At 64.3% G+C, this 56,674-nt stretch carries 49 protein-coding genes (2 of these 49 only partly in view); 16 read left to right on the plus strand and 33 right to left on the minus strand.

Features of this window, described 5'->3' with window-relative positions; all coding sequences use genetic code 11:
* A protein-coding gene (locus OVA12_RS15825; protein ID WP_268138993.1) for a L,D-transpeptidase family protein crosses the window boundary here: on the minus strand, positions 1–911 show its 5' portion. It extends 841 nt beyond the left edge of the window; 911 of the gene's 1,752 nt are visible here — the first part of the coding sequence; its start codon is at positions 909–911; the stop codon falls past the left edge of the window.
* Positions 912–1,484: 573 nt separating this feature from the next.
* Positions 1,485–2,063: a single-stranded DNA-binding protein gene (locus tag OVA12_RS15830; RefSeq protein WP_268138995.1), complete on the minus strand. Its 579-nt coding sequence runs from the start codon at positions 2,061–2,063 to the stop codon at positions 1,485–1,487.
* Positions 2,064–2,551: 488 nt separating this feature from the next.
* Between OVA12_RS15830 and uvrA the strand changes: the two genes are divergently transcribed.
* From uvrA to OVA12_RS15845, 3 genes are all read left to right on the plus strand, one after another.
* Positions 2,552–5,536, plus strand: coding sequence for an excinuclease ABC subunit UvrA (gene uvrA, locus OVA12_RS15835; RefSeq protein ID WP_268138997.1), 2,985 nt, complete (start codon positions 2,552–2,554; stop codon positions 5,534–5,536).
* Positions 5,537–5,772: 236 nt separating this feature from the next.
* Positions 5,773–5,922, plus strand: a complete 150-nt coding sequence (locus tag OVA12_RS15840) for a DUF1127 domain-containing protein (protein WP_268138999.1) — start codon at positions 5,773–5,775, stop codon at positions 5,920–5,922.
* 455 nt (positions 5,923–6,377) lie between these two features.
* A complete protein-coding gene (locus tag OVA12_RS15845; RefSeq protein WP_268139001.1) occupies positions 6,378–6,527 on the plus strand; it encodes a DUF1127 domain-containing protein in 150 nt (49 codons plus the stop codon).
* 347 nt (positions 6,528–6,874) lie between these two features.
* Here the strand turns inward: OVA12_RS15845 and OVA12_RS15850 are convergent, their stop codons facing one another.
* Complete coding sequence (locus OVA12_RS15850; protein ID WP_268139003.1) at positions 6,875–7,546, minus strand: hypothetical protein; 672 nt, start codon at positions 7,544–7,546, stop codon at positions 6,875–6,877.
* Positions 7,547–7,711: 165 nt separating this feature from the next.
* Here OVA12_RS15850 and trmFO point away from each other — a divergent pair, with 165 nt between their 5' ends.
* A complete protein-coding gene (trmFO, locus tag OVA12_RS15855) occupies positions 7,712–9,121 on the plus strand; it encodes a methylenetetrahydrofolate--tRNA-(uracil(54)-C(5))-methyltransferase (FADH(2)-oxidizing) TrmFO (protein WP_268139005.1) in 1,410 nt (469 codons plus the stop codon).
* Between the two features lie 15 nt (positions 9,122–9,136).
* Here trmFO and OVA12_RS15860 read toward each other — a convergent pair whose 3' ends face one another.
* The 5 genes from OVA12_RS15860 to yajC all read right to left on the minus strand — a co-directional run bounded on the left by OVA12_RS15860 (position 9,137) and on the right by yajC (position 13,457).
* Complete coding sequence (locus tag OVA12_RS15860; protein ID WP_268139007.1) at positions 9,137–10,000, minus strand: phytoene/squalene synthase family protein; 864 nt, start codon at positions 9,998–10,000, stop codon at positions 9,137–9,139.
* Between the two features lie 4 nt (positions 10,001–10,004).
* The gene (locus OVA12_RS15865) at positions 10,005–10,382 is read right to left on the minus strand and encodes an Mth938-like domain-containing protein (protein ID WP_268139009.1); all 378 of its coding nucleotides are present in this window, start codon (positions 10,380–10,382) and stop codon (positions 10,005–10,007) included.
* Between the two features lie 48 nt (positions 10,383–10,430).
* Positions 10,431–11,378 (minus strand): protein translocase subunit SecF, encoded by a 948-nt coding sequence (gene secF / locus OVA12_RS15870; RefSeq protein ID WP_268139011.1) that lies wholly within the window; start codon positions 11,376–11,378, stop codon positions 10,431–10,433.
* 15 nt (positions 11,379–11,393) lie between these two features.
* Positions 11,394–13,004 (minus strand): protein translocase subunit SecD, encoded by a 1,611-nt coding sequence (gene secD, locus OVA12_RS15875; protein WP_268139013.1) that lies wholly within the window; start codon positions 13,002–13,004, stop codon positions 11,394–11,396.
* A gap of 120 nt (positions 13,005–13,124) precedes the next feature.
* Positions 13,125–13,457 carry a preprotein translocase subunit YajC gene (gene yajC, locus OVA12_RS15880; protein ID WP_268139015.1) on the minus strand — a complete coding sequence of 111 codons (333 nt, stop codon included), beginning with the start codon at positions 13,455–13,457 and terminating at the stop codon, positions 13,125–13,127.
* A gap of 244 nt (positions 13,458–13,701) precedes the next feature.
* On the opposite strand from yajC, the gene OVA12_RS15885 reads away from it, so the two are divergent.
* A complete protein-coding gene (locus tag OVA12_RS15885) occupies positions 13,702–14,595 on the plus strand; it encodes an ATP-binding protein (RefSeq protein ID WP_268139017.1) in 894 nt (297 codons plus the stop codon).
* A gap of 50 nt (positions 14,596–14,645) precedes the next feature.
* On the opposite strand, the gene OVA12_RS15890 is transcribed toward OVA12_RS15885, so the two are convergent.
* From OVA12_RS15890 to nagZ, 11 genes are all read right to left on the minus strand, one after another.
* Entirely contained in the window at positions 14,646–16,016 is a 1,371-nt protein-coding gene (locus OVA12_RS15890) for a M23 family metallopeptidase (protein WP_268139019.1), read from the minus strand.
* Between the two features lie 109 nt (positions 16,017–16,125).
* On the minus strand, positions 16,126–16,806 hold the full coding sequence (locus OVA12_RS15895; protein WP_268139021.1) for a protein-L-isoaspartate(D-aspartate) O-methyltransferase: 681 nt from the start codon (positions 16,804–16,806) through the stop codon (positions 16,126–16,128).
* 55 nt (positions 16,807–16,861) lie between these two features.
* On the minus strand, positions 16,862–17,620 hold the full coding sequence (surE, locus tag OVA12_RS15900; RefSeq protein WP_268139023.1) for a 5'/3'-nucleotidase SurE: 759 nt from the start codon (positions 17,618–17,620) through the stop codon (positions 16,862–16,864).
* A gap of 2 nt (positions 17,621–17,622) precedes the next feature.
* Positions 17,623–19,095, minus strand: coding sequence for a serine--tRNA ligase (gene serS, locus OVA12_RS15905; RefSeq protein WP_268139025.1), 1,473 nt, complete (start codon positions 19,093–19,095; stop codon positions 17,623–17,625).
* Between the two features lie 72 nt (positions 19,096–19,167).
* On the minus strand, positions 19,168–19,953 hold the full coding sequence (gene tatC, locus OVA12_RS15910; RefSeq protein ID WP_268139027.1) for a twin-arginine translocase subunit TatC: 786 nt from the start codon (positions 19,951–19,953) through the stop codon (positions 19,168–19,170).
* Entirely contained in the window at positions 19,950–20,459 is a 510-nt protein-coding gene (gene tatB / locus OVA12_RS15915) for a Sec-independent protein translocase protein TatB (RefSeq protein ID WP_268139029.1), read from the minus strand. Before tatB ends, tatC begins: the two co-directional genes overlap by 4 nt.
* 141 nt (positions 20,460–20,600) lie before the next feature.
* Positions 20,601–20,861 carry a twin-arginine translocase TatA/TatE family subunit gene (locus tag OVA12_RS15920; RefSeq protein WP_268139031.1) on the minus strand — a complete coding sequence of 87 codons (261 nt, stop codon included), beginning with the start codon at positions 20,859–20,861 and terminating at the stop codon, positions 20,601–20,603.
* A 102-nt stretch (positions 20,862–20,963) separates the two neighbouring features.
* Positions 20,964–22,127: an ABC transporter ATP-binding protein gene (locus OVA12_RS15925; protein WP_268139033.1), complete on the minus strand. Its 1,164-nt coding sequence runs from the start codon at positions 22,125–22,127 to the stop codon at positions 20,964–20,966.
* A complete protein-coding gene (scpB, locus tag OVA12_RS15930; RefSeq protein WP_268139035.1) occupies positions 22,124–22,792 on the minus strand; it encodes an SMC-Scp complex subunit ScpB in 669 nt (222 codons plus the stop codon). The genes OVA12_RS15925 and scpB overlap by 4 nt, the downstream gene beginning before the upstream one ends.
* A complete protein-coding gene (locus tag OVA12_RS15935; protein ID WP_268139037.1) occupies positions 22,782–23,585 on the minus strand; it encodes a segregation and condensation protein A in 804 nt (267 codons plus the stop codon). Before OVA12_RS15935 ends, scpB begins: the two co-directional genes overlap by 11 nt.
* Before the next feature lie 2 nt (positions 23,586–23,587).
* The gene (nagZ, locus tag OVA12_RS15940) at positions 23,588–24,613 is read right to left on the minus strand and encodes a beta-N-acetylhexosaminidase (protein WP_268139039.1); all 1,026 of its coding nucleotides are present in this window, start codon (positions 24,611–24,613) and stop codon (positions 23,588–23,590) included.
* 126 nt (positions 24,614–24,739) lie between these two features.
* Between nagZ and OVA12_RS15945 the strand changes: the two genes are divergently transcribed.
* Positions 24,740–25,750, plus strand: coding sequence for an alpha/beta hydrolase (locus OVA12_RS15945; RefSeq protein ID WP_268139041.1), 1,011 nt, complete (start codon positions 24,740–24,742; stop codon positions 25,748–25,750).
* Between the two features lie 68 nt (positions 25,751–25,818).
* Here OVA12_RS15945 and OVA12_RS15950 read toward each other — a convergent pair whose 3' ends face one another.
* The 3 genes from OVA12_RS15950 to OVA12_RS15960 all read right to left on the minus strand — a co-directional run bounded on the left by OVA12_RS15950 (position 25,819) and on the right by OVA12_RS15960 (position 31,472).
* A complete protein-coding gene (locus OVA12_RS15950) occupies positions 25,819–28,347 on the minus strand; it encodes an SPOR domain-containing protein (protein ID WP_268139043.1) in 2,529 nt (842 codons plus the stop codon).
* 69 nt (positions 28,348–28,416) lie between these two features.
* A complete protein-coding gene (gene argS, locus OVA12_RS15955; RefSeq protein WP_268139045.1) occupies positions 28,417–30,183 on the minus strand; it encodes an arginine--tRNA ligase in 1,767 nt (588 codons plus the stop codon).
* A 68-nt stretch (positions 30,184–30,251) separates the two neighbouring features.
* Entirely contained in the window at positions 30,252–31,472 is a 1,221-nt protein-coding gene (locus tag OVA12_RS15960) for a deoxyguanosinetriphosphate triphosphohydrolase (protein WP_268139047.1), read from the minus strand.
* Between the two features lie 214 nt (positions 31,473–31,686).
* Here OVA12_RS15960 and erpA point away from each other — a divergent pair, with 214 nt between their 5' ends.
* From erpA to OVA12_RS15975, 3 genes are all read left to right on the plus strand, one after another.
* Positions 31,687–32,043 (plus strand): iron-sulfur cluster insertion protein ErpA, encoded by a 357-nt coding sequence (gene erpA / locus OVA12_RS15965; protein ID WP_268139049.1) that lies wholly within the window; start codon positions 31,687–31,689, stop codon positions 32,041–32,043.
* Between the two features lie 108 nt (positions 32,044–32,151).
* Entirely contained in the window at positions 32,152–32,934 is a 783-nt protein-coding gene (gene xth / locus OVA12_RS15970; protein ID WP_268139050.1) for an exodeoxyribonuclease III, read from the plus strand.
* 76 nt (positions 32,935–33,010) lie between these two features.
* Entirely contained in the window at positions 33,011–33,424 is a 414-nt protein-coding gene (locus OVA12_RS15975) for a hypothetical protein (RefSeq protein WP_268139051.1), read from the plus strand.
* 93 nt (positions 33,425–33,517) lie between these two features.
* Here the strand turns inward: OVA12_RS15975 and OVA12_RS15980 are convergent, their stop codons facing one another.
* Entirely contained in the window at positions 33,518–34,354 is an 837-nt protein-coding gene (locus OVA12_RS15980; RefSeq protein ID WP_268139053.1) for a tetratricopeptide repeat protein, read from the minus strand.
* Positions 34,355–35,217: 863 nt separating this feature from the next.
* On the opposite strand from OVA12_RS15980, the gene parE reads away from it, so the two are divergent.
* The 4 genes from parE (at position 35,218) to OVA12_RS16000 (ending at position 41,033) form a co-directional block, all read left to right on the plus strand.
* On the plus strand, positions 35,218–37,326 hold the full coding sequence (gene parE / locus OVA12_RS15985; RefSeq protein ID WP_268139055.1) for a DNA topoisomerase IV subunit B: 2,109 nt from the start codon (positions 35,218–35,220) through the stop codon (positions 37,324–37,326).
* Positions 37,327–37,466: 140 nt separating this feature from the next.
* Entirely contained in the window at positions 37,467–38,150 is a 684-nt protein-coding gene (locus OVA12_RS15990) for a hypothetical protein (protein ID WP_268139057.1), read from the plus strand.
* A gap of 179 nt (positions 38,151–38,329) precedes the next feature.
* A complete protein-coding gene (locus tag OVA12_RS15995; RefSeq protein ID WP_268139059.1) occupies positions 38,330–39,820 on the plus strand; it encodes a DEAD/DEAH box helicase in 1,491 nt (496 codons plus the stop codon).
* A gap of 154 nt (positions 39,821–39,974) precedes the next feature.
* Positions 39,975–41,033: a GGDEF domain-containing protein gene (locus OVA12_RS16000; protein WP_268139061.1), complete on the plus strand. Its 1,059-nt coding sequence runs from the start codon at positions 39,975–39,977 to the stop codon at positions 41,031–41,033.
* Here the strand turns inward: OVA12_RS16000 and tenA are convergent, their stop codons facing one another.
* From tenA to OVA12_RS16040, 8 genes are all read right to left on the minus strand, one after another.
* Positions 41,034–41,696 carry a thiaminase II gene (gene tenA, locus OVA12_RS16005; RefSeq protein WP_268139063.1) on the minus strand — a complete coding sequence of 221 codons (663 nt, stop codon included), beginning with the start codon at positions 41,694–41,696 and terminating at the stop codon, positions 41,034–41,036. It abuts the gene before it with no gap.
* A gap of 38 nt (positions 41,697–41,734) precedes the next feature.
* Positions 41,735–42,115, minus strand: coding sequence for a HesB/IscA family protein (locus tag OVA12_RS16010; protein WP_106753200.1), 381 nt, complete (start codon positions 42,113–42,115; stop codon positions 41,735–41,737).
* An 87-nt stretch (positions 42,116–42,202) separates the two neighbouring features.
* A complete protein-coding gene (locus OVA12_RS16015; protein ID WP_268139065.1) occupies positions 42,203–42,598 on the minus strand; it encodes an SUF system Fe-S cluster assembly protein in 396 nt (131 codons plus the stop codon).
* 10 nt (positions 42,599–42,608) lie between these two features.
* On the minus strand, positions 42,609–43,856 hold the full coding sequence (locus tag OVA12_RS16020) for a cysteine desulfurase (RefSeq protein WP_268139067.1): 1,248 nt from the start codon (positions 43,854–43,856) through the stop codon (positions 42,609–42,611).
* Between the two features lie 129 nt (positions 43,857–43,985).
* Positions 43,986–45,305 (minus strand): Fe-S cluster assembly protein SufD, encoded by a 1,320-nt coding sequence (gene sufD, locus OVA12_RS16025; protein ID WP_268139069.1) that lies wholly within the window; start codon positions 45,303–45,305, stop codon positions 43,986–43,988.
* A gap of 14 nt (positions 45,306–45,319) precedes the next feature.
* Positions 45,320–46,075 (minus strand): Fe-S cluster assembly ATPase SufC, encoded by a 756-nt coding sequence (gene sufC / locus OVA12_RS16030; RefSeq protein ID WP_106753204.1) that lies wholly within the window; start codon positions 46,073–46,075, stop codon positions 45,320–45,322.
* Positions 46,076–46,147: 72 nt separating this feature from the next.
* Positions 46,148–47,620: a Fe-S cluster assembly protein SufB gene (sufB, locus tag OVA12_RS16035; RefSeq protein WP_268139071.1), complete on the minus strand. Its 1,473-nt coding sequence runs from the start codon at positions 47,618–47,620 to the stop codon at positions 46,148–46,150.
* Between the two features lie 125 nt (positions 47,621–47,745).
* Complete coding sequence (locus tag OVA12_RS16040) at positions 47,746–48,915, minus strand: cysteine desulfurase family protein (protein WP_268139073.1); 1,170 nt, start codon at positions 48,913–48,915, stop codon at positions 47,746–47,748.
* Positions 48,916–49,212: 297 nt separating this feature from the next.
* Here OVA12_RS16040 and OVA12_RS16045 point away from each other — a divergent pair, with 297 nt between their 5' ends.
* Positions 49,213–49,899: an alpha/beta hydrolase gene (locus OVA12_RS16045; protein ID WP_268139075.1), complete on the plus strand. Its 687-nt coding sequence runs from the start codon at positions 49,213–49,215 to the stop codon at positions 49,897–49,899.
* 378 nt (positions 49,900–50,277) lie between these two features.
* Entirely contained in the window at positions 50,278–51,078 is an 801-nt protein-coding gene (locus OVA12_RS16050) for a hypothetical protein (RefSeq protein ID WP_268139077.1), read from the plus strand.
* Between the two features lie 84 nt (positions 51,079–51,162).
* Here the strand turns inward: OVA12_RS16050 and OVA12_RS16055 are convergent, their stop codons facing one another.
* Together OVA12_RS16055 and OVA12_RS16060 are read right to left on the minus strand one after the other, a co-directional pair.
* Positions 51,163–51,549: an NADH:ubiquinone oxidoreductase subunit NDUFA12 gene (locus OVA12_RS16055; protein WP_268139079.1), complete on the minus strand. Its 387-nt coding sequence runs from the start codon at positions 51,547–51,549 to the stop codon at positions 51,163–51,165.
* A gap of 192 nt (positions 51,550–51,741) precedes the next feature.
* Complete coding sequence (locus OVA12_RS16060) at positions 51,742–52,578, minus strand: response regulator (protein WP_268139081.1); 837 nt, start codon at positions 52,576–52,578, stop codon at positions 51,742–51,744.
* Positions 52,579–53,257: 679 nt separating this feature from the next.
* Between OVA12_RS16060 and OVA12_RS16065 the strand changes: the two genes are divergently transcribed.
* A protein-coding gene (locus tag OVA12_RS16065) for a vitamin B12-dependent ribonucleotide reductase (protein WP_268139442.1) crosses the window boundary here: on the plus strand, positions 53,258–56,674 show its 5' portion. It continues 282 nt past the right edge of the window; the window shows 3,417 of its 3,699 coding nt (coding positions 1–3,417); the start codon lies at positions 53,258–53,260; its stop codon lies off the right edge, out of view.

Below are 56,674 nucleotides of genomic sequence, written 5' to 3' on the forward strand. Positions count from 1 at the left end.
AGCCCGGCCTCGGCCTGATAGGCCTTGACCAGCGCGACCAGCTCGGGCGTGTAGGCCGGCGCGTCGGCATAGGTGCCAAGTGTCTCGATATGCGCGGCTTCCAGCGCCGGTGACGCCCTGTGGCGGATCGCCGAGACGACGTTCTTCAGCTCATCGCTCGACTGGCCCGGCTTGATCAGGGTGCCGGCGGCAATGGCAATCCGCGGCCCCTGGTCCTTGGCACTGCGCAAGCGCTGCAGCTCGGCGACCAGCGCCTGGAACTCTGCCGAACCGGGCTGATAGGCGGCAAGGGCTGCACCGGCATCGTTGCTGACGCCAAGTGCTGCCAGCACGCCGTCGAGCGCCACCTTCTGGCGCGGCAGGTCGTGATAGCCGGAAATCCGGTTCGGATCGATGCGGCCACGTCCGGCGTCCAGCACATAGGTGAGGACGGCGGCGGAGAGGCGCATTTCATAGGCAATCAGTTCTGCCCGTGCGGCGGCCTCGTCGAGACCGGCCACCACCGGCAGCGCGACCTCGTAATCGGCAGGATCAAGACCGTAGCGGCCTGCGTCCGCAAGCGCTGCAGACACGCTTTGTGCCTGTGCATTCGGCGCGCCATCGCGCACCCAGACGAAGCTAGCGGCATCGCGGTAATGCGCCTTGAGCGCAGCGCCGACTTCCGGCAGAGCCTTCAGTTTGAGCGCCCTCAGGTCAGGCCGGGCAAGATCAAACTCGGACAGGCTGGCCCCCGTGGACGCGCCCTGCCCCGAGGGTGCTGCGGCCGTCTGGACATCGGCGAGCCCAGCGAAGGACACCGGCTCCAGAGCATCGGCCTTGTAGGTGTAATATTTCGGACCGGTGACCTTGTTGGCGGAAATGGTTGCACGGTCGAGGGTCTGAGCCCGGCTGCGCCGGCGCCACAGGCTCAAGCCGCTGCTGCGGCTGATAATCCGGGTTGAACAGACGATCGAGGAAAGACTGCGCAGAGGCCGGTCCGGCCATCGCGGCCGAAAGGATCATAGCCCCGCTGAGGGCAAGGATTGCGGTCCGGCACCGGCTGGTGATGGCCCTGGACTGACGATGGGAACCCGGACAACGAACCGAACGCATGTTCTCAAAAACCTCTGATCAAATACCGCTCAACCGCCCCACCGTACGCCGGCGAAACGTATGCCAGGGCCGCGCCTGTCACGACCAGCGCCCCCGGCAACGCCGTTGCAGGCAGGCGGCCAACCGAAGACTAGCATTTTATCCCTGCAACTGCGACCGAAGGGTTAACGCAAAGAAACCTTTGCACGCAACCACGTCAGCGAAGGAACACCTGAGCGCGTCCGACCCTGACGATACGCCAACGCATCACCCGCTGGCCGTGACCACAGTCACGCACAAGATCAGCAGCCGACTGCGGCCAAACCATGTCGGCCGCAGCGCATGTGTTGCCCGAACCCCGCGGCCAGACGGACGGCAACTGGGCCGGCCGGCAACGGGTTGGCGCAATGGGGTCAGAACGGGATTTCGTCGTCCATCCCGCCGCCGAAGCCGCCGCCTGCACCGCCACCGGCACCTCCGCCAGAGCCACCGGAGCCGCCGCCATAGCCGCCCGAGGACCCACCGCCGTAACCGCCAGAGCCGCCGCCGTAGCCACCACCAGAGCCGCCAGAGGGGCCACTGTCATAACCGCCGGAAGAGCCGTAATCCGGCAGCGCACCGCCGCCCGCGCCACCTTCGCCACGGCCGTCCAGCATGGTCAGCGCGGCGTTGAAGCCCTGCAGGACGACTTCGGTCGAGAACCGCTCCTGGCCGCCCTGATCCTGCCACTTGCGCGTCTGCAGCTGGCCTTCGATATAGACCTTGGCGCCCTTGCGCAGATACTGCTCGGCGATCTTGCACAGGCCCTCGTTGAAGATGACGACGCGGTGCCATTCCGTCCGCTCGCGCCGCTCGCCAGAGGTACGGTCGCGCCAGGTTTCCGACGTCGCGATCCGCAGGTTGGCGATCGGCCGGCCATCCTGGGTCCGGCGAATTTCCGGATCAGCTCCCAGATTGCCCACCAGAATGACCTTGTTGACGCTTCCCGCCATGTTCCGGGCTCCTTTTCTTTCTCATGCTTTTTCGGGCAGCCTGCCGGCCCGACCTAATGCTCAAAACCTGCCGGCAGACCATGCCTGCCAACCCCAGATCCGCGCAGATGCCGGATGGGTGTGTCGGCGGACCCTACCGCCAATTCACTGACGCTGCATCCGCGCTTTGCCTTTTCCACAAAGCGCGGTGTTCGCTGCCACGCATTTTTTGGCGCGAAACACGCCGGTCAGGACTTGTTCTTTATTTGTTCCTGTTGTAGCAAAGGCGCAGGGTTGCTGCAACGGCAATTGAGTGCGGGTCTGGTCCAACCCGCAGCTGGCCGCGTAAGTGCCTGATGCGCCACAGTCGGGGGCTGCAGGCGGCGCTTTGGCAAACGTCTGAGCCAGCCCCGGGCTTAACGTCACCGCCGTTTGGCGGTTGAGGCAGCAGGTGCCTTGCGTATAACTGCAGAGACTTTTGCCCATCCGGGCCAGCCAGGATTGATCTGATGTCCGAGGACGCCAAGCCGAACTCCCTGTCCACCGTTGCGAAGGCCCTGCCGGCCGAGCGCGGCAAGTATCTGTCAATCCGTGGTGCACGTGAGCACAATCTCAAGAATGTCGATCTTGACCTGCCGCGCGACCGGCTGATCGTGATGACGGGTCTGTCCGGCTCGGGCAAATCCTCGCTCGCCTTCGACACGATCTATGCCGAAGGGCAGCGCCGCTATGTCGAAAGCCTGTCGGCTTACGCAAGGCAGTTCCTGGAAATGATGCAGAAGCCCGACGTCGACCAGATCGACGGGCTGTCGCCGGCCATTTCCATTGAACAGAAGACCACTTCGCGCAATCCGCGTTCGACGGTCGGCACGGTCACCGAGATCTATGACTACATGCGCCTGCTGTTCGCGCGCGTCGGTGTGCCGCATTCCCCGGCAACCGGCCTGCCGATCGAAAGCCAGACGATCAGCCAGATGGTCGACCGTGTGCTGGCGCTCGAGGAAGGCACCCGCCTGTACCTGCTGGCGCCGATCGTGCGCGGGCGCAAGGGCGAGTACAAGAAAGAACTCGCCGAGCTGATGAAGAAGGGCTTCCAGCGGGTCAAGATCAACGGCACGTTCCACGAGATCGCCGAGGCCCCGGCGCTCGACAAGAAATACAAGCATGATATCGACGTCGTCGTCGACCGGCTGGTCGTGCGCGCGGATATCGCCGGACGCCTCGCGGATTCCTTCGAGACCGCGCTGAAGCTGGCTGACGGCATTGCGATTGCCGAATTCGCGGACCGGCCTCTGCCGGAGACGCCGTCCGACAAGGATGCCGTGCTGCAGAACCGCAACGAAACGCATGAGCGGATCATCTTCTCGGAGAAATTCGCCTGCCCGGTGTCCGGGTTCACCATTCCCGAGATCGAGCCGCGGCTGTTCTCCTTCAACAACCCCTTCGGCGCCTGCCCCTCCTGCGATGGCCTCGGCACCACGCTCGCCTTCGAGGCGGAGCTGGTCGTGCCCGACGAAAGCCTGTCGCTGCGCGACGGGGCCGTGCTGCCCTGGGCGAAGACCGGGGCAACCTCGCCCTATTATGCGCAGACGCTGGAAGCCATCTGCCGCCAGTTCAAGGTGTCGATGGCAACGCCCTGGCGCGAGCTGCCGGAAAGCGTCCGCCATCTGATCCTGCATGGATCGGGCAAGGAAGAGATCGAGTTCGTCTATGACGACGGCGTGCGCAGCTACAAGGCGCGCAAGACCTTCGAAGGCGTGATCGGCAACATCGAACGGCGCTGGCGGGAAACGGATTCGGCCTGGGTGCGCGAGGAACTGACCCGTTTCCAGTCGAACCACCCCTGCCCGGCCTGCGGCGGCTACCGCCTCAAGCCGGAGGCCCTGGCCGTGAAGATCTCCGGACGCCACATCGGCCAGACCTCCGAACTCTCGATCCGCAATGCGGCCGACTGGTTCGAGACGCTGCCGGCCACCCTCAGCGACAAGCAGCAGGAGATCGCCGGCCGCATCCTCAAGGAGATCCGCGAGCGGCTGCGCTTCCTCAATGACGTGGGCCTTGAGTACCTGTCGCTGTCGCGCAATTCCGGCACATTGTCGGGCGGCGAAAGCCAGCGCATCCGCCTCGCCTCGCAGATCGGTTCGGGCCTGACCGGCGTGCTTTATGTTCTGGACGAGCCCTCGATCGGCCTGCACCAGCGTGACAACGCAAGGCTCCTCGACACGCTGCGCCACCTGCGCGACCTCGGCAACACCGTCATCGTCGTCGAGCATGACGAGGACGCGGTGCTGACGGCTGACTATGTCGTCGACGTCGGTCCCGGCGCCGGCGTGCATGGCGGCGAGATCGTCGCCATCGGCACGCCCGCTGAGATCATGGCCAATCCGGCCTCGCTGACCGGACAGTATCTGTCGGGCACACGCGGCATCCCGGTGCCGGCCGAGCGGCGCAAGATCAACAAGAAGCGCCAGATCAAGGTGATTGGCGCGCGCGGCAACAACCTGAAGAATGTCAGCGCCGACATTCCGCTTGGCACCTTCACCTGCATCACCGGCGTTTCGGGGGGCGGCAAGTCGACGTTCCTCATCGATACGCTGTTCCGCTCAGCTGCGCGCCGGCTGAATGGCGCACGCGAGAACCCTGCGCCGCATGACCGCATCGAGGGGCTGGAGCATCTCGACAAGGTGATCGACATCGATCAGTCGCCAATCGGACGCACGCCGCGCTCCAACCCGGCGACCTACACCGGTGCCTTCACGCCGATCCGCGAATGGTTTGCCTCCATGCCGGAGGCGAAGGCGCGCGGATATCAGCCGGGCCGCTTCTCCTTCAACGTCAAGGGTGGTCGCTGCGAGGCCTGCCAGGGCGACGGCGTCATCAAGATCGAGATGCACTTCCTGCCGGACGTGTATGTCACCTGCGACGTCTGCAAGGGCAAGCGCTACAATCGCGAGACGCTCGAGGTTCTGTTCAAGGGAAAGTCGATTGCCGATGTGCTGGACATGACCGTCGAGGAGGCTGCAGAGTTCTTTGCCGCCGTGCCGGCCGTGCGCGACAAGATGGAAACGCTGGCCCAGGTCGGCCTCGGCTATATCAAGGTCGGCCAGCAGGCCACCACCCTGTCCGGCGGCGAGGCGCAGCGCGTGAAGCTGGCCAAGGAGCTGGCACGCCGCTCCACCGGACGCACGCTCTATATCCTCGACGAGCCGACCACGGGTCTGCATTTCCATGATGTGGCCAAGCTCCTGGAGGTGCTGCACGAGCTGGTCGAGCAGGGCAACACGGTGCTGGTGATCGAGCACAATCTCGAGGTGATCAAGACCGCGGACTGGCTGATCGACTTCGGGCCGGAAGGCGGAGATGGCGGCGGCATGGTCGTGGCCACCGGACGGCCGGAAGACGTGGCCGCCACGCCGGCAAGCCACACCGGCCAGTTCCTGCGCGAACTGCTCGGCCGCCGGCCGCAGCTGCGCGCGCCGTCGGCGGCGGAATAGGCCAGACGGACGCTGCATTGCAGCATTCGTCGATTCGATCGATTGAATTGGGTCAGGAGCGGGGCAGAAGCATCTGTCCCGCTTTAATTTTTCGACTTGCGTGATTTGCATGCCAGTCATGCAGAGGCAGGACTTCTCGCACATGCGAACAAGGCGTAGATAAGGGTCATCGGAACGGCGCTGCACCGCACAACGGAAAGCTGGCAGCCACTCCAAAAGGTTCAAGGATCGGACAAATGATCAACACCGTCGTTCGCAAGTACAATTCGTGGGTCAACTACCGCCGCACCGTCGAGGAGCTGTCCCGCCTGTCCAACCGCGAGCTGAGCGATCTGGGCATCGGCCGCGGTGACATCGAGTTCATCGCCCGTCGCGCAAGCCGCTAAGCTTCAGACGGACTTCAGGAATCGCGATCCCGGGCTCTCCTCCTCCCAAGCCCCGGATCGTGTGAGACGGCGGGTTCTTCTCCTCCCAGCCCGCCCGACTAAACGACGCCTGCCGGTACCTCCTCCCACCGGCAGGCGTTCGTCATTTCAGCACCCGTTCTTCAGGCCGCCCCATCGATTCCGTGGGAGCGGCTTTTTGATTCCTGGCACCGACCTGTGTCCTCGATGCATGTCATCCGCCGCGGCGCGGTTCCGCCCTGATGCTGCCCTGCCTTCACCGCAAGCCCTAACCGGGTTTAACCACGCCCTGCGGAGATCGCAGGGCTGGCATGAGGAACTGTCTATGGAAGACGGGATCAAGATCGCCTATCTATCTCTCAACGAATTCAGGACGCCATCGCATCAACGACAGGCGACCTTCTTAAATCAACATAAGCAAGAAGAAAGGTAACATCATGCTTCACGACCTCGTTTCCAAGTATCGCTCCTGGAAGAAGTACCGCGAGACCTATGATGAGCTCGCCCGTATGTCCTCCCGCGAGCTGAACGACATCGGCATCTCCCGTGCCGACATCGGGTCAGTTGCGCGTCAGGCGATGCGCTGAGGACTGACTGCGGGTCGGTGGCGCTGCTCAAGCGATGCGCCCCACCCGTCTGACCGGGCACAACGCCCGTTGCTGCTCTGCAGCATTGACAGGGCAGGCATGCAGAATTGTGCATGGCGCACCGGTCTCAGACGAATTATCTAGAACTCAACACGGGCGGCGAACACGCCGCCCCGTTTTTCGGACCAAAGGACTCCTCCTCCCACCTGCGGTCCGGCTTCGACCGATCCACCTCCTCCCGGATCGGCCATCGAAAGAGCGCTCGCCGAATCCTCCTCCCATCGGCGAGCGCTTTTCGATTCTTGAAGCCCCTTCCGATCATTCCATCCGCAAACCATCGTGCTGCATCACAGTGCCGGACGGGCCGCGAACCAGGCGTCCAGTGGCTGGATGACGGGCTGCGCGCCATTGGCCTTTGGCCAGCTGTCGACCGCATAGTCTGCTCCGCCGCGCTGTCTCAGGACAGCGGTTGCATGCGGATATCGGCCATCGATGAGAAAGCCGCGCGCCACGGGCGATCCGACCCTGTGGTGCTTCAGGTAGCCGCGCTTTTCCGCCAGCAGCAGCAGGCTGGTTGTGTTGGTCGCCTCGTCAATGCAGTCCATCTGGCCGGGGACGCCGGCCCCACTGGTGTCAAAGCCGGCGCGGTCATTGGCAGAACCGACCTCGGCGGCGACCCGCGTTTCCATCCAGGCGACCGCCCGGGCGACTGCTGCGCGCTCAGAAGCAGGGCTAGCCCTGCCTTCGCGCAGGATTGCAGCCAGCCGCCGCAGATCACGCGACCCGAGCTGAACCGGCGTCTTGCGGGCGCAACCGAAGGCATGACAGATGTAGAGCCGGTCGTCTCTGGGCTGGAGACCGTTCTGGCTGTCGTACCAGCCATTCGATGACGTGGTGGACTGGGCAGCGCAGCCGGACAGCACGGCCGCGAGGGCCACGACACAGGACAGTGGCCGCAGTGACGCCGAACGCGTGCGCCAGGACCGGCCATCTGACTGTTCTGAAGGGTCCCCGATCATCCCGCCGCTCCGTCTTGCCGTAAGGAGAGAATATGGCGTCCATTGCATCGCGGCTATTGAAACGATATCAGGCGGACACATGTTTTTGCGTGCCTGAGGGATCCCGTCCGCGACCAAGCGCTGGCCATCCACAGCGCGCCACGCTGATCAAGAAGGCAGACACCCATGACGAAACCCGTTCACGTGATCGGCGGCGGTCTCGCCGGTTCGGAGGCCACCTGGCAGCTGGCAAAGGCCGGCATTCCGGTTGTGCTGCATGAGATGCGCCCGGTGCGCGGCACTGACGCGCACAAGGGCGACGGGCTGGCCGAACTGGTCTGCTCGAACTCGTTCCGCTCGGATGATGCCGATTACAACGCCGTCGGATTGCTGCATGCGGAGCTGCGCAGAGCCGGTTCGCTGATCATGCAGGCCGCCGATGCGCATCAGGTGCCGGCCGGCAGCGCGCTGGCCGTGGACCGCGACGGGTTCTCCGACGCGGTAACCCGCACGCTAGCCGCCCATCCGCTGGTGACGCTGGCCCGTGAGGAGCTTACCGACCTGCCGCCGGAGGACTGGGACAGCGTCATCATCGCCACCGGCCCCCTCACCTCGCCGGCCCTGTCGGAGGCAATCCTGAAGCGCACGGGCGAGGATTCGCTGGCCTTCTTCGACGCCATCGCACCGATCGTGCATTTCGATTCGATCAATCTCGACGTCGCCTGGTTCCAGTCGCGCTATGACAAGGTTGGACCGGGCGGCACCGGCAAGGACTACATCAACTGCCCGATGGACAAGGCGCAGTATGATGCGTTCATCGATGCGCTGATTGCCGGCGACAAGACCGACTTCAAGGAATGGGAGGCCAACACGCCCTATTTCGACGGCTGCCTGCCGATCGAGGTGATGGCGGAGCGCGGCCGCGAGACGCTGCGGCACGGCCCGATGAAGCCGATGGGGCTGACGAATGCGCATAACCCGACCGTGAAGGCCTACGCGGTGGTGCAGCTGCGCCAGGACAACGCGCTCGGCACGCTTTACAACATGGTCGGCTTCCAGACGAAGCTGAAGTACGGCGCGCAGGCGGAGGTCTTCAAGATGATCCCCGGGCTCGAGGACGCCGTCTTTGCGCGGCTCGGCGGGCTGCATCGCAACACGTTCCTGAACTCGCCGAAGCTGCTCGACGGCAGCCTACGGCTGAAGGCCGAACCGCGGCTGCGTTTCGCCGGCCAGATCACCGGCTGCGAAGGCTATGTGGAATCGGCCTCGGTCGGCTGCATGGCAGGCCTTTTTGCCGCGCGCGAGCGTCTGGGGCTCGATGTCACGGCGCCGCCCGCCACCACCGCGATGGGCGCACTGCTTGGCCATATCACCGGCGGCCATATTGCCCGCGACGATGAAGAAGGTCCGCGCTCGTTCCAGCCGATGAACGTGAATTTCGGGCTGTTTCCGCCGACCGACGCGCCGGTCAAGGGCGAGGACGGCAAGCGCCTGCGCGGGGCCGACAAGGCCAAGGCGCGCAAGCTGGCGATGACCCAGCGCGCCCGCGAGCATTTTGACGCGTGGATTGCCGCCAATCGCCTCACTCAGGACTGAGCCACGCCTGAGGCGTCAGCGCGCCGGGCGGGAGGGCTTCATCGCCTTGCGCGCGGCGCGCCAGATGATCCACTGACGGCGCAGCTGCGACAGCTCCGCCCGGTCGCGGAAGGGATTGAAGCCTTTGCGCGCCATGACCTTCAGGAACGGCTCGACGAGACAGACGGGCAGGAAGGCGCTGGCAACCTCGGGCCGCACGCAGGACACGAGATCCCGCGTCCGCTCCAGATGATGCCGCGCATGGGCGCGCATCTCGGCAAGGGCCGCGCCGAGTTCCACGGTCATTTCGCCGCGAAACATCGTCTCGCGGTCAACGCCATGGCGATCCAGCACATCCGCCGGCATGTAGCACTGCCGCCGGGCGGCGTGCCAGGGCAAGGCCCGCATCAGGCCGGTGAGGCCATAGGCAACGCCCGCATGACCGGCTGTGTCGCAGGTGCCCGGTTCCGTGCCGCCGGCCAGAACGATGGAGCCGAGCTGCATCAGCGCCGAGGAGGTCTCGCCGGCATAGCCCTCAAGGTCGAGCAGCGTCGGCATCGGATCGTCATAGAGATCGAAAACCCGCGCATCGATCAGCGCAATCAGCGCCGCCACCGGCAGATTGTAGCGCTTGATCGTTTCGGCCAGCGCAGCCGCGACCGGATTGGCCGAGGCCGCGCCATGTTCGGTACCGGTGAGGAAATCGCGCCACCACTGCAGCCGCACTTCCCCGGGCAGCGGATCATTGACCACGTCGCGAACCCTGGCGATCTCAATGTTGAAGGCATAGAGCGCGAGCAGACCGCCGCGGTGTTCGGCTGGAGCGAACAGTGCGGTGAGGTAGCGGTCGATGTCGTGGTCACGGACCAGCGTCTGGACGTGAGCGAAGGGATCGGACATGCCGCTACTCGACTGCAAGGAAGGCCGCGGCAACGGCGCGGTCTTCGGACAGCATGACATTGAAGGTCCGCACGGCCGCCCCGGTCGACATGGGATCAGCGAGGATTCCGGCCTCGCGGAAGGCAGCCTTCCAGTCCGGCTTCAAGGGGCGCAGGTCCACACCGGTGCCAACCAGCAGCACCTCGATCTCACCGGCCTGTTCCAGAACGCGGGCGAAGCTGTCCAGCGAGAGCTCGCCGAAGTCTGCCACCGGCCAGCCGTGAATGCCCGAGGGCAGACACAGGATCGAGCCGAAATGAGACATGCCCGCAAAACGGAACCCGCCGCCGCCATAAGCGTCGACGGGTGCCCGTCCGGGGAAATGCGCCTTGCGAATTTCCATCGGTCGTCCTGTGTTATCGATGCCGCGCCAGATCGCCGTCCGAGCCGGTCAGGCCGCGGGAGCGGCGTCCGTGCGGGCAGCCTTTTCGCCGTCCTTGTCACTGCCCCCCTGCCGCAGGCCGAACAGGATGAGAAATGGCGCGGCCAGGAAGATTGACGAGTAGGTGCCGATCAAAATGCCGAAGATCATGGCGAGCGTGAACGACTGAATGACCTCGCCACCGAAGGCATACAGCGCAACGAGGGCGAGAAGGGTCGTCACGGACGTCATGGTGGTGCGCGTCAGGGTCTCGTTGATCGACAGATCAAGCAGATCCGGAAGAGCCATCTTTTTGTATTTTCTGAGGTTCTCTCGAATTCTGTCGTAGACGACGACCGTATCGTTCAGCGAGTAGCCGATGATCGTCAGCACGGCCGCGATGCTCGACAGGGAAAAGTCGAGCTGCAGGATCACGAAAAGGCCGACCGTGACGAGCACGTCGTTGACGGTCGTCAGGATCGCGCCAACGGCGAACTGCCATTCGAAGCGGATCCAGACATAGATCATGATGCCGACGAGCGCGACCAGGATGGCGATGGACGCGGCTGCCGCAAGCTCACCGGAGACGCTGGGGCCGACGATTTCAACACGGCGGATTTCAGCGGTCTGCTCGAACATCTGACGGATCTGGTTGACGGCCGCCTGCTGGCTCTGCTCGCCGCCGTCCTGCTGTTCGATGCGAACCAGCACTTCGTCAGGCTGTCCGAATTGCTGGACCTGAACAGCACCGACATCCAGCGCCCCCAGCTGGGCGCGGATTGCGCCAACATCGGCCGGGCCCTGGGTCTTCATCTCGATGATCGTGCCGCCCTTGAAGTCGATGCCATAGTTGAGGCCAACGTAGGAGAACAGGAACAGCGAGATTGCAGCGATGATGAGCGCAGCAGGAAAGCTGAACGTCCGGAACCGCATGAACCGGATCTTGGTGTTGTCTGGGACAAGCCGCAGGAGCTTCATAATGTGGGATCCGGTTCAGATGTTGATGGTGGTTGGTCGCGCGCGGCGGATCCAGATCGACACGATGAAACGTGTAACGGTGTAGGCCGTAAACATCGTGGTGAAGATCCCGAGCGCCAGCGTGACGGCGAAGCCACGCACCGGACCCGACCCGAGCTGGAACAACACAACGGCCGCGATCAGCGTGGTAATGTTGGAGTCCAGAATGGTTGCAAAGGCCCGGCTGAAGCCAGCCTCGATGGCCGAAATCACTGACCGGCCATTGCGCAGTTCCTCGCGGATGCGCTCATAGATCAGCACGTTCGCATCGACAGCCATGCCGATGGTCAGCACGATGCCGGCAATGCCTGGCAAGGTCAGGGTCGCCTGAAGCAGCGTGAGGGCCGCAAAGATCAGGATGATGTTCACCATCAGGGCGATGTCGGCATAAACGCCCAGCCGGCCATAGGCCAGAATCATGAAGACCACGACCAGGGCACCGCCGATCAGAGAGGCCGTCTGTCCGGCGTCGATGGAGTCCTGACCAAGGCCGGGGCCGATGGCGCGTTCCTCGATCACGGTCAGCTTGGCCGGAAGCGCGCCGGCGCGCAGCAGCACGGCAAGGTCATTGGCGCTCTGGACCGAGAAATTGCCGGAGATCTGACCCGAGCCGCCGGTGATCGGTTCATTGATGCGCGGGGCTGAAATGACCTCGTTGTCGAGCACGATGGCGAAAGGCCGGCCGACGTTCTGTGTCGTCACCGTCGCGAACTTGCGGGCGCCGGCGGTGTTGAGGCGGAAGCTGACGACCGGCTCGTTCGTCTGCGGATTGAACGAAACCTGGGCGTCGACGAGATCCTCGCCGCTCATCAGCGGCACTTCCTCGACGAGATAAGGGATCGTCGGCTCATCAACAGAGTTGAGCACGATGGTACCAACCGGCGGACGGCTCTGCAGCGCCTGGTCGGCAGACATGGTGACGTCGACAAGGTGGAAGGTCAGCTGAGCGGTCTGTCCGACAAGCGCCTTGAGACGCTCCGGATCCTGTTCGCCGGGCGCTTCGACAAGGATCCGGCTGGAGCCCTGGCGCTGGATGTTCGGTTCGGTCGTGCCGATTTCGTCGACGCGGCGGCGGATCACCTCGATCGACTGTTGCACGATCGAGGCCATGCGCTGCTGCAGGCCCTGTTCAGTAAAGGCATAGCGGATCAGACCATCGCTGCCGACGGTCATCTCGAATTCGTTGACGGCCTGTCCGGAAAACAGGGAGCCGGCCAGCGGATTGACCAGCGGCGCAAGACGGGTGCGGGCTTCCTCGAGCTTTTCGGCATCGCGGATGCGGACCTGTACCGTTTCGCCCTGCACGGCAAGACCGGTGTAGCCGATGCGCGGCTCCTTGCGCAGCTCGTTGCGGATCTCGCCGGTCAGCGTCGCCAGGCTCTTGTCGATGTAGTCGCGCTCGTCGACTTCATAAAGAAGATAGGCACCACCCTGCAGGTCCAGCCCCAGCACGATCTGCTTCTGTGGCAGCCAGGACGGCCAGCTCTTGAGCGTTTCGGCGGACATGAAATTCGGCAGGATCGACACGATCCCTCCGAGGATCACTGCGAAGATCAGCGCGATCTTCCAGCGGGCAAAATACAGCATGAGTGGATGGCCTGTGTTGGCTGTGCCCCACGTTGCCGGGGGCATGTGACCGTTCGGTTCGCGTTCTTGCCGAAGGCGGGCGCTCCGGACGCGGCAGCCGCGTCCGGACACCGGTCCGGATTATTCGCCGTCCTTGACCGGCTCGGACTTGGAACGCACTTCCGCAACCATGGCGCGGACGAGACGGGCCTTGACGCCCTCGGCCAGTTCCACCTGGATCTCGGTGTCGTCAACGACCTTGGAGACCTTGGCGATCAGACCGCCGGAGGTGACCACCACGTCGCCGCGGCGCAGGTTCGCAACCATTTCCTTGTGGGCTTTCATCCGCTTCTGCTGCGGGCGAATGATGAGGAAATACATGATCACGAAGATCAGGATGAACGGGGCGAACTGCAGCAGGGCGCTCGGATCGGACATCGAGCCGGTCTGGGCGTAGGCGGGAGTGATGAACATCAAGGTCTCCTCAGGAGATGGGCGTGGTGGCTGTCCGGCATCTGCCGAACCAGGATGTGCCGCCACAAACAGGTGGCGCGGACTATAACCACGGGCCCTTGCATTTCAAGTCACACGGCGGATTTCGGCGTACCGATCCGGGCAAAACCGGCATTTCGGCCCGATCTTCCGCATGTTAAGCCTGAGGCAAGCCCATTTGGTTCGCCTGCATATAGGCATTTGCAAGACAGGTAACAGAGTTCCCATGACGAAAGCATCTCAGGAACCGGCGCCGATGACGATCCATGACGTTGCGGCAAAGCTGGATCAGCTCATCGCCCTGATTGCCCGTGCCGTTCCCCCTGCCCCGTTGGCCCCGGATTTTGCTTCCGCGGACGCCTTCATCTGGCAGCCGGTGCCGGGCAACCTTGTGCCCGTGCCGAAGGTCAACCGGGTCGAGATCGAACTGCTTTGCGCGGTCAACCGGGTGCGCGATCTGCTGGTCGACAACACGCGGCGCTTTGCCAAGGGCCTGCCGGCCAACAACGTGCTTCTGTGGGGCGCGCGCGGCATGGGCAAGTCGTCGCTGGTGAAGGCTGCGCATGGGGCGATCAATGCCAGCGGCGAGGCAGCGCCGCTAAAGCTGATCGAGATCCACCGCGAGGACATCGAGACACTGCCGGGCCTCATGAGCCTGATCAAGCCGGCGCCGCACCGCTTCATTGTCTTCTGTGACGATCTGAGCTTCGACCATGATGACACGTCCTACAAATCGCTGAAGGCCGTGCTGGAAGGCGGTATCGAGGGGCGGCCAGAGAATGTGCTGTTCTACGCCACGTCCAACCGGCGCCACCTGCTGCCGCGTGACATGATCGAGAATGAACGCTCGACGGCGATCAATCCGGCGGAGGCCGTGGAGGAAAAGGTGTCGCTGTCCGACCGCTTCGGCCTGTGGCTCGGCTTCCACAACTGCTCGCAGGATGACTATCTGGAGATGGTGGGCGGCTATGTCCGCCATTTCGGCCTGACGGTGCCCGCTGACGTGCTCAGGGCCGAGGCGCTGGAATGGGCAACGACGCGCGGCGGACGTTCTGGCCGCGTGGCGTTCCAGTTCATCCAGGACCTGGCAGGACGCCTCGGCGTATCGCTGTCGCGCTGACAACAAAAAAGGCGGCCGGTGGCCGCCTTTTGAATGTCTGAGTGCCTGGCTCAGCCGCGCGGCAGATGGCGCATCGGATCGACCGGCTTGTTGTCCTTGCGCAGCTCGAAGTGGACCTGCGGCTGGCTGACCGAGCCGCTGGCACCGGCCTTCGAGATGACCTGGCCGCGCTGAACGGCTTCGCCGCGCTTGACCAGGATCTCGCTGTTGTGGGCATAGGCCGAGACCCAGCCGTCGTCGTGACGGATCAGGACCAGATTGCCGAAGCCTTTCAGCTCGTTGCCGGCGTAGATGACCGAACCGTCACCGGCCGCCTTGACAGGCGTGCCTTCGGGAACGGCGAGGTTGATGCCGTCGTTGCGCGAACCGCCCGGCTTGGCGCCGAACTCGGAAATGACACGGCCACGCACCGGCCAGCGGAACATCGGGCCGCCGGTCGCTTCCTGCGGATCGACGGACGCCGTCTGCAAGGGCTTGGAATCCTGCGTTGCACCGGCCAGAGCCTCCAGCGCGGGCTTGTCAGCCGCGGGAAGCGACGTGCCCGGCGTTTCGCGCAAGGCAGTTACCGGAGCGGTCTTTGCCGGAGCTGGCTGGCCTGCGACCAGAGGCGCGGACGGGCGGGCATCGGTAGCCGTCGTCTTGGCCGGGGCCAGTGCAGCAACAGTCTTGCCGGACGCGGGCTTCTTGCCCGGTGCCTGCACGGAGGCCAGAACATTGGCTGTCGGAGAGATCGACCCTGTCGTCTCGGGTGCACCACTGGCCGGTGGCAGCTTGACCGGCTTGGTCGAAGCCGCCGTCGTTGCCGCGTTGTTGGCAGCGTAGACATAGGTCGGGATGATCACGGACTGGCCGGGGCCAACCTTGGACGAAGAATCAAGCCCGTTGACCGCCATGATCGCTTCGGCCGGAACGCCGTAGCGCTTGCCGAGGCCAGCGACCGAATCGCCCTCGCGCAACTGGATCCGCGTGCCACCGGTCGAGGTCCAACCCTTCCAGGAATTTTCGCCAGCTTCAGCTGCGGCAGCCACCGGAGCGGTGACGGCGGCGACGTTCGGACGCGCGATCACGGGCTCGCCGGTCGGCGACAGCTTCACCGGCGGCGGGGCGGACGACACAGCCGTGCCGGGGACCGGCGGCAGCTTGGTCGAGGCGATCGAACCGGTGGTTTTCGGCGTGTTGCCTGAGGCTGGCAGGTTGCCTGCGGTCTTGCCCGGACCACGGACGATGTCCTGGTAGCTGGGCTGGGAGGCATTGCCCTTGCCCAGAATGGAACGCTGGTTCGCTGTGCCGCCGGTGTAGACCGGACCGTCAGCAAACCGCTCGAAGCTGCCGCTGCAACCGGCGCCAAGACCTGCGATGAGGCCAATGGCGGCGACCCGCGTCCAAAGGGACTTGCGATGGATACGCATCCGACTGGTCATTGCCCTGCTCGACCCAAACTGAGTTAACATGGGACCAGTAGACGGCAGTAAGGTTGACAAAGCCTAAACAGGATCATGAAACGGCGGATTTCCGCCAACAGATCAAGGACTAAAGGAAGTCCGCGCGGCCCGGGCGCAAGGCAACGAGGCGCAGCTGGCCAAGATGTTCCTCAACGTCCGATTCTCCGCCCCTGCGGAATCGGACCAGGGTCTGCACCTTGCCCGGCCAGCCGATGGTGCCGATGAGGATGCCATCACTGACCAGCTGGCTTTTCAGGACATCCGGAATGCTTGGCACCGAGCCGGTGAGCACGATCCGGTCGAAGGGCGCCCGTTCGCGCAGGCCCTGCAGGCCGTCGGCGTGATGCAGCTCGCAATTGGTGATCTTCAGCGCCGCCAGCCGCTGGCGCGCCAGGCCGATGAGGGTCTGGTAGCGCTCGACCGTGAAGACATGCTGGCACAGATGCGACAGGACAGCCGTCTGATAGCCCGAACCGGTGCCGATCTCGAGCACCCGGTGGCTGGGCTGGATCTCCAGCGCCTCGGCCATTCGCGCGACCAGTGAGGGGGCACTGACCACCTGGCCGCACTCGATCGGCAACAGGCAGTCTTCGTAGGCATAGCGGTGCAGCCGGGCCGACAGGAACAGGCGCCGTGGCACCCGTTCGATGGCCGAAAGCACCCGGCGGTCGTTGATGCCGCGCCGGCGCAGGGACAGGACGAGCGAGGCCCGGGCCTCGAATTCGTCATGCGTGACAGCCGGAGCATCTGCTACGCCGGTTTCGGCCATCTTCCCTCCTCCCGACCGGGCCCAAAAGACCCGGCCGCTGCACAGCCGGTGCTGATCAGTTCAGCTCGGCAGCCAGCAATCCGACCAGATCATGCGCCGTAAGGTCAAGCCTCAGCGGCGTCACGGAGATATGATTCGAGACGATCGCATTGAGATCGCTGTTGCCGACCGGATCGTGCGAGCGCTCCTGGAAGCCGAGCCAGTAATAGGCATTGCCGCGACGGTCCATGCGCTCGTCGATGACGAGGCCAGCCTGCTCATGATGCCCCTGCACCGTCACCTTCACGCCGGCGACCTGATCCGGCCGGCAATCGGGGAAGTTGATGTTGAGGAGCGTGTAGCGCGGCAGATGGAACTGCATCAGCTTGCGGAACAGATCCGGCCCGAGGGTTTCTGCCGGCGAATAGTCCGGCTCGGTGCCAACGGCGAAGCTCCAGGTCTGCGACACGGCAAAGGACGGGATGCCGAGGATGGCCCCTTCCATGGCACCGGCGACGGTGCCCGAATAGGTGACATCGTCGGCCATGTTCTGGCCCCGGTTGATGCCGGACAGGATGAGATCCGGCAGGCCGGGCAGCACCTTGCGCACGCCCATGATGACGCAGTCCGTCGGCGTGCCGCGCAGGGCAAAGTGGCGCTCGGAAATCTGCCGCAGGCGCAGCGGATCGCTGAGGGTGAGAGAATGGGCGACGCCGCTCTGGTCGGTCTCCGGAGCGACAACCCAGACGTCATCCGAGAGTTCGCGGGCGATGCGCTCCAGCACCCGGATACCTTCGGAGTGGATGCCGTCGTCGTTGGTGATGAGAATGCGCATGGTCAGCCGATCCGCTCCAGTCCGCCCATGTAGGGACGCAGCACTTCAGGCACGGTGATCGAGCCGTCACTGTTCTGGTAGTTTTCCATGACGGCAATCATGGCGCGTCCAACGGCAACGCCGGACCCGTTCAGCGTGTGGACATGGCGCAGGCCCTTGGCGTCCGCAGGCCGGTAGCGCGCGTTCATGCGCCGGGCCTGGAAGTCGCCGCAGACCGAGCAGGACGAGATTTCGCGGAACGTATCCTGTCCGGGCAGCCAGACCTCGATGTCATAAGTCTTCTGCGAGCCGAAGCCCATGTCGCCGGTGCAGAGCGTCATGACGCGGTAGTGGAGGCCAAGCTTCTGCAGCACGGCCTCGGCACAGCCGAGCATGCGCTCCAGCTCGGCGGCGGAGTCTTCCGGACGGGTGACCGAAACCAGCTCGCATTTCTGGAACTGATGCTGGCGCAGCATGCCGCGCGTGTCGCGGCCGGCGGAGCCTGCTTCCGAGCGGAAGCAATGGGTCAGCGCCGTCACGCGCAGCGGCAGGGCCTCCTCGCCGAGGATCTCGTCCGCGACCATGTTGGTCAGCGGCACTTCGGCGGTCGGGATCATAAACAGCTTTAGATGCTCTGATTTCTCTTTATTGTATATATCTCGCCATTTGCCCTCTAAATGCTTAAATATGCTGTCTTGATATTCAAGAAGATCATTGTCGGATACGCTCACGCCATACTTGTTTTTGGCGAGGTCAATAAATTCAATTTTTGCCTGCAAGAGCATTTGTTCGAAGATATCATCAGCATCTACGTCGCTTCGTGAGGTCTTGAACAAATCCTCCTCGAACTTCGGCAGCTGGCCGGTGCCGTAGAGTGCCGTGCCGCTCACCAGAAGCGGCGGCGACACTTCCATGTAGCCGTGTTCGGTGGTGTGCAGGTCGATCATGAACTGGCCGAGCGCCCGCTCAAGCCGGGCCAGCTGGCCCTTGAGCAGGACGAATCGCGAGCCGGACAGCTTGGCAGCGGTGGCAAAATCCATCGTGCCGAGTGCCTCGCCGAGCTCGAAATGCTCCTTCGGCTTGTTGATGAAGGGGAGCTGCGGCTTGTCGCCATGCACATGGTGCACGACGTTGCCGGTCTCATCAGTCCCATCCGGCACATCGGCGAGCGGCATGTTCGGAATGACGCAGAGGGCCTGGTCGAGAGCGTCGTTGAGGCGGCGCTCCTCTTCCTCCCCCTCCTGGATCATCGACTTGATCTTGGCGACTTCGTCGATCAGAGCCTGGGCCGCGGCCTCGTCCTTCATCGCCTTGGCCTTGCCGATCTCCTTGGAGGCGGCATTGCGGCGCTCCTGCGCGTCCTGCAGGCGCGCGATGTGGGCGCGGCGCACGTCATCAAGAGCGATGAGGCGGGCGGAGGCGGGCTCGGCACCCCGGCGGGCGAGAGCGGCGTCGAAGGCTTGCGGGTTTTCCCGGATCCACTTGATGTCGAACATTTGGGCTTCCGATTGCAATGGGGCACGCGCCGCGCGCCCGATCGCCGCCGGTTCAAGCGAGGCGCTGACTGGTCAGGCCGCCTCTTCCTTTTCCCGTTCAGCGCGCTGGCGCTCGATCAACCGTACCGAAACGATGGAGACTTCGTAGAGAAGCAGCGTCGGCAGTGCAAGGCCGATCTGGCTGATCGGATCCGGCGGCGTCAACACCGCCGCGACAATGAAGCCGATGACGATGGCGTATTTGCGCTTGTCCTTCAGCGACTGCGACGAGACGAGGCCCGCGCGGCCGAGAAGCGTGAGCACCACGGGCAGCTGGAACACCATTCCGAAGGCAAAGATCAGCACCATGATCAGGTCGAGATACTCGCTGACGCGGGCCAGATGCTGGATCGCAACCTTGCCCTCGCCGCCGGTCTGCTCCATCGACAGGAAGAACCCCATCGCCATGGGCATGACGAAGAAATAGACCAGCGATGCGCCGAGCACGAACAGGATCGGCGTGGCAGCAAGGAACGGAAGAAAGGCCTGACGCTCGTTCTTGTAGAGGCCCGGTGCGACGAACATGTAGACCTGTGACGCGACAACGGGAAACGCCAGGAACAGGGCGCCGAACAGCGCCAGCTTCATCTGGGTGAAGAACCATTCCTGCGGCGCGGTGAAGATCATCTCGACCGGCTTGTCGGTGCCGACCGCCTGCAGGTAGGGCACCGTCAGGATGTTGTAGATGTCGGTGGCGAAATAGAAGCAGACGATGAACATCAGGATGATCGCGATCACCGACTTCAGCAGCCGGGAGCGCAGTTCGATCAGATGCTCGATGAGCGGTGCCTTGCTGGCCTCGATGTCGTCCTGGCTCATGGCCTCGTCTCGTTGCCCTGAATGGCGTCTGGATGGGGGCCGGAGGCGGCGCTGGACGCTTCTGCCGGCTGGAGGGGGGCCGATGTGACAGCTTCTGGTGTGACAGCTTCTGGCGCAGACGGCCCGGATACGGGCGTCTGCGGTGCGGCCGTCGTCTGAGCGGGGGCAGGACTAGCGGCAGATGCTGCTGCTGCCTCACCTGCAACAGCCGTGGTCGCGGCTGTCAGCGGCTGGGTGATGGACTTCTTCAGATCGCCGAGCGGGTCGAAATTCTGGATGCCGCGGGCTGCCTCCTCGGCCGACTTCTTCATGTCAAGAATGTCGGCCTCGCGCTCGGCTTCCTTGAGCGCGTCGTTGAAGGTGGACTGAAATTCATTCGCCATGCGGCGCATCTTGCCCACGGTCTGGCCGAATGCACGCAGCATTCGCGGCAGATCCTTGGGGCCCACCACGATGATGGCCACGACGGCAATCACCAGCAGTTCCGTCCATCCAACATCAAACATCGACGCCCGCCAGTTTTAGCGCACCTTCGGCAAAACGGAGCCGCCGAACGCGTTCCATCTCTTTGTCTTCACACAAGCCCGGGCGCGAACCTGTTCCAGCTCTTGCTGAAATTGCGCTCGCCAAGCCGCGCCCCGACCAGATCAGTTCGTGCGGGACTGGTCCTGGGTCTTTTCAGCAGCAACCGGAGCTGCCGGCTGATGATCGATGGTCTTGGGGGCCTGCGGCGCCTGGGCGGCCGGCGTTTCCGCGCTTGCGCTGGCGGTGTCGTCTTCGGCCATGCCCTTCTTGAAGCTCTTGATGCCCTTCGCAACGTCGCCCATCAGGTCGGAAATCTTGCCCCGGCCAAACAGCAGGATGACGATCACCGCGATGATGAGAAGCTGCCAGATACCGATGCTCATTCCTTCAACTCCCACTCGTACCGGCAGGGCACCGGCGCGCCACTATTACAAAATCACCCTGGGCTCGCAACCGGCCAAGGCCCTTGCCTGTCATTCCCTTATCTAGTGATCCGAAGACGACTTGGCAAAGACTAGTACATCTCTTTTATCAAGTTCGATGCCGACATCCATGCCCGGCACCGCCTGGACACCCGGCCGAAGCCGGGCCTGGAGCGGACGGTCCGATCCCGGAAACGCAAGTTGCACGAGGTCAACGGTGCCGATGAACCGGCGCGACAGCACACGGGCCGGCAGCCCCTGCCCGGCCGGCAGCAGCTGAATTCCGTCCGGCCGAAGGCAGACATGCACCGACTGGCCATCGAGATCCTTTGCCACCGGCGCGAACGGGACAAGCCCCAGCGGACAGTCGACCCGGTCGCCCCGCACCACGCCATCGAACTCGTTCACCTCGGTAAAGAAGCGCGCTGCAAACGGGTCGACCGGCCGCAGATAGAGTTCTTCCGCCGTGCCGTGCTGCACCAGCCGGCCGGCGCGCATCAGGGCGATTCGGTCACCCATGCGCATGGCCTCTTCCGGATCATGGGTGACCATCACGCAAGTGGCGCGGGTCTCGCGCAGGATCGCGAGGGTTTCCTCGCGCACATCATCGCGCAGACGCCGGTCCAGACCCGAAAAAGGTTCGTCCATCAGGAGGATGCCCGGGCGCGGCGCAATCGCGCGGGCGAGCGCCACACGCTGCTGCTCTCCGCCCGACAGGGCATGAGGATAGTCATCGGCATAGCTGCCGAGCCCGACACGCTTCAGCATCTGGTCCGCCACATCACGGGCGGCGGCGCGGGTCAGCCGCGTCAGACCGAACATCACGTTCTCGCGGTTGGTCAGATGCGGAAACAGGGCGTAGTCCTGGAACATCAGACCAACGCCGCGAGCCTCGGGCGGAAGCACACGGCTTGGGCCAGCCACTTCCTCGCCGTTGATGAGCACGCGCCCGGAGGTCTGGGTTTCAACGCCGGCGGCAATGCGCATCAATGTCGTCTTGCCGCAGCCGGAATGGCCGAGCAGACAGAGGATCTCGCCCGGTTCAATGCTGAGCGAAACATCATGCAGCGTCTGCGACGCGCCATAGGCGTGGCGGATATTCTCGAACGCCAGTCCGGAGGCGAAGGTGGTGCCAGCGGTGCCGCGCGTGCCCCAGCCTGCGGTACCGCTCTGGGCCGGACGGGATTGACCGGGACGGGTTGCTGTCGCCCGTGGGTGGGATGTCACTGCGCCTCGTCCTCTTCTGCGTCAGGGCCAAGGTCTTCATAGTCAAACAGCTCGCCCTCCTCCAGCGGATCTTCGTCGGGGGCGAGAATGTCGGAATCATTGGGCAGCGGCACGTGGAAGCTCGCCGGGATGGCGCTGTCGAGCAGCCCTGCCCCCTTCAGCTCTTCAAGGCCCGGCAGGTCGGCGATGAGATCCAGACCGAAATGATCAAGGAAGCTTTCCGTTGTGCCATAGGTCACGGGGCGGCCCGGCGTGCGGCGGCGGCCGCGCATGCGGATCCAGCCGGTTTCCAAGAGCACGTCGAGCGTGCCCTTGTTGGTGGAGACGCCGCGGATTTCCTCGATCTCGGCGCGGGTCACCGGCTGATGATAGGCGATGATCGCCAGCGTTTCGAGCGCGGCGCGCGACAGCTTGCGCTGCTCGACAGCCTCGCGCTGCAACAGATAGGCAAGGTCCGGCGCGGTGCGGAAGGCCCATTTGCCCGCAACCGGCACGAGATTGACACCGCGCGTGGCGTATTGCCGCTCCAGCTCGTCAATGAGACCGGCCACATCGGTACCGATGGGAAGCCGGGCGGCGATGTCCTCCACTGACAGGGGATCGGCAGAGGCAAACAGCATTGCCTCGACCATGCGCAGCCCGTCGAGATCCAGTTCAGCCGCCATCGCGGGCCTCCTGCCGTCGGCGCAGATAGATCGGCGCGAAAGGATCGCTCTGGCGCAGTTCAAGCTGGCCTTCGCGCACCATTTCAAGGCTGGCCGAGAAGGTGGAGGCCAGCACGGTGGCCCGTTCGCTCTCGTCCACGAGATAGTCGACAAGATAGCTGTTGATCGGCGCCCAGTCGGCCATGCGGCCGACGAGACGCGACAACAGGTCCCGTGCCTCCTGCAACGACCAGACCGTGCGCAGGCGCACCCGGACGCTGGTCACCGACTGGCGTTGTCGCTGGGCAGCATAGGCAGTCAGGAGATCATAGATCGTGGCGCTCCAGACGCTCCTGCGCTGGACGGAGAGCGCCTGCGGCGCGCCGCGGGCGAACACGTCCCGGCCGAGCCGGTTGCGCTGCATCAAGGCCTCGGCGGCCTTGCGCATCGCCTCCAGCCGCTGCAGGCGGAAGGCAAGCGCGGCGGCCAGTTCCTCACCCGTCGGCTCGTCCTCGTCCTTCTGCTCCGGGATCAGCAGCCGGCTCTTGAGGTAGGCAAGCCAGGCAGCCATGACGAGATAGTCCGCCGCCAGCTCGAGGCGCATCAGGCGGGCATCGGAAACAAAGGCGAGATACTGCTCGACCAGGGCGAGGATCGAGATGCGGGTCAGGTCGACCTTCTGGCTGCGCGCAAGCGTCAGCAGAAGGTCGAGCGGGCCTTCAAACCCGTCCACATCGACGACAAGCTGCGGGTCATCGCTCGCCCGTTCGGACGGCGGCTGATCCTCGAGAAAGTCGGTCTGGACGGGAGCCATGATCAGGCGGTCACCTCGACACGGGCCATGAGCGCATCGAATTCCGCCCGGGCCACTGCACGGTCGAAGCCGGGTGCCGGATCCTTGCGCAGCGCGAGACCAGCCAGGCAGCGCTCCAGCGCCCGGCCCGAAAGTTCAGGCGTGGCGGCGGCCACCTGGCGCATTTCGTCCATGTCGCCGTTGCAGTGAAGGACGAGATCAACGCCGGCAGCGTGGGTCTTTTCCGCCCGTTCGCCCAGGCTGCCGCCAAGGGCCTGCATCGACAGGTCATCGGACATCAGCGCGCCGTCGAAGCCGATCTCGCCGCGAATGATGCGCTCCACGATGAGGGCGGACTGGGTGGCCGGGGCCGACGGGTCGATGGCCTCATAGAGCAGATGCGCCGTCATGCCGAACGGAGCCTTGCTGTAGGCGCGGAAGGGCGCGACGTCGCGGGCCAGGATGTCCTCAAGCGGCGCGGTAATCCGGGGCAGATCGAGGTGGCTGTCGACCTGGGCCCGGCCATGCCCCGGGATGTGCTTCATGACCGGCAGGACGCCGCCCGCCAGAAGGCCTTCGGCGGCGGCCATCCCGAGGGCGGCAACCATCTCCGGGTCCGGACCGTAGGAGCGGTTGCCGATGGCGGCGACCGTTTCCGGGTAGAGCACATCCAGCACCGGCAGGCAGTCCATGGTGATGCCGATGGCCAGGAGATCAGCGGCAATGAGGCGCGCGCCGAGGAAAGCAGCGCGCAGGCCGGCAGCAGCGTCCAGCTCATAGAGCAGACCATAGCTGCGCCCGCTCGGATAGTTCGGCCACAGCGGCGGCTTCAGCCGCATCACCCGTCCACCTTCCTGGTCGATCAGCACCGGTGCATCCGGACGACCGACGACGGAACGGAAGTCGGCGCTCAGCGCGGCAATCTGCTCGGGGGACTGGCAGTTGCGGCCGAACAGGATCAGTCCGAACGGATCTTCTGCGCGGAAGAAGGCGCGCTCGTCGTCTGTCAGTTCCAGCCCGGCGCAGCCGCTGATGAAAGCCTTGGTCATAACCTGCCCTTACGTCCTGTTCGCCCCCCGGTCAACCACCGGTCAAGACCCGGCTTTCAGCGCGATTGCCTTGGCGGAGGGGCGCATTCTAATGTCAGTCCAATGTGCCAACCACAGGACAGGACGATGCGCAAGCGCCACGATATCCCAGCCGGAACGTTACACAGCCTCACGGTGGAAAGCGATCTCATCGCCGCCAACCTTCTTGGCGATCCTGCCGCTAGGGAGACGGTGGTTTACGTTCCCCATGGCCACGACGGGGCCGGACTGCCACTGCTGATGGATCTTGCCGGGTTCACCGGCTCCGGGCTCGGCCATGTGGCCTGGAAGAACTTCGGCGAGAACCTGCCGGAGCGACTCGACCGGCTGATTCACGAAGGCCAGTTGCCCCCGGTGGTGGTGGCCATGCCCGACGGCTTCACCCGCCTCGGCGGCAACCAGTATGTGGATTCCCTCGCCATCGGACAGTGGGGCCAGTATCTCACCGGTCCCGTTCTTGCCGCCATCGAGAGCCGGTTCGGCTGTGGCGGCAAGGGACGGCGCGGTGTGTTTGGCAAGTCGTCCGGCGGCTATGGCGCGATCATCCATGCCATGCGCTATCCCGATGTCTGGTCGGCAGCGGCCTGCCATTCCGGCGACATGGGGTTCGAGCTCTGCTATCTGCCGGACATGCCGAATGTGCTGCGCGCGCTTGCTCGCAAGGACATGTCGATCGAGCGTTTCATTGCCGATTTCGAGGCAGGCCCGAAGTTTTCCGGCGGTGACATCCACGTGCTGATGACGCTGGCCATGGCGGCGACCTACGATCCGGACCCGTCCGCCTTCCTCGGAGTTCGTTTGCCGGTCGATCCGCAAACCTGCGAACTGATCCCCGAACGCTGGTCGGCCTGGGCGGCGCAGGATCCGCTGTCGCTGGCCCCTGGCCATCTGGATGCCTTGCGCCAGATGAAGGCGCTGTGGATCGATTGCGGCCGGGTCGACCAGTACAATCTGGTCTACGGCGCCCGGCGCCTCTCCCGCATCCTGACCGACGGCGGCGTGGCGCATGTCTATGAGGAGTTTGACGACAACCACTCCTCGATCGACTACCGCCTCGATGGCAGCCTGCCGGTGCTCGTGAACGCGTTGAACGCTTAAGGCCAAGTGCCTGAAAACACGAACGGCGGGCCAAGACCCGCCGTTGCGTCTTTGAATGATTTGTGCGGTCAGTTGCGGCGGACGAAGCAGTCGCCGCCCGCGGCTTTTAGGTTCTCGCAGAAGGACACAGCGGCTTCACGCGAATTGGCCGGAATGCTGACGCGGTAGAAGGTGCCACGGCTATCGAGTGTCGCAGCCTCGATGAGCGGTGCCTGACTTCCCAGAACCGACGGGAACTTGCGCTGCAGGGCCGTGTAGGCGGCCTGGGCCTGATCCTGCGTCCGCTGCGAGGTGACCTGCACAGAGAAGGCACCCGGCGCGGCAGGGCTTGCGGCAGCCGGCGCAGGCGCGGTGGCGGCCGGCTGTGGTTGGGTCAGGTTCAGCGGACCAGAAGACTGTGCAGCCGGTGCAGGTGCGGGTGCGGGCTGCTGCGGCTGTGCCGGAGCAGGTGCTGCCGGTTGTGGCTGGACGGCAGCAACCTGGACGCCGGAAGAAGCCGGCTTCGGCCGCGGCGTGCCAGAGACGACAGGGCCGGTCTCCGTCGTGGCCGGGGCTGGCGTTGCTGCAGGGTCGGTTGCGGAGACGATCGCCGGAACGTTGGCCGCAACGTTGGACTGGGCCGGAGTGATGCCGCCTGGCACAGGAGCCGGACCTGTCGCGGCAGCCGGTGCGGGCTGGGTCGGCTGAGCAGAGGCATCGGGACGCGCGGTGTTGACGACGCGAACGCCCGGCTGCGCTGCAGCACCGGTGTCTGCCTCGCCGGAAATGATCGTGCCATCCGGACGCACGACGAGCGTGCGGACCTTCTTCGGGCCACCAGCAGGGGCCGGCTCAGCGACATCGGCAGGCGCGGGCGGCAACTGGGCAGGAGCCGGGGTTTGCGGCACCACCATGCGCTCTTCGTTGCCAACCCGGTCATAGATGAGTTTCGCAGGCTGGCCGCTTTCGGCGGCAGCAGCTTCTTCGGCCGGGAATGTCTTCAGCGGCTCTTCAAGGCCGGCAATGACCTGCGGCGCACCGTTGGGCTTCGAGGAAGGCCCGAAGTCCAGCACAGCGAACATGGCGCCACCGAGGCCGGCAAGTCCAAGCACCGCCGCCGCAATGTAGAGACCCTTGCGTGATCCCTGCTGGCGAGGTGCCTGACCGGCTTCGGCTGCCGAATGCGGTGGCAGGACACCGGCGCCGGCCAGCGTCGGATCGCTTTCCTGCATCGCGCGGGCGACCGCATCCAGGTCGTAGCCACCAGGAGGGGGCGGCGCTTCGTCGTCGTCATAGAGGACGTCGTTGAAGGGCAGCTCGGTCGTCGACCGGCGGGGCGCGAAGGCATTGGCGAACTCGTCGTCGAGGAAATCATCCTCGACCGGCCCTTCTTCGCGCGGCAGCACGTGCAGGGCATCCGGCCAGGCCATGTCGTCGATATCGGCCGACGGCTGGACGGGCTTGGTCTGGGCCGGCTGCTCCTTGCGCGACAGGCGCTCGTCCTCGAACAAGGACCCGACCAGATCGTCCAGTTCGGCAAAGCCGGCAGACGCCTCGCGGGCGCTGCGCAGCTTGGCATCCGGGGCAAGGTTGGACCAGGCACCAGCATCGGGCACGAAGGGCGGCGGCGTCACGGCTTTCGGCTTCTCGGGCTCGACGGCCCGCAAGGCATCAAAGCGGAAGTCATCATCCACCGACGCGGAGCGCTGCGAGGGCGAGCGCACCGATGCAGCGGCAGCTGGCTGAGACTGAGAGGCCTGAACTTCGAACGGTGCATTGCCGGAGAACTGCGGCTCGATCCGCGCATCCCGGGCGACCGGTTGCGGCTGGAACGCGCCCATCAGCTCGTCTTCGAGCCCGGCCACCAGATCCTTCTCGAGATCGTCAGAGATATCGAAGGACGAGCGCAATGATGCCGAAGCCGGGGTCCCGGCGTCTTCGTAGGACCGCGGCGCGGGATCGGCGGGCCGGCTGCCTGCGCGATGTAGGGGCTGATACTGGTCGGCAGCAGGCGCGGCCGAATAGGGCTCGCGCACTGGATCGTCCGCGAAATCCTCAAAGGAATCAGCGTCCAGCGTGGTGCCGTCTTCCAGATCGACGCCGTCCCAGGCGGTCTCTTCTTCCTGAGAACCGCGCAGGTCGGCGGCAAAGCGGTCGAAGTCGAGATCGAGATCCCCTCCCCGTGCGGGTGCGGGATCAGGCTGGAAAGCGGGCTGCGCGCCTGGTGCCGCTGCAGCACGGGCAGCGGGTTTCGGCAGCTCGAAATCAAAGTCGAAGGCCGGCTCGTTGGGCGAGCCGCCAAGACCGGGCGTATAGGCCGGCATGTCGGCCCCGCGACCGGCGGCCGCGTAACCGGTGGACGGCTGCGCAGCCTGCGCCAGCGGCGGCGGGGCGAGCGGGTCCCCCTGCGGGCCTTTCAGCAACTCTTCCTGTTCCAGCCCGGCGAAATAGTCCGTGGCTTCGACACGGCCATGGGCGGCGGACTGGCGGTTCCGGTTGACGATGCGGGCCAGTTCGACCAGCGGATCCTCGGCGCCCTGCGTATCCCCCCGATCCCGGCCGCCAGAGGCGTCCGGATGAGGCGTATCAGAGCGAGGGTAATCGGAGCGATGAGGCATATCCGTCCAGTGTTCCACCCAGGGCCTGTCCGGACGCCTTCGGGCTCCGGACAGAAACTCTCTCCCGCTTCAGCGCATTTCCCGAGGCGCATCCACGCCGAGGAGAGTCAAACCAGAAGCAAGAACCAAAGAGACTGCCCGTACAAGGGCCAGTCGCGCTAGCGTCAACTGTGTATTTTCAGGGTTAATAAAGCGTAATTGAGGCATTTCCTTGCCACGGTTCCAGTGCGCATGCAAGGAACTGGCCAGTTCGTGCAGGAAAAACGCCACGCGATGCGGCTCATGCGCGTCCGCCGCGGCGGCCACCACCTTGGGCCACTCGGCCATCTTGGCAATCAGCTCCAGTTCGCCAGAATCAGCAAGGCCCGACAGATCGGTCGCGGCGAGAACCGCGTCGGACATGTCGACGCCCTTCAGCTCCTCGCCTGCCTGACGCAGCACCGAGCAGCAGCGGGCATGGCCATACTGCACGTAGAAGACCGGGTTGTCCTTGGACTGCTCGGTGACCTTCTGGAAGTCGAAGTCGAGCGGCGCCTCGTTCTTGCGGAACAGCATCATGAAGCGGACCGGGTCGCGGCCGACTTCTTCCACCACGTCGCGCAGGGTGACGAAATCGCCCGCGCGCTTGGACATGCGCACCGGCTCGCCGGCGCGGAACAGCTTCACCAGCTGGCAGAGACGGACGATGACCCGCGACTCGCCGCCGGACACGGCCTTGCCGACCGCTTCCAGACGCTTGACATAGCCGCCATGGTCGGCGCCAAGGACATAGACCATCTCCTTGAAGCCGCGCTCGTATTTCGACAGGAAATAGGCCACGTCCGCAGCGAAATAGGTGTAGCTGCCGTCCGACTTCTTCAGCGGACGGTCGATGTCGTCGCCGTAGTCGGTGGCCCGGAACAGGGTCTGCTCGCGGTCTTCCCAGTCTTCCGGCAGCTCGCCCTTCGGCGGCGGCAGCGTGCCCTCGTAGACGAGGCCGCGCGCGCGCAGCTTGTCGAGCATGCGGTCGATCTCGGAAATGCCGTCGGCGCTGCGGTCATGCAGGGTGCGTTCGGAGAAGAACACCTCGTGACGAACGTTGAGCAACGCCAGATCCTCGCGGATCAGCGCCATCATGGCGTCGATCGTCTCGGACTTGACGATCGGCATCCAGGCAGCTTCATCCATGGCCAGAAGCGCGTTGCCGTGACCGGCTGCGAGCGCCGCACCGACCGGCTTCAGGTAGTCGCCCGGATAGAGGCCAGCCGGGATCTCGCCGATGTCCTCGCCGAGCGCCTCGCGGTAGCGCAGGAAGGCGCTGCGGGCCAGGGTGTCGATCTGCGAGCCGGCATCGTTGATGTAATATTCGCGGGTGACATCATAGCCGGCGTAGGCGAGCAGGTTCGCCAGCGCGTCGCCGAAGACGGCGCCACGCGTATGGCCGACATGCATCGGGCCCGTCGGGTTGGCCGAGACATACTCCACGTTGACCTTGGCACCGGCCCCCAGCGTCGCACGGCCAAAGACATCGCCCTTGGCAACCACCGCCACCAGCACCTTGTGCCAGGCGCTGGTGGCCAGGCGCAGGTTGATGAAGCCGGGGCCGGCAACGGTCACTTCCGTGATTTCGGGATCAAGGCGGAGCGCTGCGGCGATCTGCTCGGCGAGATCGCGCGGCTTCATTGCGAGCGGCTTGGCCAGCACCATGGCGGCGTTGGTCGCCAGATCGCCATGGGCCGGATCGCGCGGGCTTTCCACCGTGATGCGGGCCAGATCAGCAGCGCCAGGCGCAGTGGCAAGATCGAGCCCGGCGACAACGGCCTGCACGCGGGTTGTGTATTCGGAGAAAATATTCATGGTTCTGCCAGTCTGGCTGGAGTGTTCTCGTGGCGGCGGGCGGGGCCCGATCCGCAGGTTGCGCGGGCCTAGCCCAATTCCGGAGTATCGTCAAACAGCCGTCGGTGCTCCTCGATGGCATATCGATCCGTCATGCCGGCGATGAAGTCGCAGACACGGCGGGCCCGGTCTGCACCGCTGAACCCCTCCATCCCTTGCGCCCATTCGCGCGGCATGTCGCCGGGCTGCTGCATGTAATGGCCGAACAGTTCGCGCACGATGCGCGCCACCAGCTTGCGCACGGCCAGCACATCGGGATGCCGGTACATGCGGGCAAACAGGAATTTCTTCACCTGACGTTCCGCGTCCGCCATGGCGGACGAGAAGCCGACCACGCACTGACCGGCGGCGCGGATGTCGTCGGCGCTCTGCGGCTTCAGCGCATCAAGGCGGCGCATGCCTTCCTGGATGACATCCTCCACCATCCGGGTGATCTGGCGGCGGACGATTTCATGGATGCGCCGCTGTTCCTCCAGCCCCGGGTAGCGCTGGTCAACTTCCCGCAGGATGGCTGCCAGGAAGGGCACCTCGGCGATGTCTTCCACCTTGAACAGCCGGGCCCGGAGGCCGTCATCCAGGTCATGCGCGTCATAGGCAATGTCATCGGCGATGGCAGCGGCCTGCGCTTCTGCGCTCGGCCAGGTGCCGAGCATCAGGTCCTGCTTCTGCGCATAGGTGCGGATGGCAAAGGGCAATTCGCTGTCCCTGAACTTGCCGAGCGGCGCGCCGGTGCCATCCACCAGGGGGCCGTTGTGCTTGACCAGCCCCTCCAGCGTTTCCCAGGCAAGGTTCAGCCCGTCGAACTCGGCATAGCGGTGTTCGAGTGCTGTAACGACGCGCAAGGACTGGGCATTGTGATCAAAGCCGCCGAAGGGGGCCATGCATTCGTGCATGACATCCTCGCCCTCGTGCCCGAAGGGCGTGTGGCCGAGATCATGGGCGAGCGCCAGACATTCCGCCAGATCCTCGTCCAGCCGCAGCGCGCGGGCGAGCGAGCGGGCAATCTGGGACACCTCGATGGTGTGGGTCAGGCGCGTGCGGAAGTGGTCGCCCTCGTGATAGACGAAGACCTGGGTCTTGTGTTTCAGGCGGCGGAAGGCGGTTGAATGGATGATGCGGTCGCGGTCGCGCTGGAACGGCGTCCGCGTCGGGCTGTCCGGTTCCGGGTGCAGGCGCCCCCTGCTCCGGCCCGGATCCTGGGCGTAGATCGCCCGCTCCTGTGCGCCATAGCCCAATGTCGCCATGGTCATCTTCACTCCGCTCCCTGGCTTCGCCCTGATGCCATAACAATTGACGCAAGGCCCAAGCGTACATACCTATGAAGACAACCGCGGTGCAACGGGGAAAGCCAGACCGGAGCGCTGCAACGGCGCGAGAAACGGCGATTCTTGCCGGATTCGCTCGCCAGCAGCCGCAAGACCCCGCAACCGCACGGCAATGCCCGGCACTCAGAGGATCATGGACATGTCCGCAGCCACTGACGATTCGACCCTGTCGTCCCCTGTCACGCTCAGCCTGAAAGCCGCCCGGCGCGTCGCAAAGATCCTGGCCGGCGAGGCAGCCGGCTCCATGCTTCGGGTCAGCGTCGAAGGCGGCGGCTGCTCGGGTCTGCAGTACAAGTATGACATCGTGACCGCCCGCGAGGCCGATGATCTGGTGCTGGAGCGCGAGGGCGCGACGGTGCTCGTCGACGCCATTTCGCTGCAGTACATGGATGGCGCGGAAATCGACTTCGTTGACGATCTGATGGGCCAGTCGTTCCAGATCCGCAATCCGAACGCGGTCGCCGGTTGCGGTTGCGGCACGAGCTTTGCCATCTGAGACGGCGCTGGCGCTTGCCCGATCATTGCTGGCCAGATCAATGCTGGCTGGACCGGGGCAGGCCTGATATCACCTTTTGTCTCTGCAATCCAAACTGCCGGACGACCGATGAAGATCGCCACCTGGAACATCAACGGCGTCAAGGCGCGCCTCGAAACCGCGCTGACCTGGTTTGCCGAAGCCAAGCCGGACATCGCCTGCCTGCAGGAGATCAAGTCGGTCGACGAGGGATTTCCGACTGCCGCCTTCGAGGACCTTGGCTATCACGTGGCGACGCACGGCCAGAAGGGCTTCAATGGCGTGGCGATCCTGTCGCGGCAGCCGCTGGAGGACATCCGGCGCGGACTGCCCGGCGACGACAGCGACGAACAGGCCCGCTACATGGAGGCGACGGTGTCGACCGCGACGGGTGCGGTGCGCGTCGGCTGCCTGTACCTGCCCAATGGCAACCCGCTGGGCACAGAGAAATTCCCCTACAAGCTTGCCTGGATGGACCGGCTGATCGCCCATGCAAGGGCTCAGCTTGAGCTGGAAATGCCGTTCGTGCTGCTGGGCGACTACAATGTCATCCCGGATGCCCGCGACGCCCGCAATCCGCAGGACTGGCTGGGCGATGCACTGTTCCAGCCCGAAAGCCGCAGCCGGTTCCAGGCGCTCGTCAATCTCGGCTTTACCGAGGCGGTGCGGGCGACCACGGATGCCGCCGGCACCTACACGTTCTGGGACTATCAGGCCGGAGCCTGGCAACGGAACAACGGCATCCGCATCGACCATCTGCTGCTGTCGCCGCAGGCGACCGACCTGATGCGCGGCGTCGGCATCGATTCGCATGTCAGAGGCTGGGACAAGCCCTCGGACCACGTGCCGGTCTGGGTCGACCTGGCCGCCTGAAACGGCCACAAACTGCCAGCTTCACAAGCCCCGCCGACGTGCTAGGCTGTTTTCCGTTCTGGCGGAGGGCAGAGCCATGGGCATGAGACGTGCAAGGCTGGTCAATGCGGCAAGCGTCAGTCGTCTGACCGCAGGTCTCCCGGCGGCTTTGGCAGCGCTCTTCATCGCCATCACGCAGCCTGCGACCGCAGCGCCCCCGTCAACCGGCTCGACCACGCCAGCACCGGCAACAGCTACAGCGGCTGGTTCCGGTCCTTCCCGCACCACAGCCCCCGACCCTGCGTCATGCATCTGCCGGGCCCAGGGCCAGGACCATGAGCTGGGCGCAACGATCTGCCTGCGTGGACCGCGCGGGCCCCGCATTGCGAAATGCGTCATGGTGCTGAACAACACGTCGTGGAAATTCACCAACGCGCCTTGCGCGATGGCCGATGCCTCACCGTGGACGGCCAAACGCCTGCCCGTTGCCTGGCTGCTCACAGGCAACTGAAGCGTCCAACCAGGTCATACGGATCGGTGGTCGTGGGTCTTGGGTCTTGGGGGTACTCCGGCAGGACAGCTGACGGCTGCCCTGCAGAGTTCCTTACTGCAGCTGCAGGGATGTGGCGGCTGTCGCGGTGGTAACGCCGTTGCGGGCGATCCAGGCTTCGGCATGCTTGGCAGCCGTGCGCCGGACGTCCTCGTCGGCCAGGGCGAAGTAGCGCTCCTGCAGGTCGACGATCCAGCGGGTTTCAGCCTCAAGACCGGCATGCGAGCGGGCAATGGTCAGCCACATCAGGCCACGCTCCCGGTTGCCTTCGGCCGAGCCAAGATTGAACAGCGTTTCGCCCAGCAGCGCCTGTGCCCCGACATGGCCCTTGATGGCCGCCAGATTGAACCAGCGCACAGCCAGGAGCTCGTTGTTGTCGCGGTAGAGACGGCCAAGGGCAAACTGCGCCTCGGCATCGCCGTAATAGGACGCGGCATGGGTGAAGATCTGGCGGGCCCGGCCCGGATTGGCCTTGATCGCCGAATTCTTGATGCCGTTGAGATAGTAATTGCCGAGCGCGACAAAGGCGCTGGCCACAAAGGGCGCCTGCGGCGACGACGGGCTGTCCTCGCCATGCAGATTGACCACCTGGCTGTAATATTCGAACGCCTTGACGTCATCCTCGGTGACGCCATCGCCTTCCGCATACATGCGGCCGAGCTTCCAGGCGGCCATCGGCTGGCCGTTTTCGGCCGCGTAGCGCAGGGAATCGACGGCGGCGCGCTTGTCGCCGGCGTAATATTTCTTGGCGCCGAGACGAAGCGCCTCGCTGGCGGTCATCTTTTCCGGCGTGATCTGCTCGTTGCGCGCCGGCGTGCCATCAAAGGCATGGGCCGGCGCCAATAGGGCCAGATGCAAACCAACAAGTACGAGACACTGCATGCTACGCATGATGGCGAAACCTGCCTGGGGGCGGCGCGCGTGCGACCTGCCCCGTCTTGCCAGTGCAGCCAGCCGTGAGGCGGCCGCACCGAGGGCTATCCTGGGCCGGGCAATCAGTTGCCCGACTGAATTTCTTACACTGTAGGCAAGCATTCCGGCGGCAGTTTGGCCAAGGCGGTCAGGAATGTGGCGAATCGGGGATGATGCCGTGATGCGGCCCTCCACACTCCCATCGCTCACTCCAGTTGCTACGCGCAAACCGTTACCCCTGTGCTGCCCTCAAAAGCCGTCCACCCGATCCCCTGCCAGGATCGCGAGCAGATCGGCGTCAACTTGCAGGATGTTCCGTCCGGTTCATCCTGTTGCCCCAAGTCGCCGCCTGTTCTTCCGCAACGGGTGAAGCCCAATCGTGGCCGAACAGCGGCAAGTTTTGCCCGGTTCAGTTCTAGCGCAACTGTTGCCTGCTGGCTGTTGCAGCCGCGCCACAACTCGGCCGCTTCGCTATCCCGCGATCAGCGTGACAGCCGCGCAGAACGCCAGCACTCCGGCGCAAACGAGATCGATCCGCGCACGCAGCGTGCGCAGGCTGAAAAGATCGGCCACACGAGCCTCCCCAATTGTGAAATGTCCATCCCCTGGCTCAGCGTTGCCGCTGATTGAGCCAGTTAAGCAGAGACCGGTTGAGATTCGGTTGAGCCCGCCTTTCAAAAGCTGCGCTTCACAGAATTCCGGGCCTGCATGGCGTGCGGGGCTTTGAGTCCTGCTGCGGGACTGAGACAATTGACCCCGAATCGGCATCAGCGCATAAGGCGCACCGAAGCGGTCGGCACTCGCCGAACCCACCGAGAATTTGTGACAGGCAAGCTGAACTGATGAGCGCAGACAAGGATCTTTTCGCCCGACCGCAGACCGCAGCCGCAACAGCTGCGCCGGCTGCTCCATCGGGACCGTCCGCGCCCAAGGCTGCGCCGCGCCCGGTAGAGCCAGTAGCTGTCGAGCCAGCGCCGCCAGCGCCCCGCCCTGCCCGCCCCGAGCCCAAGGCATCGGCCAGCGAGGACTACACGGCGGCCGACATCGAGGTTCTGGAAGGTCTGGAACCGGTGCGCCGGCGCCCCGGCATGTATATCGGCGGCACTGACGAGAAGGCGCTGCATCACCTCTTTGCCGAGATCATCGACAACTCGATGGACGAGGCCGTGGCCGGCCATGCTACCTGGATCGACGTGTCGCTCAGTGCTGATGGCTATATCACGATCATCGACAACGGCCGCGGCATCCCGGTTGACCCGCATCCGAAGTTCAAGGACAAGTCCGCGCTCGAAATCATCATGACCACGCTGCATGCGGGCGGAAAGTTCGACAGCAAGGTCTATGAGGCATCCGGCGGCCTGCATGGCGTCGGATCGTCGGTGGTGAACGCGCTGTCAGAGGAAATGGTTGTCGAGGTGGCGCGGGCGCGCAAGCTCTACCGCCAGACCTTCCAGCGCGGGCGACCGGTCGGGCCGCTGGAACTTGTCGGCGACGTGCAGAACCGCCGTGGCACCCTGGTCCGGTTCAAGCCAGACTGGCAGATCTTCGGCAAGGAGGCCCGCTTCGAACCGGCCCGGCTGCTGCGCATGGCAAGGTCCAAGGCCTATCTGTTCGGCGGCGTCGAGATCCGCTGGCACTGCGATCCCTCGCTGATCGGCGAGAAGGACAAGACGCCGGCCGAGGCGGTGTTCCATTTCCCCGGCGGCCTGAAGGATTTCCTCGGCGAGCGGCTCGGCACCGAGCGCAAGGTGATCGACGACATTTTTGCCGGCAAGGTCGGCGAGCCCGGCAAGCATGGCTCCGTCGAATGGGCCGTGACCTGGTTTGCCGGTGACGGCTTCCTGTCGTCCTACTGCAACACGGTGACAACACCGGAAGGCGGCACGCATGAGGCGGGCCTGCGCTACGCGCTGCTGCGCGGCCTCAAGGGCTATGCCGATCTGGTCGGCAACAAGAAGGCCGCGATCCTGACCTCCGAGGACATCATGACCTCGGCGGCGGGCATGTTGTCGGTGTTCATCCGCGAGCCGGAGTTCGTCGGCCAGACCAAGGACAAGCTGGCGACCAACGAGGCGACCCGGATCACGGAAAACGCCCTGCGCGACGCCTTCGACCATTGGCTTGCCGCATCGCCGACCCAGGCCAACAAGGTGCTGGAGTGGGTGATCGACCGCGCCGAGGAGCGCCTGCGCCGCCGCCAGGAAAAGGACGTGGCGCGCAAGACGGCGGTGCGCAAGCTGCGCCTGCCCGGCAAGCTGGCCGACTGCTCGGCCAACCAGGCCGAAGGCACGGAACTTTTCATCGTCGAGGGCGATTCGGCAGGTGGCTCGGCCAAGCAGGCGCGCAACCGCATGAACCAGGCCGTGCTGCCGCTGCGCGGCAAGATCCTGAACGTTGCCAACGCAGGCCGCGACAAGCTGGCCGCCAATCAGCAGCTGGCCGACCTTATCCAGGCGCTGGGGGCCGGAACACGGTCGCACTACAAGGATCCGGATCTTCGCTACGAGAAGATCATCATCATGACCGACGCCGACGTGGACGGCGCGCATATCGCCTCGCTGCTGATCACATTCTTCTATCAGGAAATGCCGGAGCTGATCCGCAACGGGCATCTCTACCTCGCCGTGCCGCCGCTGTATCGGCTCACACAGGGCGGCAAGACCATCTATGCCCGCACCGACGCCCACAAGGACGAGCTGCTGACCAGCGTGTTCAAGAACAAGGGCAAGGTCGAAATCGGCCGCTTCAAGGGCCTTGGCGAAATGCTGCCGAGCCAGCTGAAGGAAACGACCATGGACCCGTCCAAGCGCACGCTGCTGAAGGTCGAGGTCCTGGAAGGCGACGAGGACGGCACGCGCGATGCAGTCGACCAGCTGATGGGCAACAAGCCCGAGGCACGGTTCCGTTTCATCCAGGACCGGGCCGAATTCGCGCAGGATCTCGACATCTGACCCCTTTCAGCGCCATGCTGTATCCGGGGAGTGGCCGCGCTGGCGTGGTGGCGCCGATTGCCGGGCGATTGACCGGCAGCGGTTGATCCGCTACCGCGTTCAGCAGGCTGGCCAAGTATGGCGTGTGGGGAGTTCAGGTCATGCTGCAGAGCGTCTATTCCGTCTATGACCGGGTACGGCGACCCTTGCGCAACCACCATTATCTCGTGTTGCCAGGCGGCAAGCTCGCCTATGCGCGCATTCCAGGCCGGCCGGAACAGATCGCGCGGCCGGTGCTGGCAGCGCTGGATGCCGGTGCCGAGGACAGCGGCTGGTTCGACGAAATCGAGCTTTTGACCGCGCGCGAACTTGGCCGCCGCTACGCCGACATCACCGTGTTTGCCTTTGTCCAGCCGCCGGCTGAACGGATTGCTGCCGCGTATGAGCTTGTGATCGGGTCGGGAAAACCACTGCCGACATTCTATGCCCGCCACGGCTTCCAGCCCGGCATGAGCCTTGCCCAGTTCGTCCTGCGCGTCTGCCAGATCAGCGATCTGCGCGCGGACAACCTGTTCCGGTCGCAGGCGCATATGCTCGAGCGCCGACCGGCTAGCAAAAGCCTGGTCCTGCGCACGGACCAGCTCGGCAAGGGATGGCCGCGCCTGTCGGAGCTGCTTGCCGCGGCCGGTGGCCTGCGTCTGCCGGACTGCCCGGAACCTGCAGGCGATGCTGAACCCAAACCCGTGACCCGGGCCTGCGAACTCGAGGCTGGCCCGCTCGCCAGCCGGCTGGCGCGCCGATATGCGCAGGACATGCAGCTCTACTTCGCCGACGAGCGCGTGTAATCGCGTATCCCGCCCAAGTCAGAGGCAGCGTGTTAGCTTTAAGCGCAGCAAATCGCGCTGAAACTCAAGGAAAACGTTGACACTCCGGACGTTGGCTGTAGGTTGGCGCCAATTGCGGAGACCCGTGACAGCCGCGTCTCCCCTCCACCTTAGCGACCCAGAAGTGGACATACTCCCTTATGTCTTTCGACACGCTCGGCCTCAGCGAGAAAGTTCTCCAGGCAGTAGCCGCCTCCGGATACACGGAGCCCACTGCCATCCAGAAAGGCGCGATTCCTTACGTCATTGAAGGACGCGACGTTCTTGGCATCGCTCAGACCGGCACCGGCAAGACGGCTTCCTTCACGTTGCCGATGCTGACGAAGCTCGAAAAGGGCCGCGCGCGCTCGCGGATGCCGCGCACGCTGATCCTCGAGCCGACGCGCGAACTTGCTGCACAGGTGCAGGAAAACTTCGAGAAATACGGCGTCAATCACAAGCTGAACGTTGCCCTCCTGATCGGCGGCGTCTCCTTTGGCGACCAGGACAAGAAGATTGACCGCGGCGCAGACGTGCTGATCGCCACTCCGGGCCGGCTGCTGGATCACGTCGAGCGCGGCAAGCTGCTGCTGCAGGGCGTCGAGATCCTCGTCATCGACGAAGCCGACCGCATGCTCGACATGGGCTTCATCCCGGACATCGAGCGTATCTGCAAGCTGATTCCCTTCACGCGCCAGACCCTGTTCTTCTCGGCCACCATGCCGCCGGAGATCCAGCGCCTGACCGAAACCTTCCTGCAGAACCCGGCCAAGGTCGAGGTCTCGACCCGCTCGTCCACGTCCTCGACGATCACCCAGTATCTGGTGGCGACGGGGGGCGAAGACTACGAGAAGCGCCAGACGCTGCGTGACCTGCTGGCCCAGGCGGAAGACCTGCAGAACGCCATCGTGTTCTGCAACCGCAAGGTCGACGTGGCGACCCTGTTCCGCTCGCTGGAACGGCACGGTTTCAACGTCGGCGCGCTGCATGGCGACATGGACCAGCGCACGCGCATGACCATGCTCGACAATTTCCGCAAGGGCAATCTGAAGCTCCTCGTGGCCAGCGACGTGGCCGCGCGCGGTCTCGACATCCCCGATGTGAGCCACGTCTTCAACTTCGACGTGCCGATCCATGCCGAAGACTATGTGCATCGCATTGGCCGTACCGGCCGGGCCGGTAGAACTGGCGTGTCCTATACGCTGGTAAGCGGAGATGACGCAAAGTATCTCGCAGCTATCGAGAAGGTAATCTCCAAGACGATCGACTGGCTCGGCGAGCCGCTCGACTTTGAAGCAGCCATTGCCGAACGCAAGGAACGCCGCAAGGCCGCACGTGCTGGCGGCGGCGACAAGCCGAAGCGTGGTCCGCTGCGCGAACGCACACCGCGCGTCCGTGAAACTACGGAAGACGCAGGGGAAGCACCGCGCCGCGAGCGCACGCGCAAGCCGCGCGTCGAAGCCCCAGCTGAAGATCGCGCGACCGAGATGCGGCAACCGCGCGAAGAGGCGCAGCCGCGTCAACCGCGCCCGCAGCGCGACCGCGCACCGCGACGTGACCGCGGTCAGGACCATGACGAACCGGTCATTGGACTTGGCGATCACGTGCCGGCGTTCCTCCTGCGCGATCCGCGCGCGAAGAAAGCCTCCTGACACCGACAAACTTACTGCGAACCTTACGTGGCGTTTGAAACAAATATTGTTAAAATCGCCTAGGTTTACTCCGCATTAAGCCTCGCAACGTTAGGCTGCGCGAGTGGGAGGTTGCACAGAAGTGCAACCTGAAGGTGGATTGCAGGATATCGGCATGTCGGACCATGAGGATTTCAAGCGTACAATCGCCTATGGTGAATCAGCGCTGTCCTACATCCGGCGCAACTCATTGGCTGCCTATCCGCGCAATTATGAGCTGTGGTACACCTATTCGGCAGGTTTCAATCACAGCCTGAACCGCGCCATCAACGACATCATCACCGTCAAGGGCGGCGTCAACAGCGACGACCTGCAGAAGGTCTACGCCAAGTTCCTGTCGCCGAACCGTCTTGGTGACCGGATCGATGAGGTTGGGGCAAAGGTTGCCGAGGAGGTCCAGGACCTCGTCGATGCCATCCGGATCAGCACCGATGCGACCGCAGACTATAGCGAGGCGCTTGAGACGGCGAGCGAGAAGTTGAAGGATCTGTCGGATCCTGAAAAACTGCGCGTCGTTGTCTCGCATATGATCAAGGCGACCCATGCTGCCGTTGCTGCCAACCAGAACCTGGAAGGCCAGCTGCTGGATTCTCGCCGCCAGATCGAGACGCTGAAAGAGAACCTCGAGGCGATCCGCTACGAATCGCTGACCGATGATCTGACGACCCTGAACAACCGCCGGCACTTCGACATGATGATCGAGAAGGCCGTGTTGCATGCGGCTGACAGCGGCGAGCCCTTTGCCCTGCTCGTCACCGACATCGATCATTTCAAGAAGTTCAACGACACCTTCGGGCACCAGACCGGTGACCAGGTGCTGCGCCTCGTCGCGCTGGCCGTGAAGCAGAACGTCAAGGGTCAGGACTGCGCCTGCCGCTATGGCGGTGAAGAGTTCGCCATCATCCTGCCGAACACGACCTTGTCCGCCGCGATGGACGTGGCCGAAAACATCCGCAAGGCGGTCTATTCCAAGGAGCTGGTCAAGCGTTCGACCGGTGAGAACCTCGGCCGCATCACCATGTCGATCGGTGTGTCGGAATTCCATGCCGGCGACTCGTCGCAGACCGTGATCGCCCGCGCCGATCTGGCGCTCTATGCCGCCAAGCGCGAAGGCCGCAACCGGGTCAAGTCAGAGGCCGACGAGGGTGTCGTCGAGGATACGCGCGTCGCCTGATCAGGCCGCGTCCAGTCCCATCTGCCAGAAGTCAGCTTCCAGAATGCTCGCCTGTGCGAAGAGATGGGTGAGCCTCGAGAGCCGTGCCGGCGTCTCATACTGGCCGGCAATCCGGTCGAGCCAGTCGGCAAAGCCCGCAGCTACCTCCTGATAGGCATCCGAGGCATATTCCTCGATCCAGCGGCCATAGGGATTGGCCGAATCAACGCCGCCAGGGCGCGATGCCAGTGTCCGCCCGATTTCCGCGTAGCCCAGCACGCAAGGCGCCAGCGCGACCATCAGGTCGAGAAGATCGCCCTGCCCGCCGGCATCCAGCACGAAGCGGGTGTAGGCCATGGTCTGGCGTTCCTCGCGGGCAGCCTCCAGATCCTGCCGCGACAGGCCCCAGCCGGCACAGAGCTCGACATGCAGGTCCATTTCCATGTCGAGGATTGCCTTGACCCCGCCGAGGGCCTGACGCATGTCACCGAGCGTCGGGCTCTTGTAGATCGCCAGCGCATAGGCGCGGGCGAACTGGATCAGGAACAGGTAGTCCTGCACCAGATAATGCCGGAAGGCCGCCTGTGGCAGCGTGCCGTCGCCCATCTGGCGGACAAAGGCATGCTCGACATAGGCTGACCAGTCATCCGGTGCAGCCGTCTTCAGGCGGTCAAAGAAGGACATGGGATAGGTCCGCGAGGGAGAGGCAAAAGGCCGGGGCGTCAGGACAGCGCGAGCGCGGCGGGATCTGCCGCCTTCAGCGATACGGATTCGCCGCAGCCGCAGGACGAGACCTCATTGGGATTGCGGAAGACGAAGCCCGCACGGAACTTCGTCACTTCGAAATCCATCTCCGAGCCGATCAGGAACAGGACAGCCGAAGGATCGATGAAGACCCGGGCGCCGTCGCTCTCGACGACATCATCGCGCGGATCGGCGGTCTCGACCATCGACATGGTGTATTCCATGCCCGCGCAGCCGCCCTTCTTGATGCCGACGCGCAGACCGAGCTTGGGCGTGTCTGCATCCTGCATCAGCTCCAGCACGCGGCCGGCGGCAGCTGGGGTGACTTTCATGATCTGAAACTTGCGGGCCGATGCCATCGTCCGTTTTCCTTCGGCGCCTTGCGCCTCTGTCATGCGTCCTGGCCCAGTATATGGGGATGCTGGCCGGGATGCAAAAGACCTGTCTCAATACCAGTTCAGGGCCACGCGCGCCTCTTCGGACATGCGGTCCGGGGTCCAGGGCGGATCAAAGACCATCGACACGGACACGGCACCAACGCCGGGGACGGCGCCGATGGCGTTCTCGACCCAGCCCGGCATTTCGCCAGCGACCGGGCAGCCCGGTGCCGTCAGGGTCATGTCGACCTTGATCGAGCGGTCATCCTCGATATCGACCTTGTAGATGAGGCCCAGCTCGTAGATGTCGCAGGGAATTTCCGGATCATAGACCGTCTTGAGGGCGGCAATGATATCGTCGGTGAGGCGCGCCAGCTCGTCCTCGGGAATGCCGGAGGTCGTCAGGTCCAGCGCCGTTGCGGCGGTGGTCGAGGCGTCAAGCCTTGCGGCGGAGGTGTCGTCCATTGGGGGTCCCTCAGGCAAAGAACTTCTGGGCTTTCAGCAGCGCCTCGACCAGCACGTCAACTTCCTCGAACGTGTTGTAGAGGCCAAAGCTTGCGCGGCAGGTGGAGGTCACGCCATAGCGGGCGAGCAAGGGCTGGGCACAATGGGTGCCCGCCCGGACCGCGACGCCGGACCGGTCGATGATCGTGGCCACGTCATGGGCATGGGCACCTTCCATTTCGAAGGCGATGATCGCGCCCTTGCCAGGCGCACTGCCGAAAATGCGCAAGGAATTGAGCGCGGACAGCCGCTCCGTCGCATAGTCGAGGAGCGCGGCCTCATGCCGGGCGATGCGGGCTCGGCCAACGCTTTCCATGTAGGTCAGCGCGGCCCCAAGCCCGATGGCCTGGACAATCGGCGGCGTGCCGGCCTCGAAACGATGCGGCGGGTTGGCATAGCTGATCGCATCCTCGGTGACATCGGCGATCATCTCGCCGCCGCCGCAGAAGGGACGCATGGCCTTCAGCGCATCCATCTTGCCGTAGAGCACACCGATGCCGGTCGGGCCGTAGACCTTGTGGCCGGTGAAGACATAGAAGTCGCAGTCGATGTCGCGCACGTCGACCGGCATGTGCACGGCCGCCTGGCTGCCGTCGACCAGCACCTTGATGCCGCGCTCATGGGCAATCCGGCAGATTTCCTTTACCGGCACCACCGTGCCCAGCACGTTGGACATGTGGGTGATGGCGACCAGTTTCGTCCGGTCGGTCAGCGCCGCCTCGAAGGCGTCAAGGTCAAAGGAGCCGTCCTCGCGCACATAGACCCACTTCAGCACCGCGCCATTGCGCTCGCGGTGGAAGTGCCAGGGCACGATGTTGGAGTGGTGCTCCATGATCGACAGGACGATCTCGTCGCCCGGCCCGAAGGTCTCGGGCCCGAGGCCGTAGGAGACCAGATTGATCGCTTCGGTGGTCGAGCGGGTGAAGATGATCTCGTCGCCGCTGCCGGCGTTGAGGAAGCGGCGGACAGTCTCCCGCGCGGCCTCATACGCCTCAGTGGCGGCATTTGAAAGGAAGTGCAAGCCACGGTGAACATTGGCATATTCACTGGAGTACGCCTTCACCATCGCGTCGATCACGGCCTGCGGCTTCTGGGCCGAGGCGCCGTTGTCGAGATACACCAGCGGCTTGCCATAGACCTCGCGCGACAGGATCGGGAAATCCTTGCGGATGGTCTCGACATCATAGGCCTTGTCGAGTGTTGCCGTCGCGACCGTCATGCCGCCTGCTCCAGGGTTCTTGTGGGGCGAGCTTTGCCTGCCAGCCCCCGTCCCGGCCGTCTGCCGGGAGCGGATATCGTTTCAGCCAACCAGTCCCGGCCGGATGCCGGGACGGGCAATTGCGGCGCTTCAGGCGACTGCGAGCCAGTCGCGCACGCGCTGTTCCAGAACGTCCGTCACGTCGTCCTCGCCGAACTCCTCGATGGCCTCCGACAGGAAGGCCAGCACCAGGAGGGTGCGGGCTTCGGCTTCCGGAATGCCACGGGCGCGCAGATAGAACAGAAGGTCCTCGTCGATCTGGCCGCAGGTGGCACCATGAGCACAGATAACGTCGTCGGCGAAGATTTCCAGTTCAGGCTTGTTGGCCATTTCCGCGCCTTCGGAAAGGAGCAGAGCCTGGGTCATCATCTCGCCATCGGTCTTCTGGGCGTGCTGGGCCACGTTGATGCGGCCCTGATAGACGCCGCGCGCCTCACCGTCGAGCACGGTCTTGAAGAACTCACGGCTGTTGCAGTGAGGCACGGCGTGGTCGACGATCAGGGTCTGGTCGGCGAGCGCCTTGCCGCGTGCCATCGAGACGCCGTAGATCTTGGCCTCGGAGTGTTCACCGGCAAAGGCGACGAACTGCTGGTTGCGGGCGAACTCAGGACCGGCGATGAAGCCGAGGGTCTTCAGCTCGGCTTCCGCGCCAAGCCGCGACAGGGTGGTGGCAAGCACGGCGCCGGCCGCTTCACTGGTCAGAAGACGGGTCGAGGCAAGCTTGGCCTTGTCGGCAACGACGTAGTCGAAAACGGCGTTGATCTCCCCTGCCCCGGCATTGCCGGCGAAGGTCTCGATCAGACGCAGCTGCGCGCCCTCAGCCAGCTCGACGCGGCAGCGGGTGACCTGACCGCCTCCGCTGACGGCGATCTGGATCAGCTCGACCGGCTTTGCGATCTCGGCCCCCGCCTTCACGGACAGCACGACGCCGCCCTGGACGAAGGCGGTGTTGAGCGCCAGCACGCCATCGGACCCGGCCGACTTCGGCTGGGCAAGCAGCGCAGCGCCGCCTTCACCGGCAAGGGCCGTGCTGAAATCCGTGACGCTGACGCCTTCAGCGGCCAGCGCCGCCACGTCGCTGAGCCCCGGCAGGAAGGTGCCGTTGGCGATGACAATGCGGAAGCGGTCGAGGTCGCCCAGGAGACCGGCCGACGCGAGCGCTGCCTTGGCCTCGGCCTCGGTGACTGCGGCGGCAAGCGGGGCAGCCGACTTCAGGAAGGCGCGCAGGTCCGAGTACTTGTACTCCTCGACCCGGCGGTGCGGCAGGCCCTTGGCCCGGAGCTGCGCGGCGGCCTCAGCCCGAAGGGCTGCCACCGGCGCGGACCCGGCAAGACCCGCCTGCGCGGCATCGAACCGGTCCAGAAGACCGGTTTCTGCCTGCGTCAGAGTGATCGGTGTGGTCACGTTCATCTCTCCGGCCCCGCTCAGGCTGCTTCGCCGACGTAGTCAGCGTAGCCGTTCTTTTCCAGCTCCAGCGCCAGCTCCTTGCCGCCGGTCTTGACGATCCGGCCCTTCGACAGGACATGGACGACGTCCGGCACGATGTGGTCGAGCAGACGCTGGTAGTGGGTGATGACGATCATCGAGCGCTCCGGCGAACGCAGCTTGTTGACGCCTTCCGAAACGATGCGCAGGGCGTCGATGTCGAGGCCGGAGTCCGTCTCGTCGAGGACGCAGAGCTTGGGCTGCAGCAGCGCCATCTGCAGGATTTCCGAGCGCTTCTTCTCGCCGCCGGAGAAGCCGACGTTGAGCGGACGCTTCAGCATGTCCATGGTGACGTTGAGGTCAGCCGCCTTGGACTTGACCAGCTTCAGGAAGTCCGGGATCGACAGCTCGGCCTCGCCACGCGCCTTGCGCTGGGCGTTGAGGGCCGTCTTCAGGAATTCCATCGTGGCGACGCCCGGGATCTCGATCGGATACTGGAAGGCCAGGAACACGCCGGCAGCGGCGCGGGCATCGGCTTCCATGTCGAGGAGGTTCTCGCCGTTGAACAGGATCTCGCCTTCGGTGACTTCATAGTCTTCCTTGCCGGCGAGGATGTAGGATAGGGTGGACTTGCCCGATCCGTTCGGCCCCATGATGGCATGGATCTCGCCCGGATTGACGGTCAGGTTGATGCCGCGCAGGATCTCGGTGCCGTCTTCGGCGATGCGGGCGTGCAGGTTCTTGATCTCAAGCATTGAGATAGTCCTCATTCAGTCAGCGGCACCAAGCGGGCGCCAGAATAATCAGGGTTCTTGGGATGATCCGGCTTAACCGACCGAGCCCTCAAGGCTGATCGAGATCAGCTTCTGGGCCTCGACGGCGAATTCCATCGGCAGCTGCTGGATCACGTCCTTGACGAAGCCGTTGACGATCAGGGCGACGGCCTCTTCCTGCGACAGGCCACGGGCCATGCAGTAGAACATCTGGTCGTCGGAGATCTTCGAGGTGGTGGCCTCGTGCTCGAACTGGGCGGTGGCGTTTTTGCTCTCGATATAGGGCACCGTATGTGCGCCGCAGTCCTGGCCGATCAGCAACGAGTCGCACTGGGTGAAGTTGCGCGCGTTCGAGGCCTTGCGGTGGGCCGAGACGAGACCGCGATAGGTGTTCTGCGACTTGCCGGCGGAAATGCCCTTGGAGATGATGCGGCTCGACGTATTCTTGCCGAGGTGGATCATCTTGGTGCCGCTGTCGACCTGCTGGTGACCATTGGAGACGGCGATCGAGTAGAACTCGCCGCGCGAGTTGTCGCCGCGCAGGATGCAGGACGGGTACTTCCAGGTGATGGCCGAGCCGGTTTCCACCTGGGTCCAGGAGATCTTTGAGTTCTTGCCACGGCAGTCGCCACGCTTGGTGACGAAGTTGTAGATGCCTCCCTTGCCGTCCTTGTCGCCGGGGAACCAGTTCTGGACGGTGGAATACTTGATCTCGGCATCATCGAGCGCGATCAGCTCGACCACGGCGGCATGCAGCTGGTTTTCATCGCGCTGCGGTGCGGTGCAGCCCTCGAGATAGGACACATAGGCGCCCTTCTCGGCGATGATCAGCGTGCGCTCGAACTGGCCGGTGTTCTTCTCGTTGATGCGGAAATAGGTCGACAGTTCCATCGGGCAGCGCACGCCCTCCGGGATGTAGACGAAGGAGCCATCCGAGAACACAGCGGAATTCAGCGTGGCGTAGTAGTTGTCCGTGACCGGAACCACTGAGCCCAGATACTTGCGGACCAGGTCCGGGTACTCGCGCAGGGCTTCGGAGATGGAACAGAAGATGACGCCGGCCTTCTTCAGCTCGTCCTTGAAGGTCGTGACGACGGAAACGCTGTCGAACACGGCATCGACGGCGACGCGGTTCTTCGGCTCGACGCCGGCAAGGATTTCCTGCTCGCGCAGCGGAATGCCGAGCTTCTCGTAGGTCCGCAGCAGTTCCGGATCGACCTCGTCGAGGCTCGTCGGGCCGGCAACGCTCTTCGGCGCGGACCAGTAGTAGAGATCCTGCAGGTCGACCGGCGGATAGTCGACGCGGGCCCAGGTCGGCTCGGTCATGGTCTGGAACCGGCGCAGCGCATCGAGGCGCCATTCGGTCATCCACTCCGGCTCGTTCTTCTTCGCCGACAGGAAGCGGACGGTTTCCTCGCTGAGGCCGCGCGCGCCCGTCTCCGACTCGATATCGGTGACGAAGCCATACTTGTACTGGTCGACGTCAATCGCCTTCACCCGGTCGATTGTTTCCTGCACAGCGGGCATTTCTACTCTCCATGGCACCGGCTTCAAGGGCCGGCTCGTCTGGTTTTGCCGCGGTCTGCGGCGCTTTCGGAAGGCCTGCATCTGCAGGCCCGGATCAGGGTCGGGCGGGCTGTGATGCGGCCGGTTCAGGCGGCATGCTGCACCGCAGCCGGGTTCAGCCGGCTGGCTACCTCTCCCCACAGATCAAGAAACCGGGCAACATCGGCCTCGGTTGTCGTCCAGCCGAAGCTGACGCGAATGGCGCAGCGCGCCAGGGTCTCGTCGACGCCCATGGCGGCCAGAACATGCGACACCCCGACCTTGCCGGACGAACAGGCGGAGCCGGAGGACACCGACGCGCCCTTGAGGTCGCAGGCAATGAGTGCCAGTTCGGCAGGAACGCCCGGAACGGCAAAGCAGGACGTGTTGGGCAAGCGCAAGGCCGCGTCGCCAAACACCACCGCAGACCTGCATATATGGTGCAGGCCTTGTTCGAAAAGGTTGCGCAGGCGCAAAAGCTCTGCGCTTTCCGCATGGCAGTCGGCGATTTCGCGGGCGACGGCGCCAAACCCGGCGATCGCCGCCACATTTTCCGTGCCGGCGCGGCGATGATGCTCCTGTCCGCCGCCCACGAGCAACGCCGACGGGGCCACCGCCGAGGAAGCCAGCACCAGCGCACCCATGCCCTGCGCCCCGCCAACCTTGTGCGCCGACAAGCTGATGGCATGGGCCTGCCAGTCCTTCGGCGCAACCGGCAGACGGCCAGCAGCCTGGACGGCATCGACATGGAACAGGCCGCCGCTGGCAGCGACGCGGGCACCGATCTCGGCCAGCGGCTGAATCACCCCGGTCTCGTTGTTTGCGGCCATGACACTGACCAGCGCCGGGCCGCCCTCGGACAAAAGCTGGTCAAGATGGTCAAGCCGGATGCGGCCGTCGGCATCCACCTCAATCGTGCGGATCTGGCGCGGCGAAAAGCGGCCGCCGGACCGGACGCTCGGATGTTCCACGGCCGAGATCAGGAGGCGTTCGGGATAGATCGGACCATCCGCCCCCTGCCAGGCCTGCGACAGGGCCAAGGTGTTGGCCTCCGTCGCGCCGCTGGTGAAGATCACGGAGCGCGCCTTGACGCCGCAGGCCGCCGCCAGCGCCTCACGCGCCGCCTCGACCAGACCGCGCGCGCGCCGGCCGTCACCATGCACGGAGGACGGATTGCCGGTCAGCTCCAGCGCCTCAAGCATGGCCGTACGCGCCTGCGGCCGGAGGGGCGCAGTGGCGTTGTGGTCAAGATAAAGGCGCGGGGCAGCGGTTGTCATGGCCGTTTGCCAGGGTCCTCAAAACGGGGCGTTCACGGTTCGGACGTCCGGTTCGCGATCAAATGACATCCAAGTCAACGGAAAACTTGAAATTCCCCGTCGTGATGATGATAAGTGCGCCGAGCGCTCGAACGCAGACCACAGGGCCAACGGCCAGACGATCTGTGTTTGAACCATTCTAAAGAAGGTTTTAGAAACTCGGAACCCGAAAGTCAAGTTTAGACCTCCGGGATTTCACGTATCTGGACCATATGTCCCGGGTCTGGCTCCGGGAAACAAAAAAGGACATCGCGCTTCATGCCCGAGGTGATCTTCAACGGCCCGGCCGGACGACTGGAAGGCCGTTTCCATCCCGCCAAGCGGCGGAATGCGCCGATCGCTCTGGTGCTGCACCTGCATCCGCAGTTCGGCGGCACCATGAACAACCAGATCGTCTACCAGCTGTATTACATGTTCGCGCAGCGCGGATTTGCCGTCCTGCGCTTCAACTTCCGCGGTGTCGGCCGGTCGCAGGGCTCCTTCGACCACGGCCAGGGCGAGTTGTCGGATGCTGCTGCCGCGCTGGACTGGGTGCAGACCGTCCATCCGGACGCCCGCGCCTGCTGGATCGCCGGCTTCTCCTTCGGCGCCTGGATCGGCATGCAGCTGCTGATGCGCCGGCCGGAAGTGGAAGGTTTCATCTCGGTCGCGCCGCCGGCAAACCTGCACGACTTCTCCTTCCTGGCCCCCTGCCCGTCCTCAGGGCTCATCGTTCATGGCGACAATGACAAGGTGGTGCCGCAGAAGGACGTGCAGAACCTCGTCGACAAGCTGAAGACGCAAAAGGGCATCATCATCGATCACGAGACGATCCCGGGCGCGAACCACTTCTTCGAGAACAACATCGACGACCTGATGCTGCGCTGTGGCACCTATCTCGACAAGCGCCTCGGCCTCGACATGCCGCCGCCGCTGATCCCGGCCCTGCCGGCAAGCGAAGATTGATCAAACTATTAGGACCCGCCTCTGGCGGGTCTTTTTTTGTCCCTTGCCGCCATCGACGCGCAAGTCCTGACGCACTTTGCTCCGTCAGGCGATCGAATCAGCTTCCGAGTTTCTGGCTCGTCTGTGGCCTGGCTCGCCAATCAGGATCATCAGGCACGCAAATCCAGCCACCTCGAAAGGCCCACGCCGTGCCTCAGGTGACGCAGGGTCTGCAGGCTCTTTTTTCGACCACTGCGTGCGGCTGCGCAACCGGGATGCGCGGCACGAACGGGCACAACCAGCATTTTACCTCACATTAACCATGCACAAGCGACGAGAGCATCGAGATCTATGTCATTGGCTGGCAATGACTTTATTGCCTTGTGATGGAAGCTGTCCTTGTCGAAACCCGTCCTTGCCCTCACCATTCTGATCCCCTTGAGCCTTGGAACTGCTGTGGCCGCAGATCCGTCCGCCACCGCTTCCAGAGCCCAATCGCCGGATCCTGTTGCCGGGGCCATGCTGCGAGGGTCGATCGGATTGCGCTACTGGAACAGCACTGCTTCGTCCGACATATCGGTCAGCGGCAATCGCATGATGACCTCCGATGCGCGTCCGAGCCATTCAGCCGAGCTGGTTGGTGAGTTCGACGATGATATCGATGGAACTTTCTTCCGCGCTTATGCCGGTATTGGACGCAATCTCGATGGCAAGCAAACCTTCCGCGGCTATGCCGCAAACGGACACCAGGACAGCGGGTTTGGCTATGCAGTCATTGATGGCGGCTGGACTTTAGCTCGTACCGACGACCAGTCTGCGACCTTGCGCGGTTTTATCGGCTACCATTTCCTGAATGATGAGTTTGTCGGGGTCTATCGGGGTTCCAAGCGCAACCTGCAAACCAACTGGAACGCTTTGCGGATTGGTCTGTCGGCCAAGGGCCAACTCACGAGCCGCGTTGGCTTCAGCGCTGACTTGGCGGCTGTTCCGTGGGCCTATCACAAGCCCAAGGATGCTCGAAGCGCCTACACATATGGCGTGGAAGCGGAGGCTCTCATGCACATGGCCGTGACGGAGAATTGGCACGTCGGCGTCGGTGGCAGATACTGGCTGCTTCAATCGCACTACAAAGGCACCCGATCCGCGGAACAGACCTATCGGCGGTTCGGACTGCTGGCCGAGAGCAAATACGCGTTCTGATCCTAGTGACTGGAAAATATAAAAAAAGCCCGCTGTCTGGCGGGCTTTCTCGTTGAACCAGGCAGATGTAAAACCTTCGACCGCTTACTGGCCCGGGGTCCAGGGCTGGTAGTCGCCGGTTACTTCCGGGCGTTTGTTGTCGGCCAGGATCGAGCCCTTCGGGCGATAGGCCGCCGGCGTGCCGGTGTGGTTCTGCTGGTGCGGTGCCTGCCAGGACTTCGGGTGATAGGCTTCCTCGGTCGGGGCCACATCAACGCGGTGATGGATCCAGCCATGCCAGCCCGGGGGAATCGTCGAAGCTTCGGCGAGGCCATTGTAGATGACCCAGCGCTTCTTGCCGCCACGCTCACGGTAGTACTTGTTGCCGAATTCGTCTTCGCCGACGAACTCGCCCTTGCGCCAGGTGAAGAAGCGGGTGCCCATGGTCTGGCCGTTCCACCAGGTGAAAAGCTCGAGCAGAAGCTGCTTCATAGTCGGTGCGCTCCCTGGCCGGAAACCCGGCCTCACTGCATGGCGCGTGGCCACGCCGGCCACACGGAATTTGCGCGGAATATGACGGGACTTCGCCATTCTGTCCAGCGGCTTGGACGCCGCTTGCGCGCGTACCGCACAGGTTGCCCGCGATAGCCGGCGCAAGCCGACGCGATCCGGGATGCCGAAGGCTCACGCCTTGGCCTGGCTCTTGCTCTGTGTCAGTGCCGCATAGGCTTGTGCCTTGGCGAGTTTCAGCCGTTTGGCAGCTGGCGTCTCGGTCTTGTCGGCGGTGCGCTTGACGGGCGGCGTGGCCTCACCGCTCGTGTCCGCGCTGGGCGGAGTGGCTTTCTGGGCGGCTTTCGGGGCAGCAACCGGCGGACGGACCGAGTGCGCGCGCACCTGATTGCGCAGGACCGACGGCTCGGTCTGTTGCTGGTCGTCCCCGCTGAAGACCTGTTCTACGGCCTCGAGCGCTTCCTGATAGCGACGCGTTGCCCGCTCATGATAGGCGCGTGCACTGTCGAGCGTCTGCATCTTGCCCGCCTGGGCATCGAGAAGTTCACCAACGCCATCAATGGTATAGAAACCGTGCTTATCAAGCACGAACTCACGGTCGTCATTAAGCAGCCAGCGCAGGCGCGAGAACAGCAGTGACGGCGAGACCGGCTTGACCAGCAGATGATGCGCCCCGGCCCGCAAGGCCTTGTCGACCAGAGCCCGGGTGCCATGCGCCGTGACAAAAAGCAGCGGCACGAAGCAGAGCGGCGCCATGTTCTTGTGCCGGATCAGCCGCAGAAGCTGGTAACCGCTCGACGGCTCCATCTTCCAGTCTGCCAGAATCAGATTGGGCGGCTCGGAGAGCATCGCCTCAAGCGCCGAATCAACCGTATCGAAGACGCGCACCCGCTCGACCTTGAAACTGAGCAGGACGGACCTGAGAATGGCCTGCATCTGGCGCGAGTCCTCGACGATGACGGCGTCGAGCCCTTCCAGTGGCAAGCCAAAGGCGGCGTGGTGATGTTTCATGCTGACTTCCGGGCCCCCAACATGCTCCGACGCGCTATCCATGGCACAGGGGCGCTTAAACCCGGTTCAATTGGCGGGCATGGGTTTTCTTCAAATTGTCTCCATATCGGTTGAACTTCGCAGAACGTGTCAGGCCAGCCGCCGAAACCCCTGATCCGTCGAAGAATCCAGCGCCAAATTCCGCGATTGCCGGCTTGTCCACCAAACTCCCCGATTTCCACAGCCACCACAATATTTAGACGAACGCCACCAAACGACACACCACGGCTAGCCCTCCGCCGCTTGACGGTAACGAACGATTCACACTAATGTCGTCATCATAGGGTGTGCGTATCCGGGGCCGGGAAATCTGGCTGGCCTCCTCCAGTAAAAGTCGACAGGGCGTCGTCGCCTGGCCTCACATTGGCCGGGCGGGTGAAGTCATGTTTGCCACGTCATCCGGCGGTGCGCACTGCGCTGCGGGCGCCTTGGCCGAAGCTGGACGCAGACCCCTTGGTTCACCGGGACCCGGTGCAACCTCAGAATTCGATTATCTGGATGGCCCTGCAGCAAGACAGGGCCCCGTTGACAGGGCGGCGGCAGTTCACAGTCGGGAGACTTGCGTTTCCCGGCATGGGTTTTGTTTGCCTCGACAGACGCTTGCGAGCGTCTTTATTGGCGTGGCGAAGGGGGCATGGGAATGCGGATTGAGCGGCGTTACACCAGGGACGGACAGTCACCCTACGCTGACATCGAATTCACGACGACCACGAGCGAGATCCGCAATCCGGATGGCTCCGTCGTCTTCCGCCTGGAAAACATTGAGGTTCCGGCGCAGTTTTCGCAGGTTGCTGCCGACATCCTGGCGCAGAAGTATTTCCGCAAGGCCGGTGTGCCCGCGCGCCTGAAGGCTGTCGAGGAAAACACCGTTCCGTCCTGGCTGTGGCGCCAGGAAGCCGACATGGCTGCGCTCGTCGGCCTGCCCGAGAAGGAGCGTTTCGGCTCCGAGACCGACGCACGTCAGGTCTTTGACCGTCTCGCCGGAACCTGGACCTACTGGGGCTGGAAGGGCGGCTATTTCGACAGCGAAGCCGACGCCCGCGCCTTCTTTGACGAACTGCGCTTCATGCTGGCGACCCAGAAGGTGGCGCCGAACAGCCCGCAGTGGTTCAACACCGGCCTGCACTGGGCCTATGGCATCGACGGTCCCGGCCAGGGCCACTATTACGTCGACTTCCAGACCGGCGAGCTGACCCGCTCGACCTCGGCCTATGAACACCCGCAGCCGCATGCCTGCTTCATCCAGTCGGTCGAGGACGATCTCGTCAACGAGAACGGCATCATGGACCTGTGGGTGCGCGAGGCGCGCCTGTTCAAGTATGGCTCCGGCACCGGCTCCAACTTCTCGCGCCTGCGCGGTGAAGGCGAGAAGCTGTCCGGCGGCGGCCGCTCCTCCGGCCTGATGAGCTTCCTCAAGATCGGTGACCGGGCAGCCGGCGCGATCAAGTCCGGCGGCACCACGCGCCGCGCGGCCAAGATGGTCGTGGTCGACGTCGACCATCCGGACATCGAGGACTACATCTCCTGGAAGGTGAAGGAAGAGCAGAAGGTGGCCGCGCTCGTCACCGGCTCCAAGATCTGCCAGAAGCACCTGACTGCGATCATGAAGGCCTGCGTCAACTGCGAGGCCGACAATGGCGAGTGCTTTGACCCGGCCAAGAACCCGGCGCTGAAGCGCGAGATCCGCGCCGCCAAGAAGATGATGGTGCCGGAAAACTACATCCGCCGCGTCATCCAGTTCGCGCGCCAGGGCTACACCTCGATCGAATTCCCGGTCTACAACACCGACTGGGACTCGGAAGCCTATCTGACCGTGGCCGGCCAGAACTCCAACAACTCCGTGCGCGTCACCGATGGCTTCCTGAAGGCCGTGGTGGACGATGGCACCTGGGACCTGACCGCCCGCAAGGACGGCAAGGTAATGAAGACCCTGAAGGCGCAGGAGCTGTGGGAGCAGATCGGCTATGCCGCCTGGGCCTCGGCCGATCCCGGCATCCAGTACCACACCACCATCAACGACTGGCACACCTGCCCGGCCTCGGGCGAGATCCGCGCATCCAACCCCTGCTCGGAATACATGTTCCTCGACGACACGGCCTGTAACCTGGCGTCGCTGAACCTGTTGCAGTTCCGCCGGCCGGACCGCTCTTTCGACGTCGCCAACTACGAGCATGCCGTCCGCCTGTGGACCATCGTGCTGGAAGTCTCGGTGCTGATGGCGCAGTTCCCGTCCAAGGAAATTGCCGAACTCTCCTACCGCTACCGCACGCTGGGCCTTGGCTATGCCAACATCGGCGGCCTCTTGATGACCGCCGGCATTCCCTATGACAGCGACGAGGGCCGCGCCTTCTGCGGCGCGCTGACCGCGATCATGACCGGCGTGTGCTATGCCACCTCGGCCGAGATGGCCGGCGAACTCGGCGCCTTCCCGGGCTATGGCGACAACGCCGCCCACATGCTGCGCGTCATGCGCAACCACCGCCGCGCCGCCTATGGCGAGGCGGCCGGCTACGAGCTGCTCTCCACCAACCCGGTGCCGCTGGACCATGCCAACTGCCCGGACCAGACCCCGATCGAGCGCGCCAAGCTCGCCTGGGACCGCGCGCTGGAGCTCGGCGAGAAGCACGGCTACCGCAACGCCCAGACGACCGTGATTGCCCCCACCGGCACCATCGGCCTCGTCATGGACTGTGATACCACCGGCATCGAACCGGACTTCGCCCTGGTGAAGTTCAAGAAGCTGGCCGGCGGCGGCTACTTCAAGATCATCAACCGCGCCGTGCCGGAAGCGCTCGAGGTGCTCGGCTACCGCGCCAGCGAGATCGCCGAGATCGAGGCCTATGCGGTCGGTCACGGCTCGCTTGACCAGGCGCCCGGCATCCATCCGTCCGCGCTGAAGGCCAAGGGCTTCTCCGACGAGAGCCTTGCCAAGCTGAAGGGCTCGCTGAAGTCGGCCTTCGACATCAAGTTCGTCTTCAACCGCTGGACGCTCGGCGACGAGCAGATGGCTGCGCTCGGCGTCACGGGCGAGCAGATGAACGACCCGGCCTTCGAGCTACTGCCGTTCCTCGGCTTCTCCAAGGCCGAGATCGAGGCCGCCAACACCCATGTCTGCGGTGCCATGACGCTGGAAGGCGCGCCGTTCCTGAAGAAGGAGCATTACGCCGTCTTCGACTGCGCCAACCCCTGCGGCAAGATCGGCAAGCGCTACCTGTCGGTGGAAAGCCACATCCGCATGATGGCGGCGGCCCAGCCGTTCATTTCCGGCGCGATCTCCAAAACGATCAACATGCCGAATGACGCCACCGTCGAGGACGCCAAGGAAGCCTACATGCTGTCCTGGCGCCTGGCGCTGAAGGCCAATGCGCTCTACCGCGACGGCTCCAAGCTGAGCCAGCCGCTGAACTCGCAGCTGATCGCCGACGAGGACGAGGACGCGGAAGAGGCCGCCGAAGCCATCGCCGCCAAGCCGATGGCCGCCAAGGCGGAAGTCATTGCCGAACGCATCGTCGAGCGGATCATCGAGCGCACCGTGCGCTCGCGCGAGAAGATGCCGGACCGTCGCAAGGGTTACACCCAGAAGGCCCGCGTCGGCGGCCACAAGGTGTATCTGACCACCGGCGAATACCAGGATGGCCGCCTCGGCGAGATCTTCATCGACATGCACAAGGAAGGCGCCGCCTTCCGCTCCCTGATGAACAACTTCGCCATCGCCATCTCGCTCGGCCTGCAATATGGCGTGCCGCTGGAGGAATATGTCGACGCCTTCACCTTCACCCGGTTCGAGCCGGCGGGCATGGTGCAGGGCAACGAGGCGATCAAGAACGCCACCTCGATCCTCGACTACATCTTCCGCGAGCTGGCCGTGTCCTACCTCGGCCGTCATGACCTGGCCCATGTGGCCCCCGAGGCCATCGGCAACACGGCCATGAGCTCGGGCCCGAACGAGGGCCGGGGCAGCGAACCGGGCGTCGTCTCGCACGGTCTCGTGCGCGGCCAGACCGAACGCTTCCGCCTGGTCTCGGCCGGCGGCGAGCCGGCCGGTTCACTGTCGGTT

It is taken from the genome of Pannonibacter sp. SL95 (assembly GCF_026672425.1).
In the GTDB taxonomy this organism is placed as follows: domain Bacteria; phylum Pseudomonadota; class Alphaproteobacteria; order Rhizobiales; family Stappiaceae; genus Pannonibacter.

Excerpts from the sequence above, each read along its gene's own strand:
- OVA12_RS15945 (WP_268139041.1), top strand. The coding sequence starts at position 24,740 with ATGCGCAAGCGCCACGATATCCCAGCCGGAACGTTACACAGCCTCACG.
- tatB (WP_268139029.1), bottom strand. The coding sequence starts at position 20,459 with ATGTTTGATGTTGGATGGACGGAACTGCTGGTGATTGCCGTCGTGGCC.
- OVA12_RS16000 (WP_268139061.1), top strand. The coding sequence starts at position 39,975 with ATGTCGGACCATGAGGATTTCAAGCGTACAATCGCCTATGGTGAATCA.
- OVA12_RS16010 (WP_106753200.1), bottom strand. The coding sequence starts at position 42,115 with ATGGCATCGGCCCGCAAGTTTCAGATCATGAAAGTCACCCCAGCTGCC.
- serS (WP_268139025.1), bottom strand. The coding sequence starts at position 19,095 with ATGTTCGACATCAAGTGGATCCGGGAAAACCCGCAAGCCTTCGACGCC.
- yajC (WP_268139015.1), bottom strand. The coding sequence starts at position 13,457 with ATGTTCATCACTCCCGCCTACGCCCAGACCGGCTCGATGTCCGATCCG.
- OVA12_RS15845 (WP_268139001.1), top strand. The coding sequence starts at position 6,378 with ATGCTTCACGACCTCGTTTCCAAGTATCGCTCCTGGAAGAAGTACCGC.
- OVA12_RS15975 (WP_268139051.1), top strand. The coding sequence starts at position 33,011 with ATGGGCATGAGACGTGCAAGGCTGGTCAATGCGGCAAGCGTCAGTCGT.
- sufB (WP_268139071.1), bottom strand. The coding sequence starts at position 47,620 with ATGCCCGCTGTGCAGGAAACAATCGACCGGGTGAAGGCGATTGACGTC.
- OVA12_RS15860 (WP_268139007.1), bottom strand. The coding sequence starts at position 10,000 with ATGTCCGATCCCTTCGCTCACGTCCAGACGCTGGTCCGTGACCACGAC.
- OVA12_RS15850 (WP_268139003.1), bottom strand. The coding sequence starts at position 7,546 with ATGATCGGGGACCCTTCAGAACAGTCAGATGGCCGGTCCTGGCGCACG.
- sufD (WP_268139069.1), bottom strand. The coding sequence starts at position 45,305 with ATGAACGTGACCACACCGATCACTCTGACGCAGGCAGAAACCGGTCTT.
- argS (WP_268139045.1), bottom strand. The coding sequence starts at position 30,183 with ATGAATATTTTCTCCGAATACACAACCCGCGTGCAGGCCGTTGTCGCC.
- OVA12_RS15890 (WP_268139019.1), bottom strand. The coding sequence starts at position 16,016 with ATGACCAGTCGGATGCGTATCCATCGCAAGTCCCTTTGGACGCGGGTC.
- nagZ (WP_268139039.1), bottom strand. The coding sequence starts at position 24,613 with ATGACCAAGGCTTTCATCAGCGGCTGCGCCGGGCTGGAACTGACAGAC.
- OVA12_RS15830 (WP_268138995.1), bottom strand. The coding sequence starts at position 2,063 with ATGGCGGGAAGCGTCAACAAGGTCATTCTGGTGGGCAATCTGGGAGCT.
- secF (WP_268139011.1), bottom strand. The coding sequence starts at position 11,378 with ATGAAGCTCCTGCGGCTTGTCCCAGACAACACCAAGATCCGGTTCATG.
- xth (WP_268139050.1), top strand. The coding sequence starts at position 32,152 with ATGAAGATCGCCACCTGGAACATCAACGGCGTCAAGGCGCGCCTCGAA.
- OVA12_RS16040 (WP_268139073.1), bottom strand. The coding sequence starts at position 48,915 with ATGACAACCGCTGCCCCGCGCCTTTATCTTGACCACAACGCCACTGCG.
- secD (WP_268139013.1), bottom strand. The coding sequence starts at position 13,004 with ATGCTGTATTTTGCCCGCTGGAAGATCGCGCTGATCTTCGCAGTGATC.
- OVA12_RS15990 (WP_268139057.1), top strand. The coding sequence starts at position 37,467 with ATGCTGCAGAGCGTCTATTCCGTCTATGACCGGGTACGGCGACCCTTG.
- surE (WP_268139023.1), bottom strand. The coding sequence starts at position 17,620 with ATGCGCATTCTCATCACCAACGACGACGGCATCCACTCCGAAGGTATC.
- OVA12_RS15950 (WP_268139043.1), bottom strand. The coding sequence starts at position 28,347 with ATGCCTCATCGCTCCGATTACCCTCGCTCTGATACGCCTCATCCGGAC.
- scpB (WP_268139035.1), bottom strand. The coding sequence starts at position 22,792 with ATGGCGGCTGAACTGGATCTCGACGGGCTGCGCATGGTCGAGGCAATG.
- OVA12_RS15885 (WP_268139017.1), top strand. The coding sequence starts at position 13,702 with ATGACGAAAGCATCTCAGGAACCGGCGCCGATGACGATCCATGACGTT.
- OVA12_RS15895 (WP_268139021.1), bottom strand. The coding sequence starts at position 16,806 with ATGGCCGAAACCGGCGTAGCAGATGCTCCGGCTGTCACGCATGACGAA.
- OVA12_RS15865 (WP_268139009.1), bottom strand. The coding sequence starts at position 10,382 with ATGGAAATTCGCAAGGCGCATTTCCCCGGACGGGCACCCGTCGACGCT.
- uvrA (WP_268138997.1), top strand. The coding sequence starts at position 2,552 with ATGTCCGAGGACGCCAAGCCGAACTCCCTGTCCACCGTTGCGAAGGCC.
- OVA12_RS16045 (WP_268139075.1), top strand. The coding sequence starts at position 49,213 with ATGCCCGAGGTGATCTTCAACGGCCCGGCCGGACGACTGGAAGGCCGT.
- OVA12_RS16015 (WP_268139065.1), bottom strand. The coding sequence starts at position 42,598 with ATGGACGACACCTCCGCCGCAAGGCTTGACGCCTCGACCACCGCCGCA.
- sufC (WP_106753204.1), bottom strand. The coding sequence starts at position 46,075 with ATGCTTGAGATCAAGAACCTGCACGCCCGCATCGCCGAAGACGGCACC.
- erpA (WP_268139049.1), top strand. The coding sequence starts at position 31,687 with ATGTCCGCAGCCACTGACGATTCGACCCTGTCGTCCCCTGTCACGCTC.
- tenA (WP_268139063.1), bottom strand. The coding sequence starts at position 41,696 with ATGTCCTTCTTTGACCGCCTGAAGACGGCTGCACCGGATGACTGGTCA.
- OVA12_RS16060 (WP_268139081.1), bottom strand. The coding sequence starts at position 52,578 with ATGAAACATCACCACGCCGCCTTTGGCTTGCCACTGGAAGGGCTCGAC.
- tatC (WP_268139027.1), bottom strand. The coding sequence starts at position 19,953 with ATGAGCCAGGACGACATCGAGGCCAGCAAGGCACCGCTCATCGAGCAT.
- OVA12_RS15935 (WP_268139037.1), bottom strand. The coding sequence starts at position 23,585 with ATGGCTCCCGTCCAGACCGACTTTCTCGAGGATCAGCCGCCGTCCGAA.
- OVA12_RS16055 (WP_268139079.1), bottom strand. The coding sequence starts at position 51,549 with ATGAAGCAGCTTCTGCTCGAGCTTTTCACCTGGTGGAACGGCCAGACC.
- OVA12_RS16020 (WP_268139067.1), bottom strand. The coding sequence starts at position 43,856 with ATGACGGTCGCGACGGCAACACTCGACAAGGCCTATGATGTCGAGACC.
- OVA12_RS15995 (WP_268139059.1), top strand. The coding sequence starts at position 38,330 with ATGTCTTTCGACACGCTCGGCCTCAGCGAGAAAGTTCTCCAGGCAGTA.
- trmFO (WP_268139005.1), top strand. The coding sequence starts at position 7,712 with ATGACGAAACCCGTTCACGTGATCGGCGGCGGTCTCGCCGGTTCGGAG.
- OVA12_RS15960 (WP_268139047.1), bottom strand. The coding sequence starts at position 31,472 with ATGACCATGGCGACATTGGGCTATGGCGCACAGGAGCGGGCGATCTAC.
- OVA12_RS15980 (WP_268139053.1), bottom strand. The coding sequence starts at position 34,354 with ATGCGTAGCATGCAGTGTCTCGTACTTGTTGGTTTGCATCTGGCCCTA.
- OVA12_RS15840 (WP_268138999.1), top strand. The coding sequence starts at position 5,773 with ATGATCAACACCGTCGTTCGCAAGTACAATTCGTGGGTCAACTACCGC.
- OVA12_RS15920 (WP_268139031.1), bottom strand. The coding sequence starts at position 20,861 with ATGAGCATCGGTATCTGGCAGCTTCTCATCATCGCGGTGATCGTCATC.
- parE (WP_268139055.1), top strand. The coding sequence starts at position 35,218 with ATGAGCGCAGACAAGGATCTTTTCGCCCGACCGCAGACCGCAGCCGCA.